At 72.0% G+C, this 56,724-nt stretch carries 48 protein-coding genes and 2 pseudogenes (2 of these 50 running past the window's edge); 20 read left to right on the forward strand and 30 right to left on the reverse strand.

Annotated features, from left to right (window positions below; genetic code table 11):
• Positions 1–693, forward strand: the 3' end of a protein-coding gene (locus tag Ssi02_RS31145) for an AfsR/SARP family transcriptional regulator (protein WP_204031152.1). It extends 2,484 nt beyond the left edge of the window; only the last 693 of its 3,177 coding nucleotides appear in the window; its start codon lies off the left edge, out of view; its stop codon occupies positions 691–693.
• Here the strand turns inward: Ssi02_RS31145 and Ssi02_RS31150 are convergent.
• The 6 genes from Ssi02_RS31150 to Ssi02_RS31175 form a co-directional block, all read right to left on the reverse strand.
• Positions 644–1,912 (reverse strand): serine hydrolase domain-containing protein, encoded by a 1,269-nt coding sequence (locus Ssi02_RS31150; protein WP_204031153.1) that lies wholly within the window; start codon positions 1,910–1,912, stop codon positions 644–646. The two genes, Ssi02_RS31145 and Ssi02_RS31150, sit on opposite strands and share 50 nt — an antisense overlap.
• Positions 1,913–2,044: 132 nt before the next feature.
• Positions 2,045–2,860 carry an SAM-dependent methyltransferase gene (locus Ssi02_RS31155; RefSeq protein WP_204031154.1) on the reverse strand — a complete coding sequence of 272 codons (816 nt, stop codon included), beginning with the start codon at positions 2,858–2,860 and terminating at the stop codon, positions 2,045–2,047.
• 140 nt (positions 2,861–3,000) lie between these two features.
• Entirely contained in the window at positions 3,001–4,461 is a 1,461-nt protein-coding gene (locus Ssi02_RS31160; RefSeq protein WP_204031155.1) for a lanthionine synthetase LanC family protein, read from the reverse strand.
• A complete protein-coding gene (locus Ssi02_RS31165; protein WP_204031156.1) occupies positions 4,458–5,360 on the reverse strand; it encodes a T3SS effector HopA1 family protein in 903 nt (300 codons plus the stop codon). Before Ssi02_RS31165 ends, Ssi02_RS31160 begins: the two co-directional genes overlap by 4 nt.
• A gap of 131 nt (positions 5,361–5,491) precedes the next feature.
• Complete coding sequence (locus Ssi02_RS31170; protein WP_204031157.1) at positions 5,492–6,445, reverse strand: phosphotransferase family protein; 954 nt, start codon at positions 6,443–6,445, stop codon at positions 5,492–5,494.
• A gap of 4 nt (positions 6,446–6,449) precedes the next feature.
• Positions 6,450–8,039: a S8 family serine peptidase gene (locus Ssi02_RS31175; RefSeq protein WP_204031158.1), complete on the reverse strand. Its 1,590-nt coding sequence runs from the start codon at positions 8,037–8,039 to the stop codon at positions 6,450–6,452.
• Positions 8,040–8,452: 413 nt separating this feature from the next.
• On the opposite strand from Ssi02_RS31175, the gene Ssi02_RS39010 reads away from it, so the two are divergent.
• Entirely contained in the window at positions 8,453–8,989 is a 537-nt protein-coding gene (locus Ssi02_RS39010) for an amino acid--tRNA ligase-related protein (protein WP_239130139.1), read from the forward strand.
• Between the two features lie 230 nt (positions 8,990–9,219).
• Here Ssi02_RS39010 and Ssi02_RS31185 read toward each other — a convergent pair whose 3' ends face one another.
• Positions 9,220–10,482, reverse strand: a complete 1,263-nt coding sequence (locus Ssi02_RS31185) for an APC family permease (RefSeq protein WP_204031159.1) — start codon at positions 10,480–10,482, stop codon at positions 9,220–9,222.
• A gap of 315 nt (positions 10,483–10,797) precedes the next feature.
• Between Ssi02_RS31185 and Ssi02_RS31190 the strand changes: the two genes are divergently transcribed.
• From Ssi02_RS31190 to Ssi02_RS31200, 3 genes are all read left to right on the forward strand, one after another.
• Positions 10,798–12,705, forward strand: a complete 1,908-nt coding sequence (locus Ssi02_RS31190) for a multicopper oxidase family protein (RefSeq protein ID WP_239130140.1) — start codon at positions 10,798–10,800, stop codon at positions 12,703–12,705.
• Positions 12,706–12,797: 92 nt separating this feature from the next.
• Positions 12,798–13,343, forward strand: a complete 546-nt coding sequence (locus tag Ssi02_RS31195; protein ID WP_204031160.1) for a YceI family protein — start codon at positions 12,798–12,800, stop codon at positions 13,341–13,343.
• A gap of 878 nt (positions 13,344–14,221) precedes the next feature.
• Positions 14,222–15,505 (forward strand): DNA sulfur modification protein DndB, encoded by a 1,284-nt coding sequence (locus tag Ssi02_RS31200; protein ID WP_204031161.1) that lies wholly within the window; start codon positions 14,222–14,224, stop codon positions 15,503–15,505.
• A gap of 136 nt (positions 15,506–15,641) precedes the next feature.
• Here Ssi02_RS31200 and Ssi02_RS31205 read toward each other — a convergent pair whose 3' ends face one another.
• The gene (locus Ssi02_RS31205) at positions 15,642–16,460 is read right to left on the reverse strand and encodes an SAM-dependent methyltransferase (RefSeq protein WP_204031162.1); all 819 of its coding nucleotides are present in this window, start codon (positions 16,458–16,460) and stop codon (positions 15,642–15,644) included.
• A 329-nt stretch (positions 16,461–16,789) separates the two neighbouring features.
• Between Ssi02_RS31205 and Ssi02_RS31210 the strand changes: the two genes are divergently transcribed.
• Positions 16,790–17,155 carry a hypothetical protein gene (locus Ssi02_RS31210; protein ID WP_204031163.1) on the forward strand — a complete coding sequence of 122 codons (366 nt, stop codon included), beginning with the start codon at positions 16,790–16,792 and terminating at the stop codon, positions 17,153–17,155.
• A 224-nt stretch (positions 17,156–17,379) separates the two neighbouring features.
• Positions 17,380–20,232 carry an AfsR/SARP family transcriptional regulator gene (locus Ssi02_RS31215; RefSeq protein WP_204031164.1) on the forward strand — a complete coding sequence of 951 codons (2,853 nt, stop codon included), beginning with the start codon at positions 17,380–17,382 and terminating at the stop codon, positions 20,230–20,232.
• A gap of 292 nt (positions 20,233–20,524) precedes the next feature.
• Here the strand turns inward: Ssi02_RS31215 and Ssi02_RS31220 are convergent, their stop codons facing one another.
• Positions 20,525–21,172 (reverse strand): hypothetical protein, encoded by a 648-nt coding sequence (locus Ssi02_RS31220; RefSeq protein ID WP_204031165.1) that lies wholly within the window; start codon positions 21,170–21,172, stop codon positions 20,525–20,527.
• On the reverse strand, positions 21,121–22,326 hold the full coding sequence (locus Ssi02_RS31225; protein ID WP_204031166.1) for an FAD-dependent oxidoreductase: 1,206 nt from the start codon (positions 22,324–22,326) through the stop codon (positions 21,121–21,123). The genes Ssi02_RS31220 and Ssi02_RS31225 overlap by 52 nt, the downstream gene beginning before the upstream one ends.
• A 40-nt stretch (positions 22,327–22,366) precedes the next feature.
• On the opposite strand from Ssi02_RS31225, the gene Ssi02_RS31230 reads away from it, so the two are divergent.
• From Ssi02_RS31230 to Ssi02_RS31250, 5 genes are all read left to right on the forward strand, one after another.
• On the forward strand, positions 22,367–22,978 hold the full coding sequence (locus Ssi02_RS31230) for a TetR/AcrR family transcriptional regulator (RefSeq protein ID WP_204031167.1): 612 nt from the start codon (positions 22,367–22,369) through the stop codon (positions 22,976–22,978).
• 220 nt (positions 22,979–23,198) lie between these two features.
• Positions 23,199–23,966 (forward strand): ABC transporter ATP-binding protein, encoded by a 768-nt coding sequence (locus Ssi02_RS31235; RefSeq protein ID WP_204031168.1) that lies wholly within the window; start codon positions 23,199–23,201, stop codon positions 23,964–23,966.
• On the forward strand, positions 23,951–25,771 hold the full coding sequence (locus Ssi02_RS31240; RefSeq protein ID WP_204031169.1) for a hypothetical protein: 1,821 nt from the start codon (positions 23,951–23,953) through the stop codon (positions 25,769–25,771). The genes Ssi02_RS31235 and Ssi02_RS31240 overlap by 16 nt, the downstream gene beginning before the upstream one ends.
• Before the next feature lie 36 nt (positions 25,772–25,807).
• Positions 25,808–27,016, forward strand: coding sequence for a sensor histidine kinase (locus tag Ssi02_RS39460; RefSeq protein ID WP_204031170.1), 1,209 nt, complete (start codon positions 25,808–25,810; stop codon positions 27,014–27,016).
• Positions 27,013–27,633: a response regulator gene (locus tag Ssi02_RS31250; RefSeq protein ID WP_204031171.1), complete on the forward strand. Its 621-nt coding sequence runs from the start codon at positions 27,013–27,015 to the stop codon at positions 27,631–27,633. The genes Ssi02_RS39460 and Ssi02_RS31250 overlap by 4 nt, the downstream gene beginning before the upstream one ends.
• Before the next feature lie 249 nt (positions 27,634–27,882).
• On the opposite strand, the gene Ssi02_RS31255 is transcribed toward Ssi02_RS31250, so the two are convergent.
• The 3 genes from Ssi02_RS31255 to Ssi02_RS31265 all read right to left on the reverse strand — a co-directional run bounded on the left by Ssi02_RS31255 (position 27,883) and on the right by Ssi02_RS31265 (position 30,077).
• Complete coding sequence (locus Ssi02_RS31255; RefSeq protein WP_204031172.1) at positions 27,883–28,782, reverse strand: LysR family transcriptional regulator; 900 nt, start codon at positions 28,780–28,782, stop codon at positions 27,883–27,885.
• Positions 28,779–29,474 carry a CTP synthase C-terminal region-related (seleno)protein gene (locus Ssi02_RS31260; protein ID WP_204031173.1) on the reverse strand — a complete coding sequence of 232 codons (696 nt, stop codon included), beginning with the start codon at positions 29,472–29,474 and terminating at the stop codon, positions 28,779–28,781. Before Ssi02_RS31260 ends, Ssi02_RS31255 begins: the two co-directional genes overlap by 4 nt.
• A gap of 138 nt (positions 29,475–29,612) precedes the next feature.
• Positions 29,613–30,077, reverse strand: coding sequence for a type 2 periplasmic-binding domain-containing protein (locus Ssi02_RS31265; protein ID WP_204031174.1), 465 nt, complete (start codon positions 30,075–30,077; stop codon positions 29,613–29,615).
• 27 nt (positions 30,078–30,104) lie between these two features.
• Here Ssi02_RS31265 and Ssi02_RS31270 point away from each other — a divergent pair, with 27 nt between their 5' ends.
• Entirely contained in the window at positions 30,105–30,497 is a 393-nt protein-coding gene (locus Ssi02_RS31270) for a pentapeptide repeat-containing protein (RefSeq protein WP_204031175.1), read from the forward strand.
• 233 nt (positions 30,498–30,730) lie between these two features.
• Here Ssi02_RS31270 and Ssi02_RS31275 read toward each other — a convergent pair whose 3' ends face one another.
• Positions 30,731–31,897, reverse strand: coding sequence for an FAD-dependent oxidoreductase (locus Ssi02_RS31275; RefSeq protein WP_204031176.1), 1,167 nt, complete (start codon positions 31,895–31,897; stop codon positions 30,731–30,733).
• Positions 31,898–31,951: 54 nt separating this feature from the next.
• Here Ssi02_RS31275 and Ssi02_RS31280 point away from each other — a divergent pair, with 54 nt between their 5' ends.
• Positions 31,952–32,644, forward strand: a complete 693-nt coding sequence (locus tag Ssi02_RS31280; RefSeq protein WP_204031177.1) for a TetR/AcrR family transcriptional regulator — start codon at positions 31,952–31,954, stop codon at positions 32,642–32,644.
• A gap of 586 nt (positions 32,645–33,230) precedes the next feature.
• Here the strand turns inward: Ssi02_RS31280 and Ssi02_RS31285 are convergent.
• Positions 33,231–34,376: an RNA polymerase sigma factor gene (locus Ssi02_RS31285; RefSeq protein ID WP_204031178.1), complete on the reverse strand. Its 1,146-nt coding sequence runs from the start codon at positions 34,374–34,376 to the stop codon at positions 33,231–33,233.
• A 6-nt stretch (positions 34,377–34,382) separates the two neighbouring features.
• Entirely contained in the window at positions 34,383–34,790 is a 408-nt protein-coding gene (locus Ssi02_RS31290; RefSeq protein WP_204031179.1) for a YciI family protein, read from the reverse strand.
• A 199-nt stretch (positions 34,791–34,989) separates the two neighbouring features.
• Here Ssi02_RS31290 and Ssi02_RS31295 point away from each other — a divergent pair, with 199 nt between their 5' ends.
• Positions 34,990–35,250, forward strand: a complete 261-nt coding sequence (locus Ssi02_RS31295; RefSeq protein ID WP_204031180.1) for a hypothetical protein — start codon at positions 34,990–34,992, stop codon at positions 35,248–35,250.
• 185 nt (positions 35,251–35,435) lie between these two features.
• On the opposite strand, the gene Ssi02_RS31300 is transcribed toward Ssi02_RS31295, so the two are convergent.
• From Ssi02_RS31300 to Ssi02_RS31310, 3 genes and pseudogenes are all read right to left on the reverse strand, one after another.
• Positions 35,436–36,473 carry an NAD-dependent epimerase/dehydratase family protein gene (locus Ssi02_RS31300; RefSeq protein WP_204031181.1) on the reverse strand — a complete coding sequence of 346 codons (1,038 nt, stop codon included), beginning with the start codon at positions 36,471–36,473 and terminating at the stop codon, positions 35,436–35,438.
• A 145-nt stretch (positions 36,474–36,618) separates the two neighbouring features.
• Positions 36,619–37,221 (reverse strand): annotated as a pseudogene (locus Ssi02_RS31305) (alcohol dehydrogenase catalytic domain-containing protein); the annotation flags it as partial.
• A 645-nt stretch (positions 37,222–37,866) separates the two neighbouring features.
• A complete protein-coding gene (locus tag Ssi02_RS31310; RefSeq protein WP_204031182.1) occupies positions 37,867–38,238 on the reverse strand; it encodes a hypothetical protein in 372 nt (123 codons plus the stop codon).
• Positions 38,239–39,395: 1,157 nt separating this feature from the next.
• Here Ssi02_RS31310 and Ssi02_RS31315 point away from each other — a divergent pair.
• The gene (locus Ssi02_RS31315) at positions 39,396–39,683 is read left to right on the forward strand and encodes a hypothetical protein (RefSeq protein ID WP_204031183.1); all 288 of its coding nucleotides are present in this window, start codon (positions 39,396–39,398) and stop codon (positions 39,681–39,683) included.
• Positions 39,684–39,964: 281 nt separating this feature from the next.
• Here the strand turns inward: Ssi02_RS31315 and Ssi02_RS31320 are convergent, their stop codons facing one another.
• Positions 39,965–41,377 (reverse strand): MFS transporter, encoded by a 1,413-nt coding sequence (locus Ssi02_RS31320; protein ID WP_239130141.1) that lies wholly within the window; start codon positions 41,375–41,377, stop codon positions 39,965–39,967.
• Positions 41,378–41,605: 228 nt separating this feature from the next.
• On the opposite strand from Ssi02_RS31320, the gene Ssi02_RS39465 reads away from it, so the two are divergent.
• A complete protein-coding gene (locus tag Ssi02_RS39465) occupies positions 41,606–42,184 on the forward strand; it encodes a YdeI/OmpD-associated family protein (RefSeq protein WP_204031184.1) in 579 nt (192 codons plus the stop codon).
• Here Ssi02_RS39465 and Ssi02_RS31330 read toward each other — a convergent pair.
• The 6 genes from Ssi02_RS31330 to Ssi02_RS31355 form a co-directional block, all read right to left on the reverse strand.
• Positions 42,144–43,163: an RNA polymerase subunit sigma-70 gene (locus Ssi02_RS31330; protein ID WP_204031185.1), complete on the reverse strand. Its 1,020-nt coding sequence runs from the start codon at positions 43,161–43,163 to the stop codon at positions 42,144–42,146. The genes Ssi02_RS39465 and Ssi02_RS31330 overlap by 41 nt on opposite strands.
• Positions 43,164–43,214: 51 nt before the next feature.
• A complete protein-coding gene (locus Ssi02_RS31335) occupies positions 43,215–43,673 on the reverse strand; it encodes a hypothetical protein (protein WP_204031186.1) in 459 nt (152 codons plus the stop codon).
• Positions 43,674–43,793: 120 nt separating this feature from the next.
• Positions 43,794–44,285 carry a hypothetical protein gene (locus Ssi02_RS31340; protein ID WP_204031187.1) on the reverse strand — a complete coding sequence of 164 codons (492 nt, stop codon included), beginning with the start codon at positions 44,283–44,285 and terminating at the stop codon, positions 43,794–43,796.
• A 153-nt stretch (positions 44,286–44,438) separates the two neighbouring features.
• Positions 44,439–45,023: an asparaginase domain-containing protein gene (locus Ssi02_RS31345; protein WP_204031188.1), complete on the reverse strand. Its 585-nt coding sequence runs from the start codon at positions 45,021–45,023 to the stop codon at positions 44,439–44,441.
• 87 nt (positions 45,024–45,110) lie between these two features.
• On the reverse strand, positions 45,111–45,842 hold the full coding sequence (locus tag Ssi02_RS31350) for a Clp protease N-terminal domain-containing protein (RefSeq protein ID WP_204031189.1): 732 nt from the start codon (positions 45,840–45,842) through the stop codon (positions 45,111–45,113).
• A 75-nt stretch (positions 45,843–45,917) separates the two neighbouring features.
• On the reverse strand, positions 45,918–47,507 hold the full coding sequence (locus Ssi02_RS31355) for a DHA2 family efflux MFS transporter permease subunit (RefSeq protein WP_204031190.1): 1,590 nt from the start codon (positions 47,505–47,507) through the stop codon (positions 45,918–45,920).
• Between the two features lie 78 nt (positions 47,508–47,585).
• On the opposite strand from Ssi02_RS31355, the gene Ssi02_RS31360 reads away from it, so the two are divergent.
• Positions 47,586–48,227 carry a TetR/AcrR family transcriptional regulator gene (locus Ssi02_RS31360; protein WP_204031191.1) on the forward strand — a complete coding sequence of 214 codons (642 nt, stop codon included), beginning with the start codon at positions 47,586–47,588 and terminating at the stop codon, positions 48,225–48,227.
• Here the strand turns inward: Ssi02_RS31360 and Ssi02_RS31365 are convergent.
• The 4 genes and pseudogenes from Ssi02_RS31365 to Ssi02_RS31380 form a co-directional block, all read right to left on the reverse strand.
• On the reverse strand, positions 48,209–52,228 hold the full coding sequence (locus Ssi02_RS31365; RefSeq protein WP_204031192.1) for a S1 family peptidase: 4,020 nt from the start codon (positions 52,226–52,228) through the stop codon (positions 48,209–48,211). The genes Ssi02_RS31360 and Ssi02_RS31365 overlap by 19 nt on opposite strands.
• A complete protein-coding gene (locus tag Ssi02_RS31370; protein WP_204031193.1) occupies positions 52,212–52,511 on the reverse strand; it encodes a trypco2 family protein in 300 nt (99 codons plus the stop codon). The genes Ssi02_RS31365 and Ssi02_RS31370 overlap by 17 nt, the downstream gene beginning before the upstream one ends.
• Positions 52,508–52,660 (reverse strand): annotated as a pseudogene (locus tag Ssi02_RS39985) (hypothetical protein); the annotation flags it as partial. The pseudogene Ssi02_RS39985 and the gene Ssi02_RS31370, both read right to left, overlap by 4 nt.
• Before the next feature lie 33 nt (positions 52,661–52,693).
• The gene (locus tag Ssi02_RS31380; protein WP_204031194.1) at positions 52,694–55,801 is read right to left on the reverse strand and encodes a CHAT domain-containing protein; all 3,108 of its coding nucleotides are present in this window, start codon (positions 55,799–55,801) and stop codon (positions 52,694–52,696) included.
• Between the two features lie 278 nt (positions 55,802–56,079).
• On the opposite strand from Ssi02_RS31380, the gene Ssi02_RS31385 reads away from it, so the two are divergent.
• Both Ssi02_RS31385 and Ssi02_RS31390 read left to right on the forward strand, forming a co-directional pair.
• Positions 56,080–56,295, forward strand: a complete 216-nt coding sequence (locus Ssi02_RS31385) for a DUF5988 family protein (RefSeq protein ID WP_204031195.1) — start codon at positions 56,080–56,082, stop codon at positions 56,293–56,295.
• 195 nt (positions 56,296–56,490) lie between these two features.
• On the forward strand, positions 56,491–56,724 hold the start of the coding sequence (locus Ssi02_RS31390; RefSeq protein WP_204031196.1) for an AfsR/SARP family transcriptional regulator. 546 nt of this gene lie beyond the right edge of the window; only the first 234 of its 780 coding nucleotides appear in the window; its start codon is at positions 56,491–56,493; its stop codon lies off the right edge, out of view.

Here is a 56,724-nt window from a genome sequence, read left to right on the forward strand (position 1 = left end):
CTGGTGGAACGGGCCAGCCGATGCTTCCGGGAGCTCGGCATGCCCGAGCACATGACGGAGAGCGAGGTGGCGGCGGCGCTGCACCTGGCGGAGACCGGCGATGTGGAGGGCGGGCGGCGGCGGTTGGCGGCCCTGTCCGGCGGGGTCCGGTCGGCCGAGTCGAAGGCCCAGGTGTGCCTGGGCCTGGCGCGGCTGGAGTGGCGGGCCGGGCGGCTAGGCCCGGCCCGCGAACACGCCCGGGCCGGTCTGGCCGAGGCGCCGCCCGGCCGGTCGACTCCGCATCTGACCGCGTTGCTGCTGGGTGTGCTGGCGCACGCGGACGTCGAGGAGGGGTTTCCGGACGAGGCGGTGCGCCGGCTCGACCATCCGGCGGTGCACATGACGCTGCTCTGGCACACGCCGGTCGCACCGGCGACGGCGGTCGCGGCCGCCGCGGCCGAGTTGGGCCGCGGCCGGCCGGAGCGGGCGGGGCGGCTGCTCGGGGCCGCCGCCGTGCTGCGGGGCCGGGAGGACGCCGCGGACGGCGATGTGCGGGCGGTGGCGCGGCGGGCCGAGGCTGTGCTGGGCGCCGCCGGGTTCGCCGCCGCCTACGCCGAGGGTGCGGCGCTGTCGCGGCCGGAGGCCGAGGACCTGGTCACCGCGGTCATCGCCGCAGGGCGGCCGGCACGGGCTTGCCGAACATCGTGCACGTGACCGCCGTCTGGAGCGCCTGGGCGGCCTTGGCGATCTTTGGGTCGGCCTCGAACTCGGCCCAGAGTTCCGCCGAGATGAGGACGGTCGCCGAGCGGGTGCCGGTGCGGTCGGTGATGCCGGTGGTGAGGTAGCCGGGCATGCCGCCGTCGTGCCCCCAGAACGTGCCGCAGGGGTGGGCGGCGGTCTGGACGCCGAGGCCGTAGCCGGGGCCGCCGGGGTGCCGAGGGTCCACCGGCACGGTGGTGCGCATCTGCGCGAGCTGGGCGGCGGGCAGCAGTTTGCCCGACATCAGGGCGGTGGTGAAGCGGGACCAGTCCTGCGCGGTGGACACCAGGGCTCCGGCCGCGCCTCCCCACGCCGGGTTGTTGCCGGTGACGTTCACGTGGCCGTGGCGGCGTGGCCCGGCGAGGTGCCTCCACGCGGCGGGTACGGCGGGCGGCATGTGGGCGGCGTCCGGTTCGTAGCCGCGGGCGTGGGGGCCGCGCCAGGTGGAGTCGGTGGCGAGGTAGGTGTGCCTGAGGCCGAGGGGCCGGGCGATGCGGTCCCGGACGAGGCCGGCGAGGCTCGCCCCGGTGGCGCGTTCCAGGACGGCGCCGAGCGCGGCGTAGTTGGTGTTGCTGTAGGACCACTTGGTGCCCGGCGCGAACAGCGGAGGGTGTTTCACCCCGGCGGCGAGCAGTTGGGCGGAGGTCCACCGGCGCCGGTCCTTGCCGAGGATCGACGGCAGGACCGCGGCGTCCTCGGTGTAGTCGGCCAGGCCGCTGGTGTGGTTGAGCAGCATGCGCAGCGTGATCGCCTTGCCGTCCGGCACCTTGCCCGGCAGCCACCTGTCCACCGGGTCGGTGAGGGCGAGCCTGCCCTCGGCGGCGAGTTGCAGTACGAGGGTGGCCGTCACGGTCTTGGTGCTGGAGGCCACGCGGAACTCGTCGCCGGCCTTGAGGACGTGGTCGCGCCTGGCCCAGGGGGCCTGCTCGGCGATCTCGACCGGCCGTCCGGTGCCGTCGTCGACGCGCACGATCACGCCGGGCGCCCCGGCGTTCACGAGGTCGCGCGCCAGCTGCCGGATCTGGGCGTGCCGGGTCTGGGCGGGGCTGCCGGCGTGTGGTGCGGCCAGGGCGGCCGGTGGCGCCGCGGTGAAGGCCAGGGTCGCGGTCAGCGCCGCAGCGGTGACCGTGCGTGCCCGCGGCGGGCGAGTCGGTGAAAGGACATGTTGGGACATTGACCCGTTCCTCCGGGGTGATAGGTGATGAGGACACCCTCGGCCCCGCCGCTCACAAACCGCACACAGCACGCTCACAGCGCACGCCCGCGGGGCGGGCGGCACACGCGGCCCGCCCGGGGCGGCGGCGGGTCAGGTCTTCACGGCGACACCGCCGAAGCAGGCGACGTCGGGCGTCTCCCACGGCGAGGGGTCGGGCCGCCAGCGGGTGACGGGGACGACACCGGGCTCCAGCAGCTTGAACCCGTCGAAGTAGGCCTCGATCATCTCCGGGCTCCGCGGGATGTACGGCACGACCCCGCTCCTGGCGTTGTGCCGCTCCAAGGCCGCGACGTAGGCGGGGTCGGTGTCGGTGCCGTCGTAGAGGGCGAGGTAGCTGCCGGGCGGCAGGGCGTCCATGAGGCGGGTCACGATGGTGCGGGCCTCGTCGTAGTCGGAGACCAGGCCGAGGATGCCCATCAGCATGAGGGCGGTCGGCTCGGTGAACTCCAGGGTGTCGGCGGCGGCCGTCAGGATGAGGGCGGGGTCGCGGACGTCGGCCTCGATGTAGTCGGTGGCGCCTTCGGGGGTGCTGGTGAGCAGGGCCTGGGCGTGGACGAGGACGAGGGGGTCGTTGTCGACGTAGACGATGCGCGAGGCGGGGGCGGCGCGCTGGGCGACCTCGTGGGTGTTGTCGGTGGTGGGCAGGCCGGTGCCGATGTCGAGGAACTGGCGGATCTCGGCGTCGGCGGCGAGGAAGTTCACCACGCGGGTGAGCATGTGGCGCGAGCAGCGGGCGATGTCGGCCATGCCGGGGAAGGACGCGCAGATGGCGTCGCCCGCCGCGCGGTCGATCGGGTAGTTGTCCTTGCCGCCGAGCAGGTAGTTCCAGATGCGGGCGGAGTGGGGGACGTCGGTGTTGATGCGGGGACGGCCTTGCGTGGGAGGGTTCGGCACGTCGTCGGTCAAGGGGGGAGCCTCCTGGATGTGCGGTGCGTCTGTTGGAGGCTACGCCGTACCCGGGGGTGGGCGCACGGGGACGAGCGCGGCGGGGTGCAACCATGCGGCGGGACGGTGCCGCCGGACTGTGCCGGGCTGTGCCGGGCCGGTCAGTCCTGGGCGGTGTCGGTGACGTCGAGTTCGGCGTAGGCGACGCCGCCCGTGCGGTTGAGGGCGTCGAGGGCGGTGGTGACGTCGGCGCCGGCGGGCAGGCGCAGCAGGGCGCGGCCGCGGGGGGAGACGCGTTCGACGCGGGCGCCGGGGACGGCGGCGCTGACGGTCTCGACCTGCTCGCGCAGGGCTTCGGGCGGCGTCTGGGGCGGGCAGGTGAGCTGGACGACGAGGCGGGCCTGCATGGTGGCTCCAGCATAGGCGGCGACGGTCGAGGGGAGGGCGGGGTCGTGGACGCGGAGCAGGGCGGTGCCGATGCCGGCCAGGCCGGTGAACAGGCTGGGGTTCTCGCCGCCGCCGGGGATGCCGCAGGGCCATTCGTCGCCGGTGACGTGGCCGGCGGCGGTGGTGAGGGTTTCCGCGGCCAGGGCGCGCAGGGCGGGCTGGCGCAGGACGCGGGCGGCGTCGAGCAGGAGTTCGGCGGCGCCCGCCAGGCCGTGGCAGGTCGACATGTCGACGGGGGCGGGGTGCTCGGCGGCGTCGTTGAGGCGCCGGGCGGCGGAGTCGACGGCGGCGCCGGCCTCGGCGGCGTAGACGGGGCGGCCGGTGAGGTCGTACAGGCGCAGCCGGGCGACGCCGACGCCGAGGGCGCCGTGGCACCAGTGTTCGGGCCAGGTGGGGCCGGTGGTGGCGAGGTCGCGCAGGTCGGCCCAGGTGCCGTGCTCGGGGGAGAACCAGGCGCGTTCGAAGGTGGCGGCCTCGGCCGCGGTGTGGAGGGCGCGGGGGCCTGCGGGGTCGTGCTCCAGCAGGGCCAGGGCGATGCCGGCGGCGCCGTGGGCGAGGCCGCACAGGGGGGCGCCGCCGAGGTCGGAGGGCCAGCAGATGCCGGTGAGCGGGCCGGGGCGGGCCTGGGTGTGCAGGCTTGTCGCGGTGGCGTCGGCGGCGCGGGCGGCGCGGGCCCGGTCCTCGGCGTCGGGGAGGCGGCGGGCGAGGTGGGTGAGGGCGAGCAGGGTGCCGGCGCGGCCGCCGACGAGGTCGGCGGCCGCGGGGATGCGGTGGACGGTGGCGCGGGTGAGCCGGGCGGCGTGCCGGGCCAGGCCGTCGTCGCCGAGCAGGTGGGCGGCGTCGAGGGCGGCGGTGGCGATGCCTGCCGTACCGGACATGAGGGCGCCGCCGGGGCGGGTGCGCTCGGCCCAGACTGTGGCGTGGGCGAGTGCCGCGCGGGCGGTCTCCGCGGCGGGGGCGTCACCTGAGGCGGCGGCGTAGCGGGCGAGGAACAGGCCGATGCCGGCGGTTCCTCCGTACAGGTCGCCGCCGAGTGCTCGATAGGTGAGTGTGCCGCCGGTGCCGGAGGCGTCGGGTTCGATCTCGTCGCCGAGCCAGGTGGCGCGTGCGCCGTCCCAGAGGGCTTCCTTGACTAGCTTGTCCGCAATGTGTGCGGCTCTGTCCGCGTGGTTCACGGGTGTCCTTCGTCGCCTACGGCCAGCAGGTAAGGGCGGGCGGGGTCGATTCCGGCGGAGGTGAAGCCGGTGGTGATGGCGCGGGTGACGGCCGGTGGGTCGTGGCGTGCCCGCGAGGGCATGGCGCGCCAGGTCTGGGCGAGCAGGCCGCATCGGGTCTGGCCGAAGCTGGCGCCGTCCAGGGGGCCTTCGGCCTGGCCGATGCCGGGGGCGAGGGCGTGGGTGAAGCGGGGCCGCGGGGGCCGCAGGACGCCGGTGAGCGCGGCGGCCACGGCGCGCAGGTCGGCGTCGAGGTCGGCGGCGTCGGGGGCGCCGAGGTAGAGCACGACGGCGTCGGCCCTGCCGCTGTGGCCGGCCGACAGCGGCAGTTTGATCTGGTAGGCGATGTGGGGGTGTTCGGCGAGCAGGCGGGTGAGCAGCGCGATCACTCTCGGGGCGCCGTCGAAGGACACGTTGAGGTAGGTGCGGGTGAGCCGGTCGGCGCCTTTCGGCGGCCAGATGCCGCGGCGGGTGTGCCAGAATCCGCGATCGGTGTCGTGCCAGGTCCACGCGGCGCGGGCGAGCAGCGCGTCGCCGGGGCGGGCGGGCAGCCCCGGCCGGGCGGGCACGGTGTAGCCCGAACGGGGCAGGTGCCTGCGCAGTTCGCCGTTTGAGGCGACGACGCCGCCGCGGGGGGTGGTGCTTTCGGCGCGCCATCCGCCGACGAAGCGGGTGGAGTCGGCGTGGGCGGCGTCCAGGGCTCCGCCGGGGTTGACGTCCAGGGGTGAGGACGAGGCGGGGCGGGGCGGCAGGGGGATCGCGGTGAGATACCAGGAGTACAGGGTGCGTTCCAGGTCCTCCTGGTCGGGGGGCAGGCCGGCGAGCATGGCTCCGGCGGCGGGAATGTCGGGGTGGATCACTGGGCGGCTCCGGGTGGTGGGATCGTGGTTCGACGGGCTTTGGAGGGCGGACAGGGGTCGTCGGGCGAGGGCCTCCGGTTCGGTCGGAGGTGGGTCCCGCCTCGTTGTGGGGGCTTCAGGGTCGGTTCAGGTCAGGCGGCTCCGAGGGGCTGGACGTCGCGGGCGAGGGCGCGGTGGCGCTGGATCTCGGCGTGTGGCTCGGGGAGCCAGGTGGCGAGCTGGAGGGCGCGGATGAGCAGGCGGCAGGCGGTGAAGGGGGCCAGGCGGGCGCGGTCGGCGGGGCGGCCGCGGCCGCGGGCGTAGCCGTCGAGGAACGCCTCGACGGTGGGAGGTGGCGCGCCGGCGCTGAGATATTCCTGGACTCCGCCGGCGACGTCCCAGCGGGTGTCGCCGGTGCCGGCGGACTCCCAGTCGACCAGCAGGGCCGAGCCGCTGGGGCGGATCAGCACGTTGCTGAAGCGCACGTCGCCGTGGATGGCGGTGTCGCAGGTCCAGGCGGCGGCGACGGCGTCCATCGCGGCGCGGTGGGCGGGGTCGGCGGCGATGGCGTCGGCCAGGGGGCGCAGCCGTTCGTCGTGGTTGAGGACGGGCAGGCGGCGGGGGCCGGCGATGTCGAGCAGCCAGGGCCGCACGGGCCGCAGCGGCGGGAGGGCGGCGGCGGCCTGGTGCCAGGCGCCCAGGGTGCGGCCGAAGGCGGCGGCGGTGCGCTCGTCGAGCGGGTCGCGGGGCGGCGGGAGCCGGTCGAGCCGCCGGGCGGCGACGACGCCCTCCAGGACCAGCAGGCCGGTGTCGGGGTCGTAGAGTTCCAGGCGGGGCAGCAGGTGGGCGGTGGCGGGGGCGTCGTGTGCGGTGCGGTAGAGGGCGATCTCGCGGTCGGGGTCGCCTTGGGCGTCGTCGCGGGGGCCGGTGGTCTCCTTGACGGCGTAGCCTCGGCCGTCGCCGAGTTCGACCAGGACGACGCCGTTGGACTCGGAGGCGTCGCGTGCGCTGAGACCGTAGCGGTGGACGTCGGCGGGGGTGACCAGGCCGCGGTCGAGCAGGAGCCGGACGGCGCGGCGGGCCAGGGTGGTGCTCTTGCTGAGCATGGAGTCAGACCTCGTGGATGTCGCCGTTGTCGTCCAGGTAGAACCAGGACGTCTCGGCGGGGTCGTCGGGGGGCAGGCGTCGTTCGAGGTCGTCCAGGCGGGACAGGATCCGGTCGAGGACGGTGGGTTCGGCAGGGTGGGGGGCGGTGGCGCAGCCGAGGCGGGAGGGGCAGCCGTCGATGTGCGAGGGGCAGCGCAGGGTGGAGACGGGGCACAGGACGGGCAGGCGGGAGGGGCAGCGCACGGAGGTGGTGGGCAGGCACAGGGTGAGGCGGCTGGTGGGGACGGGCGGCGGGCAGGGGCGCAGGACCGTGCGGGGGATGACGAGGTCGCCGCGGGTGAGGGCGGCGCGGGCGTCGACGCGGCCGTGGCCCCAGGCGTTGTCGAAGCCGGCGCTGCCGAGGTTGGCGGCGCTGTCCTGGAGGCACTGCTTGATCTTGGTGTTGGTGTGGCCGGGGTGGCGGCTCCACATGAGGGCGGCCAGGCCGGTGACGAGGGGGGCGGCCATGGAGGTGCCGCTGAGTTCGCCGTAGTTGAGGGGCAGGGCCGGGTCGACGCTGTAGGTGGGGAGGGTGGACAGGATGTTGCGGCCGGGGGCGACGACGGTGATCTCGGGGCCGACGTTGGAGAAGTCGGAGACGGTGTCGCCCGGGTCGGTGGAGCCGACGGCGATGACCCCGGGGACGGTGGTGGAATACGCGGCGGGCCAGATGACGGGCCCGGCGCCGTCGTTGCCGGCGGCGGCGACCAGCAGCATGCCGCGGTCGGAGGCATACTGGCAGGCCTGCTGCTTGGTGATGTTGTGGCCGCCGCCGCCGGAGTAGTTGATGACGGCTTTGAGGCCGCGGGCGGCGGCGTAGTCGGTGATCTCCTCGACGGCGTCGGCGAAGTCGGCGGAGCTGCCGTTGCCGGCGGCGTCCAGGGTGCGGCAGATGTAGACGGGGGAGCCCCAGTTCATGCCGGCGACGCCGGCGGCGTTGCCGCCGGTCGCGGCGGCGATGCCGGTGACGTGGGTGCCGTGGCCGTTGAGGTCGCGCGGGGTGCCGCCGTCGACGTAGTCGGTGCCGAGCGTGATGCGGGCGGGGTCGTTCAGGTCGTCGTGGTCGAGGGTGTCGGCGGTGAGGGAGATGCCGGAGTCGATGACGCCGATGAGCACGCCCGGGGCGCCGGTCTGCAGGTCCCAGGCGGCTTCGGCGTTGACGGCGCCGGGCCCCCACTGCTGGGGGTAGCGGGGGTCGTTGGGGACGACCTGGGCGCGGTCGGCCAGGTCGGGTTCGACGTGGGCGATGGCGGCGGTGGTCTCGGCCGCGGCGAGCTGCGACAGGACGGTGTCGGCGGGGGAGGCGCCGCTGTCGGGGAGCAGCACCAGCAGACGTCCGGTACGGCTCGGGCCTCGCAGGACCGTCGTGCCTTCGGGAAGGGCGGCGAGGGCGGCGCGGACCTGGGCGTCGACACTGCCGGGAGTGGTGAGCTGGCCGTCGGGAGCGGCCAGGTGCACAATGAGGCGGCGTGCGATGAAATGGATCGTTCCATCCAGGTTATCGGCAGATGCGATGGGTAAGCCGGTGTTTCGAGGTGGATTGTCGTCCAGCACAATTGCCTCCCTGCACCTACTTGTCGCCAACGCGACGATAAATCGAGATTGAGGCGGTGTCGACCCAAAATGTTGCTCCTATGTGGGATTCTTGGCGCCGGGACCTGCCGTTCGATCTTGAAACTTCGCACTAATGCTGAAATGAGCTTATCTGTGGAAGAGTGATGCGTAAGGGCGTCATTCATGCATAAAGCGATCAAATATGCCGATAAATGGGCGCTCGGGATGAGTGGTGCTGATTCACCGCATAATCGGCACCGCCCGGCAGGGCGGTTACGACACACTGTGTCGGAGATCAAAGCAAGATGTCTCCATCGCCGGGGGGCGGGAATGTGCTTGCGGCGTACGGCGGAGCGGGCGCAGCCTTCGCCGCAACGCGTCGACGGAGACGAGTAGCCACCGGGCGCGGGCAGATGCCGGAGAGCCGCCGGAAGCCGGGAAGGCGGACCTGCCCGCCGGCGGCGAAGACCCTCCCGAGCGCGGGGAGGAAAAGCGCCCGCCCGGCGCCCAACGCCCCGCCGGCCGGCCCCCGTCACCGGGCCCATCGAGGCCCCCGCGCCCAGCGGCGGCGAAAGTGCGGTGGCACCGCGAGTTCCCTTCTCGCCCGCACTCCCGTCGCAGCAGTTCTTCAAGCAGACCATGGTCGGCGTCTTCGAGCGCGTCTACGAGACCGGGCCCGTCTTCCGGGCCGAGCCGCCCGAGGTGCCCGCGCGAAGCTGGTCACGGGCGGCCAGCGGCTGCACCGCCACGAGGACTACCTGGCCGCGCTGGCGGCCCGGGGCGAGTCGCCCGGGCCGTATGCGGGCTACCTGGCGGCCTTCCGGCACGGGATGCCGCCGCACGTGGGGTTCGCGCTCGGGCTGGAGAGGTGGACGGCCCGCCTCACGGGGGCCGGCAACATCCGCCTGGCCACGCTGTTCCCGCGCGACCTGCACCGCCTGATGCCGTGACGTCCGGCTCCGGAGCGGGCTGGCGGCCGGGGCGAATCGCCCGAGCCGGGCTACCTGGCGGCCTTCGCCGCACGGGGGGTCGCCTGTCTGATGCCGTGATGTCCGGCTCCGGCGCGGCCCGCCTTGGGCGGCGCCGGGGTGGCGTCCGCCAGGGGGATCGTGCGGGTATTCGTCCTGGCCGAGTTTTCGCGGCATGGCATGGCGTGGGCGGCCCGTGAGTGGTGCGTCGCTCAGGGGCGGCGGGCCGCGACGGCCTTGCGTACGCCGTAGGCGGCGGCGCCGGCGGCGAGCACCAGCGTTCCCCACAGGACCGAGGCGGAAGGCAGGGTGAAGGCCAGGACCAGGCAGCCGAGCAGCCCGGCCCCCGGCACGATCCGCGCCGTGAGGCCCGGGGAGAGCGTCCACGCCGAGGCGTTGGCGATCGCGTAGTAGACGAGCACCCCGAACGACGAGAAGCCGATCGCCCCCCGCACGTCGAGCGTCGCCGCCAGGGCGGCCACGGCCGCGCCGACCGCGAGCTGGGCGTGGTGCGGCACATGGCGGCGCGGATGGACGGCGGCCAGGGTGTGCGGCAGGTGCCGGTCGCGGGCCATGGCCATGGTGGTGCGTGAGACGCCGAGCAGCAGCGCCAGCAGCGACCCGGCGGCGGCCACCGCCGCCCCGGCCTGCACCAGCGGCACCAGTGCGGGCACCCCGGCCGCCCGCACGGCCTCGGCCAGGGGCGCCGCGGCGCGGGCCAGCCGGCCGGGCCCGAGCACCGCCAGTACGGCGACGGCCACCGCGGCGTACACCGCGAGGGTGAGCCCGAGCGCCAGCGGGATCGCCCGGGGGATGGTCGTGCGCGGGTCGCGGACCTCCTCGCCGAGCGTGGCGATGCGCGCGTAGCCGGCGAACGCGAAGAACAGCAGGCCCGCCGCCTGCAACACCCCCGCGGCGGTGAAGGCCGCGCCGCCCGGTGCCGGGCGCGGCGGCGCGCCGCCCGCGAGGCAGGCGACGACCACGGCGGCCAGCACCACCAGCACGAACGCGACGATCGCCCGGGTCAGCCACGCCGCCTTGCGCACCCCCGCGTAGTCGACCGCCGTGAGCACCGCCACCGTCGCCACCGCCACCGCGTGCGCCTGCCCCGGCCACACGTACAGGCCGACGGTCAGCGCCATGGCCGCGCACGAGGCCGTCTTCCCGGTGACGAAGCTCCACCCGGCCAGGTAGCCCCACAGTTCGCCCAGGCGTTCGGTGCCGTAGACGTAGGTGCCGCCGGATCGCGGATAGCGGGCGGCGAGGCGGGCCGAGGAGGTTGCGTTGCAGTAGGCGACGAGGGCGGCGACGGCCAGTCCGAGCAGCAGGCCCCCGCCCGAGGCCGCCGCGGCCGGGGCGAGCACGGCGAACACCCCCGCGCCGAGCATCGAGCCAAGCCCGACGAGCACGGCGTCGGACACGCCCAGGTGGCGCCGGAGCTCTCCAGGCCCGGGCGGTCCTGCGGAGATGCTCATGGATGTGCTCCCGGGCTGGTCGTGGACTGCCCTCCGGCGCACGATAACCGAACGCCGCGGGGAGGGTTGTCGGCGTCGTCGGGCTTTGCCGTACTAAGTGTTGTCCTTGAGAGGTGTTGCGAAGGATTTTGGCATGTCTTTTCCGGTATGTGGGCCGATGTGGGTACCGGCGCATGACCGTCCGGGCGGCGCGGGCCGCCGGGCGGCAGGCGCCGATCGACCGATCCCAGCCGGGGGTTTTCCCGTCTCAAGGTCCTTCCTTGTGGTCGCGGCGGGCATCTACAACAGGCGGTCGTCGCTCACCGGGAGGTTGACGTGCCCTCAAGGAGAGAGTTCCTCGCGGGCGGCGCCGGTGCCGGGCTCCTGCTCCTCGCCCGATCCTCCCGCACGGCGCTGCCCGTGCTCGCCCCCGCCTCGATCCCCAAATACGCCGTGGCCCTGCCGATCCCCCGGCCGATGCCGAGGGATCCCGCGGCGACCGGCCCCGAGGACGACTACACGATCGCGGTCCGCCGGTTCCGGCAGCAGATGCTGCCCCCTGGCCTCCCCGCGACGACGGTGCTGGGGTACGGCTCGGCCCACGAGCCGTCGACCTTCGCCACGCCGGCCCGCACGATCGAGGCGCGGGTCGGCCGCCCCGTCCGCGTGCGCTGGGTGAACGAGCTGGTCGACGCGGCGGGCCGCTACCTGCCCCATATGCTGCCGGTCGACCCGACCCTGCACTGGGCGAACCCGCCCGGGGGACCGGCGGGGCGGGACTACCGCCCCGAGTTCGCCGCCACGCCCGGGCCCTACAGGGGGCCGGTGCCGATCGTCACCCACCTGCACGGGGGGTTCAGCGCCGACTACAGCGACGGCCACCCCGAGGCGTGGTTTCTGCCCGCCGCCGCGAACATCCCGGCCGGTTACGCGGCCGAGGGGTCGCGGTACGCGCCCTTCGCCAAGGCGTTCGAGGAACGGTACGGCATGGGCTGGCAGGCGGGGTCGGCGCTCTACCGGTACGGCAACAACCAGCGGGCCGCGACCCTGTGGTTCCACGATCACGTTCTCGGGATGACCCGGATCAACGTCTACGCCGGCCTGGCCGGCTTCTACCTGCTGCGCGGCGGTCGCGGGGATCTGCCGGCGGGGGTGCTGCCCGGTCCGGCGCCCGCGCCCGGCGACGCGGCGGGCACGGTCTACCGGGAGATCCCGGTGCTGATCCAGGACAGATCCTTCGCGGCCGACGGCTCCCTCGCCTACCCCGCCGGACGCAGCCGGTTCGACGGCACCACCGGGCCCTACATTCCCGGCAGCGACGTCCCCCCGATCTGGGGCCCGGAGTTCTTCGGGGAGGTGATGGTGGTGAACGGCGCCACCTGGCCCGCCCTCGCGGTGGAGCCGTGCCGCTACCGGCTCCGGCTGCTCAACGGGTGCAACTCCCGTTTCCTCGACCTGAGGATCGTGTCCGCCCCTCCGGGGCGCCGGGCCGCCGAGTCGGCTCTGCCGTTCTGGATGATCGGCTCGGACGGGGGTTTCCTGCCCGCGCCCGTGGAGCTCGAAAACCTGCTGCTGGCCCCCGCAGAGCGGGCCGACGTGATCGTCGACTTCACCGGGACCGCGAGCGGGACGCAGCTCTACCTCGTCAACGAGGGGCCCGACGGCCCCTTCCAGCGGCGGGGCGGCGCGGCGCCGGCCGATCCGGCGGGCACCGGGCAGGTGCTCAGGTTCACCGTGCGGGCCCTCACCGCACCCGATCGCAGTGTTCCCCCCGACCGGCTTACCCTGCCCCCTTTCACCCCGATCGGGACGGCGACGGTGACCCGTCAGGTCGTCCTGCTGGAGAGCGCCTCGGCGGTACGGCGGGGCGTGAGCCCGGTGAAGATGAGCCTGGGGGTGATGCGAGACGGGCGCCCGGTGGCGATGATGTGGAGCGATCCGATCACCGAGAACCCGGCGCTGGGCGCGATCGAGGTGTGGGAGATCCACAACTTCACCGCCGACGCCCATCCGATCCACATTCACGAGGTCCAGCTTCAGCTCGTGAACCGGCAGCGGTTCGGGGGCGTCGCGCGGGACCCCGAGCGGTGGGAGAGCGGCTTCAAGGACACGGTGATCGCCTACCCCAAGGAGGTCACGCGGGTCCGGGTGGTGTTCGACCGGGAGGGGTTGTTCGTGTGGCACTGCCACATGCTTGAGCACGAGGACAACGAGATGATGAGGCCTTATCGCATCGGCGGGTGAGGGCGTCCCCGCTCAGCCGGGACACGGATCCCGCCACGCCGCCGACCGCGGTGGAGCGGCTTTCGCTCCCACCCGGGGGTTAGCCTGGGGAGATGACCATTACCGCTGGCGGCTACACACTGGGACCCGAGTCCGGGCGGCTCCTCCTCAGCACCGGGCGCACCGGCCTGGGCGCGAAGGCGGGCCACGACCTCACGATCGAGGTCACCCGCTGGCACGGCGAGGCCTCGGTCGACCCCGCGGGGTCCTCGGTGACGGTCGAGATCGTCGCCGAGTCGCTTGAGGTCCGGGAGGGGACCGGCGGCGTCAAACCGCTGACCGACTCCGACCGCCGGGAGATCGAGAAGAACCTCCGCGAGAAGGTCCTGGACACCGGCCGCCATCCGGCGATCACCTTCCGCTCGACCCGCGTGGAGGGCACCCCGGAGTCGTTCCGCGTCGAGGGCGACCTCACCATGGCCGGCGCCACCCAGCCCGTGGAGGTGCGGGGCTCCCTGACCGAGGACCTCGCCCAAGGCTCGGCGACCGTCGTGCAGAGCCGGTGGGGCATCAAGCCCTACTCGGCGTTCTTCGGCGCCCTGAAGGTCGCCGACGAGGTCCAGGTGCGATTCGAGGGCCGCCTCGTCGCCAAGCAGTGACCTCCGCCGACCTCCGGCCAGGGCCGGATCTTGACCGCAGGCTCTGCACGGCTCATGGAAGGCCTCGTGGCATTACGCCCAGGGGAGAGCTTCGAGCTGGCTCGCAAGCTGCTGCCGGGCGGCCGACGCGGGGGCGCACTTCATTCTCACCAACCGCTCGGTGCGCGGTGCCCGAAGTGCCGCGAGCGCGTGGTCCTGCCCTCACGCGCGATCGTAACTGCGGTCGGCGGGAACAGGGATTCGATCCTCGCGCAGTGCGAGAGTGAGGGACGAACCGGAAGGTGTGGGAGGTCTAGCCGCCCCGAGTGTGACAGGCGTTGTTTAGCGGGGCCTCACAATTCGGATAGTCGTAACGTTGTACTGCTAGAACTGCCTGTTCGGGCACGGAATCTATGATCACTGCCTTTTGGAGATGTCTCGTATAAATGGGACGTTGAGAGGACTTATGCGAACAGCGGCCTGATGTGATCACGCCGGGTCCTCTTATGGGACCATCACAGATAACCATTCGATTGGCCGCAACGCCGAGTTGCGACTTGATGTTCCCGTCAATCAACCCGGTTGCTGGCCGCTCCGCCACGCTGGGGCATGCCATGCGCGTCGGCCCCGGCCTATCTATCCCGCTGGTGGCCGGGATGCGCCGACGGATCTCCGTGGTTACAACAAACAAGCTCGTGCCGCAGGGATGTTGCGGCTCGGAGTGCGCCATGGTGGCAATTATTCGCGCCTACATGTCCCAGATTGTCTGGCATGATAGCCATTTGAGGCGCTAATCCGTCAATTAAGACACTTTAATTGACAGGTAGTGTGCAGACGGAATAGCTTTCGTTCTTACGCGATAGGGCGTAGCCTTACATTTGCCCGGAATGGAAGTGTCCATGAGCATCACAGTCGACTCGTCGCGCCTCTCCCTGGTACGTGAAGAGTCCACCTATCTGGCGATCCGCACCAGTCAGGGCGGTCGGACCGTTTACACGACACGCATCCCACTCGCCGACCTCTCGGTCATCCTCACCATCCCTGACCCGGCCAAGCCGGACCCGGACAACCGCAAGGTGGATATTAACCACGCTAAGGGCTTTGGCCAGTATCTTGCGGATAACCCTGGCTGGGTGGCTCCGGCCCTCCTCATCCGCGACACTGGTGGCTGCCGCTTCGAGCCGATCAGCGAAGATGGCTCGGTCGGCTACCTCACCGTCCCGTGGTCCATCGGCGGCATCGGACGCCTGATCACGATCGACGGCCAGCACCGCATCCTCGGCGTTCACCTGGAAAAGAAGCGCATTACAGATGAGGTCTCTCGCATCGACCGGGAGATCCACCGCGCCAACGAGGGCAAGAAGGCGAAGCTGGAGCAGGATCGGGAGGCCTTGATCGGTCGAATGCAGCGACTCAAGGACGAGTTCGTCGGTATTGACATCTATGTGGAGCCCGACGGAGTCAAGGGCCAGCAAATGTTCGTAGACGTTGCGGACAATGCCAAGGGCATCTCTGGTGCCGTCCGGGCCCGCTTTGACACCTCGCGCATCGCCAACCGCACGCTCAGTGACATCGTCACCCACCCACTCTTCTTAGGCAAGGTCGACATCGAGCGGGATCGGATGACTCTGACCAACCGTAACCTGATGGGCGCCAAGCACGTCGCCGACATCACTCGGGCCGTAATCGCCGGTCCCGGTGGCCGCGTCAGCAGGAAGGTCGAGTCGCTGACCGACAACGAGGTCATCGAAAGTGTTCGCGGCTTCCTGGATGTCATCTCCATCGCTTTCACCGCGCTTGCAGAGATCACCGAGGAGGACGTCGACAACTACGACCCCGCGCTCTCCGAGAAGAAAAGGAACGAGCCCCCTGCACCCCCCACCAAGGCCATGAGGTTGCGCGAGTCTTCACTTCTAGGCTCGGTGGGCATGCTTCGCGTTTTGGGCGGCGTCTACCGCAACCTACGGGGGGACGGGGCCGAGGACGGCGACATCCAGGAGTTTTTCAAGCGGCTCGACCGGCACATGACCGCCCCGGTCACCGAGGACAGTCTCTGGCGTACCACGGCCGCGAACGAGGACTTCGAGCCGAACGCTTTCGCCCCGATCATGCGTCAGCAGAATGTCGTGCACCTGACCAAGGTGATCACGGACTGGTACAAGAAGGCCCCGGCCGCCATCTGATTCACCAGCAACACCGGAGCCCATCCACATCTCATGCGGAGGGGCTCCTCACTTTGTCGAGGTGGCGTTTGTCGACTTCGAGCACGAGGGCCTCACCGTCGACACCAGCACCTGGGAGTGAAGCGGGCAGGTGATGTCAGGGTGATGGCTTGATCGCTACGCCGCAGAAGGCCGCTACCTCTGGCGGGACTCCGCAGGGGGTGGCGTCGGGGCGCCATTGTGAGACCGACACGATGCCCGGCTCCAGCAGGTGCAGGTTCTCGAAGAACTCCGCCATCTGCTGCAGGCCGCGCAGGCGGTAGGGGTCGCCCGCCTCGGCCCGGGTCTGCTCGGCTCGTGCGGAGGCCTGGGGGTCGACCACGTCGGTGCCGTCCTCCAGGACCAGGTAGCTGCCCGGGGGGAGGGCGGCCACCAGGCGGTCGCAGATCTTCTTCGCCTGCGCGTCGTCCCACACGTTGCCAAGGATGCCCAGCATCATCAGGGCGAGAGGCCTGCCGAAGTCGAGGGTGTGGGCCGAGAGTTCCAGGATCCGCCCGGGGTCGCGCACGTCGGCGTCGATGTAGTCGCACACGCCTTCGGGTGTGCTTGTCAGCAGCGCTCTGGCGTGTGCGAGGACCAGCGGGTCGTGGTCCACGTAGACGATCCTGCACTCCGGGTTGACGCGCTGGGCCACCTCGTGGGTGTTGTCGGCCGTGGGCAGGCCCGTGCCGATGTCCAGGAACTGCGTGATGCCCGCCTCGCCGGCCAGAAAGCGCACCGCCCTGCCCAGGAACGCACGCGAGTGCTGGGCCACCTCCACGATCTGGGGGTACACCTCGCGGACCTGGTCGCCGACTTGGCGGTCGACCTCGTAGTTGTCCTTGCCGCCCAGCCAGTAGTTCCAGACGCGGGCCGAATGCGGCATCGTGGTGTCGATCTGGAGGTGTGACCGGGAATCGGGTGCATTGTGCGCCATTGTCCCTCTTTGCTGCGAGTCTGGACCCTGCGTCGCGCGGGTGTCGCCGGCTGCGGAGCTACTCGTTGATCATTCCAGTTCCGGGCGGGGGACGGCATACGGAGAATCCGAATCGTTGCCCCGGCCGCCCCTCCGGCCGGGCACCGTACCCCGACCGGCACGCACGGGCGGTGTGTGACCGGGAAGTGACCGGTGTGTCGGCGGTCTGGGCCATGCTCCTGCCTGTCCGCGGTCCCGCGGGGCCGCGGCGACCGACGGGCGGTACGGAGATCCGCCCGTGCCAGCCGACGCCGCACAAATGCGGTGCGAACCAGGAGGAGCAAGCACCAGTGACTGGATTCCGAATCGCCAAAGAGGCCGGTGCCCGCACGACCGGGGGCGCCTTCGGCGCGGGCATGGCGCGCACAGCCGGGCGTCTCGCCGGCGCGCTGCTCGGTGCGGCGTTGCTGAGCGGCGGAACGCCCGCCGCCGCCGAGGCCGCGCAAACCCCGCCGGCGGCGCTGGCGTGCGCCCACGGCCTCTTCCGGGACGGCAACGTCGCGCAATACAGGAACTGCACCAACGTCGGCGAACGCCTCTTCGTCACCTATCTTCTGCCGGGGATGAACGAGTATGTCTGCGTGCCGGCCCACGAGACGAGATACCTCGGCCGCTGGGCCATCGTCTTCAGGGTCTACAACCGCGGCAACTGCTGACCCGCGCCGGTCGGGCGTGATCTGCGGCTGAAGCAAGGGCGCCACCCCCATGGTGCGCGCCCTTCGCCGTCTCGAAGACACGAAGAAGGGGGACGATGGCGAGCCTCGCGCAGCGCCAAGTCCGGCATGTCGACATCTGCGGTACGGCGGCGGCTCCGGCACAGTGACGACCTCGGGGGTCGCCACTGCCCTCACATGGCGTGTTCATGTGATTACATTACGTCGTGCGCGACGCAGGCTGGGAATTCAAGCTCCTAGGACCGATCGAAGCGCTGCACGACGGCCTCCACCTGCCCGTCGGCCCGGCCAAACTACGAGTGCTGCTCGCCTCCCTGCTGGTGGACGCCAACCGGGTCGTCACCGTCGAAACCCTGGTGGACCGCCTCTGGGGCGAGGATCCCCCCGGCGGCGCCCGCAACACCCTGAAGAACTACATCCTGCGCCTGCGCCGCCTGCTCGGCGGCACAGGAGCCCACCCCCCGCTGCTCACCCGCGCCCACGGCTACTCCATCGAGCTGTGCCCCGCCGCCCTGGACCTCCACCGCTTCGACACCCAGGTGGAGCGTGCCAGGGCCGCGGCCGCCGCCGACGAGATGGGGCGGGCGTCGCGCCTCCTCGGGGAGGCGCTGCGGCTGTGGCGGGGGGAGGCGCTCGCCGACGTCCCCTCGGAGGTGCTGCGGCGCGACGTGGCCCCCGGCCTGAACGACAGGCGCCTTTCCGCGCTCGAACTCCGGATCGAGGCCGACCTCGCCCTCGGCCGCCACGAGAGCGTCGCCGCCGAACTGCACGACCTGACCGGCGGTCATCCGTACCGCGAGCGGTTCTGGGCGCAGCGGATGGTCGCGCTCTACCGGTCGGGGCGCCGCGGCGAGGGCCTCCAGTGCTACCGGGCCGCGCGCGACCGCCTCGCCGGCGAACTCGGCATCGACCCCGGCGAGGAGCTACGCGACCTGCACCGCCGCCTCCTTGACGCCGACCCGGGGCTGCTCCACACCGGCGTGCCCGAGGAGGGCGGCAACCTTCCGGCGCAGACCACCACCTTCGTCGGCAGGGAACGGCAGCTCACCGACATCGCGCGGCTTGTCGCGGCGGGCCGCCTGGTCACGCTGACCGGCGCCGGCGGGGTCGGCAAGACCCGGCTGGCGCTGCGGGCCGGGGCGGAGCTGACCGGGTCGTTCCCCGACGGCGTGTGGCTGGCCGACCTCACCTCCCTGACCGACCCCGGCCTGCTCGACCAGCACGTGGCCCAGGCCCTCGGCGCCGTCGACCAGTCGACGCGCCCCCGCCGCGACGTCCTGACCGACCACCTGCGCGGCAGGCGGCTGCTGCTGATCCTCGACAACTGCGAGCACCTCGTGGGCGCGGTCGCGGCGCTGGCCGACGCCCTGCTGCGGGCCGCGCCCGGCCTGCGGGTGCTCACCACCAGCCGCCACCGGCTGGGCCTGCCGGGCGAGCACCCCCTGCTGGTGCCGCCGCTGGCCCTGCCGCCCCTCAACGACGCCACGGGCAAGGGAGTGGCGGACTACGACGCGGTCGGGCTGCTGCTCGACCGCGCCACGGCCTCGGCGCCGGACTTCCGCATCACCGCCGCCAACGAGGATGCCGTCGCCCAGCTCTGCCGGCGGCTCGACGGCATCCCCCTGGCGATCGAACTCGCGGCGGTACGGCTGAGCACACTCTCGGCCGAGGAGGTCCTGGAGCGCCTCGACGACCGGTTCCGCCTGCTGGCCGGCGGCAGCACGCAGACCGCGCCGCCCTGCCACCGCACCCTGCACGACGTGATCGACTGGAGCCACGAGCTGTGCACCCCGGCCGAGCGCCTGCTGTGGGCGCGGCTGTCGGTGTTCGCCGGCGGGTTCGACCTGGAGGCGGCCGAGGCGGTCTGCGCCGCGGCGGGCACCGCCCGCGACGACATCGCCGGCCTGGTGTCGAGCCTGGTCCACAAGTCGATCCTGACCGTGAGCGCACGCGGCAGCCGCACGCGTTACCGGCTCCTTGAGCTCATCCGCCACTACGGCGCGCGCCGGCTGGCCGGCCTCGGCGCGGCGGGCGATGTACGGCGGCGCCACCGCGACCACTACCAGCGCATGGCGGCGTCGGCGGCGGCCGGCTGGTTCGGCCGCGAGGAGGTCGAGTGGCTTTCCAAGCTGCGGCGCGAGCTGCCGAACCTGCGGGCCGCGCTCAGCTTCTGCCTGACCCGGGCGTCCGAGGCCGCCCACGGGGTGGCCATCGCCACCGACCTCGCCCGGGCCCGCATCTGGTTCTTCAGCAGCGACATCGGCGAGGGCCGCCTCTGGCTGGAGCGCACCTGCGCCGCCGCCCCCGCGTGCCCCGGCCCGCTCAGGGAGGGCGCCGCCGCCATGCTGGTGTTCTTCGCGCTCGTGCAGGGAGACCGGCCCGCGACCGGCACGTTCCTGGCCCGCTTCCGCGGCCTCGCCCCCGGCGGATCGCCGGCCGCCGGCGCCTACATCGAGGGCCTCCACGCGCTGCTGGCCGACGGCGACATCCGCGCCGCGCCGCTGCTGGCGCGGGCCAGGGACGCGTTCCGCCGGGCCGGGGAGTACGGCGACGCCCACATGGCCACCATGATGTGGGCCATGGCGTGGGTGTTCCTCGGCGACCGGGCCGTCGCGACCGCCGCCCGCGACACCTACCTCGCCGAGGCCGAGGAGAGCGGGGCCGCCTGGGCCTGCACGTGGGCACGGTGGCTGAGCGGGCTCACCGAACTCTGGCACGGCGATCCCGGAAGGTCCCCTGGCCTGCTGCGCGACGCCCTGCGCAGGCAGTGCGACATCGACGACCGCTGGGGGCCGGTCTGGACCCTTGAATCCCTGGCCTGGGCGGCCTCCGCCGCCGGCCTGCACGTCCACGCGGCCGAACTCCTCGGCGCCGCCTCCGGCCTGCGCCAGGCGACCGGCGTCTCCCTCACCGCCCTGCGTCCCTTCCACGACGCACACCTGCTGGCCGAACGCGAAACCCGCCAGGCCCTCGGCATCCCGGCCTACACCGCCGCCTTCGACCGAGGCACCCAGATGAAGGACCTCACCCGCTTCACCGCCGCCACGCCACCCCACTGACCACAAGCGGATGCCGACCGGGGCCACCCGGCCGGAACGCCCGGAGACCGGCGGAGAGGACACGGCTCCATCCAGGCGTGACCGTTCGGCGCCGAGCCAACGCCTGCTCGGCGCCGGCCGGAGCCACCAGCGGCAACACGGGGGAACGCACCGCGCGGACATGCGACACTCAGCGCCGTGCCGCCCTGCATTCGGCGCCGGTCACCGTACAGCGCCCAGCCAACGCCTGCTCGGCACAGACCAGAGCCACCAGCGGCAACACGGGGGAACGCACCGCGCGGACATGCGACACTCAGCGCCGGTCACCGTACAGCGCCCAGCCAACGCCTGCTCGGCGCCGGCCGGAGCCACCAGCGGCAACACGGGGAAGCGCACCGCGGATATGCGACACCCGCCGCCGGGTCGCCGTGCGTTCGGCGCCGGTCAGCCCGAGGGCCGACAACCAGGCCCACGTGGTGGCGGTTTCGGAGGTGAAGCCGGCCATGCCGTACACGATCCTGCGCCGCAGCGGCACGTTGCCGCGGTTGCGGCGCACCGGCCGCGCCCCGGCCGAGTTCGAGGTGAACAGCGTCGCCAGGGTGTGGGACAGCCGCGCCACGTAGTCGGCGGCGGGCCGGCGGGACGCCTCGTAGCGGGCGGTCGCGGTGTCGGCGGCACGGGGGTCGCCGAGGTCGGTGCCGAAGCGGTGGTGCGCCGGGGCGCGTCCGCGCTGGGCCGGCGGGCGGCGAGTTCGACGCCGAAGTCGACCGGGGGGATCGACGGCGGTGGGATGGGTGCGGCCGCGTCGGTGACGTTCACGTGGGGCATGCCGACCACTCTCCTCAAGGGCGTTCGCCGGAAGGGACGCCGGTCTCCGCAGGGGGGCCGGACTTCGCCTCGCACGCCCGGTCAGCCGCCGGTGCTCTTCACGGAGCTCTTGGCGGGGTAGTCCGCCTTCCACATGGACGCGAGCGCGCGGGTGGCGACCCGGGTGGGGATCGCGCGCAGCATCGCGTCGCGAAGCCACGCGCCGGCGCCGGTGCGCGACGTGAGCCACCCCTGCCGGGACGCCGCCTCCATCACCCGGTTGGCGCGCGGGCGGCGCTCGGCGTCGTAGCCCCGCAGCCGCCGCACCACGTCCGCCGGTCCCGCGCCCGCCAGGTGCCGGGTCACCGACGCCGCGTCCATGAACGCCTGGCTGGCGCCCTGGCCGAGGTCGGGGGTCATGGCGTGCGCGGCGTCGCCGATCAGCGCGATCCTGCCGACCGCGTACGCCGGCAGCGGCTCGGCCAGGCGCGCGATCGGGTCGATGTAGATGTCGTCGAGCGCGGTGGCCTCGATGAGCGCGGGGACCACCGGATGCCAGTCGGACATCAGCGACAGCACCCCCCGGCGCGCCTGCTCCGCCCCCGGCACCGGGCCGCGCAGCGCTTGGTCGGTGAACCAGTAGAGGAGGTCCTCGCCGACCGGGTAGAGGCCGAACATCGCCCCCGTGCGGCGGTCGAGCAGGTTGCTCGTCAGCAGGCCACCGTAGTCGAGGTTCGCGGGCGCGGGCAGCATGCCGCGCAGGTCGAGCCTGCCGACCCGCCGCACTCCGGGGTGCCCGGGGAACAGGTGGCCGCGCAGTACGCTGCCGATGCCGTCGGCCACGATCGCCGCGTCGGCCCTGGCCACGACCCGGCCGCCGCTCACCACCGACACCTCGTCATCGCCGGAGTCCAGCCGGTCGATCGCCGTGCCGGTGCGCACCAGCTCGGGGGGCAGCGGGTCGCGCAGTGCCCGGTGCAGCTCCGCCCGGCTGACGCTGGCGCCCGCGCCCATCTCCGACTGCGCCTTGGCCACGTCGGTGACGAGCAGCGGCCGGCCGTTCCGGTCCCGCATGCCGCCGCTGACCGGTGGGAGGGGGTGGTCGCGGGCGTAGCCGGCGAGCCCCAGCGAGTCCAGCGCACGAACGCCGTTGGGCAGCAGCACGATGGCCGTGCCCTTCTCCCGCAGCTCGGCGCCGCGCTCAAACAGCGTCACCTCGTGACCTTGCCGGTGCAGCCCCACCGCGGCCCCTACCCCGCCTAAGCCGGCTCCTGCCACCACGACCCGCATGCCGCGTCCTCGTTTCACTACGATCGTTCTAGTACGTTTACTGTCATATCATGGGCGTATGCCGCCTACCAATCCGGCCCGGCGCCGCGCTCTGGCCGACGCCGCGATAGATCTGCTGGCCGCCTCGGGGATCCACGGATTGACCCACCGCGCGGTCGAGAAGGCCGCCGGCCTCCCGACCGGCACGGCCTCGAACTACTACCGCAGCCGGGAGGCCCTGCTGGTGGCCGCCGCGGAACGCGTCGTCGAGCTGCACTATGCCGACATGGACCGCGTCGCCGACCTCCACGAGACCGCCGCGTCCCGGGCCGCCGACGGCCCCCGCCTCGTCGTCGACCTGCTGACCGAATCACTCTTCGAGGCGGCGACCACCCTGCGCACCCGCTACCTGGCGATCTTCGAGCTCCAGCTGGAGTCCACCCGCCGCCCGACCCTGGCCGCGGCCCTCGCGGGCCTGCTCGACACCTCGGCCCTCCACACCGCCGGCTACCACACCCGGCTCGGTCTGCGCACCCCCGCCGAGAGCATCCCCACCTTGATCATCCTCTACGCCGGCGCCCTGTTCACCCTGGTCACCCTGCCCCCGCAGCACATCACCAGGGAAACCGTCCGCGACCTCGCCCGCTCCATCGTCCACGGCGGCCTCCCCGCACCGGACGGCCCTGCCTGATCGGCAGCACGCTGAGGCCGTCCCCGCCGCCGCACCCATAGAAGGGCGCCTCATCGCGGCCCGTTCCCCTGGATCTTCTCTGTGCGGCCGGCCGAGTAGCTCTCGTGCACGACGGACCAGCCGCTCTCCCCGCATCAACCGATCGGCTGATGCCGGAATCCACCATCCCGCTCTCCGGCCGGACGATCCGGCACCCCCTGCCCCGCGCGATTCTCGAGGCATGCCAACACATCGGGAGCCCGCCCTCCGCACCGTCGGACTCCGCAAAGCCTTCGGCGACCACGTGGCCGTCGACGACATCCACCTCACCGTCCCCGCCGGATCCTTCTACGGCCTGGTCGGCCCCAACGGCGCCGGCAAGACCACCACCCTGGCCATGGCCGTCGGCCTGCTCCGCCCCGACGCCGGCAGCGCCGAGATCTTCGGCGTCGACGTCTGGCGTGACACCGTCCGGGCCAAAGGACTGATCGGCGTGCTGCCCGACGGCAACGCCATGCCGGAACGGCTCACCGGCCGCGAGGTCCTCACCTACCTCGGGCTGCTGCGGGGCATGCGGCCCGACGTCGTCGCCGAGCGCACCGGCGAACTCCTCCAGGTCCTCGAACTCGACTCCGCGGAGCGGACCCTGGTCATCGAATACTCCACCGGCATGCGCAAGAAGATCGGCCTGGCCGTCGCCCTCCTGCACGCGCCCCGCCTGCTCGTCCTGGACGAGCCCTTCGAGGCCGTCGACCCCGTCTCCGCGGCCACGATCAAGGGCATCCTGCGCAGGTTCGCAGCCGGCGGCGGCTCGGTGATCATCTCCAGTCACGTCATGGCCCTCGTCGAGCAGCTCTGCGACCAGGTGGGCGTCATCTCCGACGGCCGCGTGGTAGCCGCCGGGCCGCTGGCCGACGTCCGCGGCGCCGGAACTCTGGAGGACGCCTTCGTGGGCCTCGTCGGCGCCCGCGCCGGTGGAGCGGAGGGGCTGGCATGGCTCACCTCCTGACTCCCGGCCCGGCCGCCTTGGCGCAGCACATGATCCGCATGCGGCTGGCGCTCATGCGCAACTCCCTGCGCGGCGACAATGCCACCAACCTCTACACGTATGGCTCCCTCGGGCTGATCCTGGCCTTCGGCACGATCGCCGTCGCCGTCCTGTGGCCCGCCTACCTGCCGATCACCCTGGCCCTGTGGCTCTTCGGCTGGATCTTCGGCCCCATCCTCATCGGGGGCGGCAGCGAGGCCCTGCGCCCCGAGTACTTCTCCATGCTCCCGGCCACGCCGGGCCGGATCGCGACGGCACTGCTCGCCGGAGCTTTCGCGGGCCCCGCGCCCGCGGTCAATCTCATAGCCCTGCTGTCCCTGCCGGTGTACGGCTGGCGCTTCGGCCCGGCCGGAGTGCTCATCGGCCTGGCAGCAGCCCTCACCACGCTCATCACCATGGTGATGATCTCCCGCGTCATCGTGGCGCTCATCGGGTTGTTCGTCAGATCGCGCGCCACCGCGGCCACCGTCGGCATCGTGACCGGCACCGCCATCGCCCTGTGCAGCAACGGCTGGGCACCCGTCGTAGCGGTGGGCGGCACCGACACCGCCGCCTGGTCCCAGATCCTCGTCCGCGTCCTGCCCTCCGGATGGGGCGTGGCCGCCGTCGAAGCCCCCTGGCCTCTCGCCCTCGCCATCCTCGCCGCCGGCGCCGGCGTGATCGCCCTCCTCCTGGCCGCCTGGGCCGGGCTGCTGGCACGGCGCGTCGTCTCGGCCGCGCGCGGGGGTGTGCCGCCCCGCCGGGGCACGCCCCGCCCCTTCCCCGCCACCGGCGGCGCCCGCATCATCGCCGCCAAGGAACTGCGTGCCTGGTGGCGTGACCTCGTCCGCATCCAGCTCCTCGCCACCGCCTTCTCCTTCGCCGTCGTCACCCCCCTCCTGCTCCTCGCCCTCGACGCCTGGGTCATGGTCCCCTTCACGGGACTCATCGCGATCGTGATGGCCGCCGCGTCCTCGGCCAACCTCTACGGCGCCGACGGGACCGCCCTCTGGCTCACCCTCATGATCCCCGGCGCGGAGCGCGCCGACGTACGCGGCCGCCAGCGGGCCTGGCTCCTCGTCGTCGGCCCGGCCGCCGTCGTCCTCTCCCTGGCCGGCGCCCTCGTCAGCGGCCAGACCTGGGCCTGGCCGTGGATACTCGGCCTGCTCCCCGCCCTCCTCGGCGGCGGCGCCGGGATCATCGTCCTGCTCGCCGTCACCTCGCTCGTCCCCGGCACCGACCCCCACAAGCGCGGCGGCAACCCGCTCAGCACCGGCGCCGACGAATCCGCCGAAACCAGCCTCGCCTATCTCGTGCTCATCGCGGTCCCCGCCACCGCGCTGCCCACCGCCGGCGCCATCCTCCTCCACCCCTGGGCCGGCATCGCCACCGGTGTGCTGACCGGCGCCCTCTTCGCCTGGGGCCTGGGCAGGATCGCCTACCGCAGACTCGGGAACCACGGGATCGATCTCCTCAACCTCATGAAGCACGGCCCGGCACCCCAGGCCGCCGAACCCGCGGGCGCGGACCTCCCTATCCAGCACCGCATCGGCGTCACGATCAGCTACACCGTCGCCTGGCTTCCTCTGATCCCCCAGGGACTCGTGCCCATGGTCATGAAGATCTTCGGCATCGAGGACCGCGGATGGTTCCTCGCCCTTCATCTCCCGCCGGTCTGGCAATGGCCCACCATCATCTTCATGATCGCCGTAGGGCTGCTCATGTACGGCTACGCCATCCTCATCCCCATGCGCCTAAACTCGCCCCCATCGGCCGCCACCAGGTGAAAGCTGCCCATACCCGCGAGGAGGAGAACGTTCCGGATGAACGACCCCTTTCCGCCTTCGGCCTGGGAGCAACGCTTCGAGCGCATCGTAGAGATCGTCCCCTACATCACCCTCGCCGCTTCCCTGGTCATCAGCCTGGCCTCACCCGACCAGCCCGAAGGCGGGATCCCCCGTACTCTCGCGCTCACCGCCCTGGCCCTCGCCTGGAATCTCGGCGCCCACACCCTCCTGCCCGCGGCCCTGCGCGGACGCCGGGTCGTCGTCACCGTTCACTTCGCCGGCGTCCTGGCCACCGCCGCGCTGCTCGCCCTCCACGACCCCATCTTCTTCATCTACTGCATCTCCGGCTTCTTCCTCGCCGCCAACTTCGCTTCCTCCAAGTGGACCTTCGCCGCGGTCGCCGCCACCTCCTTCGTCCTGTACGGCGCGACGCTCGACTGGGCCCAGGCCACCACCCAGCTCATCGTCTTCTACCTGGCGATCATCGTCGTGCAGACCGTCGCCATCGGCGGCGGCTCCGTCGTCGGCATCAAGCTCGAGGAGCGGCAGCGCAAATACCGCAAAGCAGTCAACGACCTCCAGACCGCTATGGAGGAGAACGCCGACCTCCACGCCCAGCTCCTCACCCAAGCCCACCAGGCCGGCATCCTCGACGAGCGCCAGCGCATGGCACGCGAGATCCACGACACCCTCGCCCAAGGGCTCACCGGCATCATCACCCAGCTCCGCGCCGCCCAACGCGTCGAGGACTCAGGCACCCACCTCGAACTCGCGCTCAACCTCGCCCAGGACAGCCTCACCGAAGCCCGTCGCTCCGTCTCCGCCCTCCAGCCCCACCAGCTCGAGGGCGCCCACCTGCCCGAAGCCATCACCACCCTGGCCCGCAACTGGAGCCAGAGCGCAGGCGTCGACCTCCACGTTGAAGTGACCGGCGACCGCGTCCCCCTCAGCCCCGCCATCGAGGTCACCCTCTTCCGCGTCGCCCAGGAAGCCCTCACCAACGTCGCCAAACACGCCCGCGCCACCCGCGCCGGCCTCACCCTCTCCTACACCGGCGCCGTCGTCCTGCTCGACATCCGCGACAACGGCACCGGCATCCGCACCCCCGACGGCAAAGGATTCGGCCTCAGCAGCATGAGACAACGCCTGCGCGGCGTCGGCGGCTCCCTCGAAATCGAGAGCACGCCCGGCGAGGGCACCGCCGTCAGCGCCACCGTCCCCGCGCTCCAAGGAAACCCCCGATGATCCGCCTCCTCCTCGTCGACGACCACCCCATCGTCCGCGGCGGCCTGCGCGCCGCCTTCGAAACCGAACCCGACATCGACGTCGCCGGAGAAGCCGCCAACGGCCGCGAAGGCATCGACCGCGCCGCCGCACTCGAGGTCGACATCGTCCTCATGGACCTGCGCATGCCCGAAATGGACGGCGTCACCGCCATCACCGCCCTGCGCGACTCCCACCCTCACATCAAGGTCCTCGTCCTGACCACCTTCGACGGCGACTCCGACGTCCTGCCCGCCATCGAAGCCGGCGCCACCGGCTACCTCCTCAAAGACGCCCCCACCGAGGAACTCCTGCGCGCCGTCCGCGCCGCCGCCGCAGGCGAGCCGGTCCTGTCCCCCTCGGTCGCCGGCCGCCTGATGGGCCAGGTGCGCCGACCGGTCAAGGCCGCCCTCACCGACCGCGAACTGCAGGTCCTCGCCCTTGTCGCAGGCGGCGCCTCCAATCGCCAGGCGGCAGCCAAACTCTTCATCAGCGAGGCCAGCATCAAGACCCACCTGCTGCACATCTACGACAAACTCGGCGTCCGCGACCGCGCCGCCGCCGTCGGCGAGGGGTATCGACGCGGTTTGCTCAGTTAGCCGACCCGCCGCACCTGAGCCCACCCCCGCCCACCTGCAGGAACGGCGCAGATGGCGGCTGGTGGGGCCGGCCTTACCGACACCGCGGGGTTGGTCGTCTTGCTGAGCCACCGAGCGCCTCACGCGCCGGATCGCCGGGGGGTCGCGACTGACCGCGGCCCGGGGGCAGGCGAGGCCGAGATGTACGGCCGGCGGGTTGTTGAGGTGGTCGCGCCACGCGCAGCCCGAGGAATGACCCACGGTGGGGGATCAGCGGGGTGAACCGGTCACGGCGGTCGCCAGGTCGGTGAAGGCGACGGCGGCCGGGAGGGGGTCCGGGGGGAGGGCGAGGAGGATGGTGCGCTCGGCGGGCGGGTCGAGCGGGATCGCGTGCAGGCCGGCGCGGTGGGCGGGCAGCGACAGTTCCGGGACGATGCTCACCCCGAGGCCCTCGGCGACCATCGCGAGGATGCTGTTGCTGTCGCGCACCCGATAGTGGCACTTCAGGCTCGCCCCCGCCGCCCGCGCGAGCGCCGAGATGAGCGGCTCGCACCCGCCCGTGGACATGATGAACGGGTGCCGGGCCAGCTCGCTCACCGGCACCGCGTCGCGGACGCCCAGGTCATGGCCGCTGGGCAGGACCGCCAGCATGGGATCCACGGCGAGCGGCAGCGTCACCGCCCCCGCGGGAAGCGCGACCCCGGTGCTCCGTACGGCGGAAGCACCCCCGAGCACGGTCACGACGTCGGCCGCCCCCGTCACGAGCCACTCCAGCACCTCGTCGTCCGAGCCCTCCATCACCGTCAGCCGCACCCGCGGATGCGCCTCCTCGAAGCGCCGCAGGATCGGCGGCAGCAGCCGGACGTTGGCGCTCGGCATGGCGCCGACCCGCAGGCTGCCGCTGTCCTGCTCCCGGGCCGCGGCGACCTCCTGCGCCAGCGCCTCCAGCTGGGTGAGGATGAGCGTGGCGCGGCGGCACACGGCACGCCCGGCAGCCGTCAGGCTCACCCCGTGGTTGCCCCGCACCAGCAACGACACCCCGAGTTCGCTCTCCAGCGCCCGCAGCGCGTGGCTGACGGCGGACTGCGTGGTGGCCAGCTCCTCGGCGGCCCGCGTCATGTTGCCGGTGCGCGCGACCGCCTGCAGAATCCTCAGCTGCGTGAACGTCACAACGCGGCCCGCAGCAGCCCGGTCACCAGCGGGTGCGGCGCCCCGGGACGCGAGCGGACCTGCGGCACGAACACCGTGCCCACGTAGAAGGGATGACCGGCCACCTCAAGCACCCGGGCCTCGCCGTCGCCGTCCACGCCGGTGACCGTGAAGCCGCCGTCGTGCAGGGTGCCCTGCCGCCGGGGATCGAGGCCGAAGTTGCAGTAGTACTCCTCCTCGGCGCTCGCTCCGCCGTACAACTCGGCAGCCCGGGAGCCGGCGAGCAGGGTGACGGGCATGGTCTTGCCCGCCAGTGAGCAGGCCAGCGCCGAGATGAACAGGGTCGAGGCGTAGGGGTCGTACTGGGCGTGCTGGGCGTCCTCGTAGCCGAGCACGTTGCGGGCGTATTCGATGATCATGTGCTGGCAGCCGCCGCACGTCCCCAGCGTGGGCACGCCGTGCTCGCGGCCGTGCCGGAGCGCGGCGAGGGCGCCGGCCAGGCTGAGGTACGGGCTGCCGGGGGCGCACCACAACACGTCGGCCGCCTTGACCTCGCCCAGGTCGGATTCGAGCGGTTCGGTGGGCAGCCACCGGATGTCGACTCCGACGCCGAGGTGTGCCGCGGCGTGCCGCAACGCGTCGTCGGTGGCCATGTGCGGGGGGAAGCCGGGGCGTAGGTCGCCGACGACCGCGACTTGCAGGGTTCGGTTCATGGGCTTCACTATGCGGCGGCACCGGCCATGAACACCAATGCCGAACCACGCGCCCGTCATGAGCGATCGCTCATGACGGCACCATCCGTTCCGTGCCGGCCGCGGTGTCTTTCGGGCTCTGGGCGCGGAGTTCGGCGATCAGCGCGCGGACGGCTGCCGAGCCGAGCGTCTCGGGGGTGACGACATATCCGACACGGCGGGCGCGTCGGGGCCGAGGGGCCGCATGGCCACCTTGGGCGGGGCGCCGCGCAGGCTCAGGCGGGGAACGATCGTGGTGCCGAGCCCGTGACCGACCATGGACATGGCCACGCCGTCGTCCTCCACCCGGATGTCGCCGGCGGAGAGCCACGGCTGCTGGGCGCACCAGTCCTCCGTCTCGGCCGAGGTGCGCTCGTTCCAGTCGATCGTGGGCAGGCTGAGCGGATCGGGGTGCCCGGCCGGTATCACCTGCCGCCGGCGTCCAGTCGGCGGCTGCGGGAAACCAGCGCTCGAGCTCCGCCGGCACGCTGACGGCCCGCCACACGCGCTCGATCGGGTGGCGACCGTGCACTCGAAGCGCAGCGCCGGGCGGCCGTCGATCGTCTCCAGGGTTTCGTGAATCACGATGTCTCCTCCGAGTGTTGTTGCGGGGTGCCGAGGCGCCTCGGCCGGAACACGTTCCGGCACCTGCTGGACCTGAGCGGTGCGGTCCTGCGCATCGCGGACCTTCGCGGTGCGAACCTGTCAGGTACGCAGCTGATCGGCGCGGACATGGTCAGTGCGCGGCTGACGGGCGCCAGCCTGATCTTGGCGAACCTGAGCGATGCGGACCTGAGCCATGCGGACTTACACCGTGCGGTCCTGCGCGGTGCGGACCTTCGCGGTGCGGACCTGCGTGAGGCGCATCTGTTCGGAGCCGACCTGACCGGCGCGGACCTGCGTGGCGCGGATCTGCGCGGTGCGAACTTGCGCAGAATTCGTGGCGTGACCGAGCGGGAAGTGCGGGCGGCGACCTACGTCGACCAGACCACGAAGTTCCACTGAGACAGCGTGGCCCGATGGCCGGCGATTCTGCCCGGTCGGCCTCTCTCCGGCCGCGTGTAGAGGCCGCAGCGTTGAAAGCACGCGGGCCGTCACCCAAGATCCACGAAGCTCGGGGCATCCTCTGGGCCATACCTCTACTCGATCTTCACAACCCTGGCCGGCAGCACGAGGGGTCGATGTCCGTACTGCCCCGTGAAGCCGTGGCGAGCCGCCGGTGCTCTCGCGTGTGGCGGTCAGGACGGCTGGACCTCGTCGAAGAGGGCGAGGGCTTCGGTGGGGTCCGGGCCCACGAGGCGTTCCAGACCGGCGGTCGTGATCTTCGCCCACCTGCCGGCGCGTGCCCACATCTGCTCCTCGAAGGCGCGGACGACCTCGGCCAGATCGCCGGGGGCGGCGGCGACGGACTCGGCGAGTTCGGCGCCTTCCAGCATCGCGAGGTTCGCGCCCGCCCCCAAGGGTGGCATCAGGTGTGCGGCGTCGCCCAGCAGCGTCACCCCGGGGACGTGGGCCCAGGTGTGGGCCACGGGCAGGACGTAGAGGGGGCGGTGGGCGAAGGCGGTGCCGTGGCGGAGGAGATTGAGGACGGGAGCGGCCCAGCCGTCGAACAGAGCCAGCAGGCTTGATCGCACGGCCTCGACGTCGGCCAGGTCCAGGCCCTCGTCCAGGCCCGTGCGCCGGTTCAGGCCCATATGCCGCTCCAGGTCCGTGTGCCAGTCCAGGGGCGCGCGGAACTGGGCGTAGACCTTGACGTGGCCGCCGCTGTTGCGCTGGGCGGCCAGGGCGCGGTTCACGCCGTACACGGCCACGGAGCCGTCGCCGATCAGCCGGGCGAGGTCGGGGTGGCGGGTGTCGACTTCGTCCAGGGAGGTCTCGACCATGGTGACGCCGGTGTAGTACGGCGTCGCGGACGTGACCGCCGGGCGGACCCGGGACCAGGCCCCGTCCGCGCCGACCACGAGGTCGAACGTCTCCTGCCGCCCGTCCGCGAAATGGACCAGCACGCCGTCCCGGCTCCCCGGCTCCACCTCCGTCACGTCCCGCCCCCACTGCACGTCCAGGGAGCCGAGCAGCAGGTCACGGAGTTTCCCGCGGTCGATCTCGGGATTGGCCAGGTCGTCCGGACGGGGGCGCCAGTCGCGAAGCACGGTCCCGTCCGTGTCCAGGATGCGCATGGCCTGCCCCTCGGGACGAGACAGCGCCTGGAACTCCGCCAGCACCCCCGCCTTGTCCAGCGCGAGCTGGCCCAGCTGTTCGTGCAGATCCAGCGTGCCGCCCGGGGGACGGGCGCCGGGGGAGGGATCGCGTTCGAGGACGGTGACGGGGTGATCGTGGCGGTGCAGTACGCGGGCGAAGGTAAGACCGGCGGGGCCGCCTCCGACTACGGCGATACGACGTCTCATGTCGATACACTGTATTTGCGCAATACGGCGTATCGCAACTGTACGATGTAGCCCATGACCGTGTGGGACCGTCCGGAGCCGTCGCCGCGCCCTGCCCCGCTCGACCGGGAGCGCATCGTCGCCGCCGCCGTCGCGCTGGCCGACGAGGGCGGGCTGGAGGCGGTGTCGCTGCGCAAGGTCGCCGCCCGGCTGGGCGCCGGCCCGATGCGGCTGTACGGGTACATCGCCACCAAGGAAGAGCTGTTCGACCTCATGGTGGACGAGGTGTACGCCGAGATCCTCCCCGAGGGGCGGCCCGGGGACTGGCGGGAGGCGCTGCGCGTTCTCGCCGAGCGCACCAGGCTGGCGGCCCTTCGTCACGAGTGGCTGGCCGACCTGCTCGGCGGACGCCCGGCGCTGGGCCCGAACGCCCTGGCGGTGTCGGAGGCCACGCTGGCCGCGCTCGACGGCCTGGCCGACGTCGACACCGCCATGCGCGCGGTGGAGACGGTCGGCGCCTACTACATCGGCGCGATCAGGCGCGAGATCGCCAACCTGCGGGCCGAGCGCGCCACGGGCCTGTCCGAGTCCGACTGGCAGCGCGCCCGCGGTCCGCACGTGACCGGGATGCTGGCCACGGGCCGCTTCCCGGCGCTGGCCAAGTTCGTGCACGAGGGCACGGAGGTGGACGCCGGGACGTCCTTCGCGACCGGGCTGGAGTGGATCCTCGACGCCGTCGCCGCCAAACTCGCCCGGCCGCCGGCTTAACGCTCACGATTCCCGGCAGCGCATGACACCGCCAGAGCTCGGCCGATTCGGAGGCAATCTCGGGAGGGGCTGGGCCATCTGCAGCGGCACGCGGACTCCTGGCCGGTCGCGTCGGCCTCGATCGCCGGGGGCGTGTCGGAGTCGGGGGCGTATGCCTTGAGCACCAGCACAGCACCCCGGCCCACGCGCCGCGCCGGGCCGGCTCCGTGATCGCCTTCAACCTGCCGCGAGCTCGGGAGGGGCTGCGCCATCTGCGGCGGCACGCGGGGCTCCTGTGCTCCGGCAGTCGCACACGCTTGGATTCCCGCGCATCGGCTCGCCGGTCGGCCTGCTCCCCTGGAACAACCAGGCCATGGGCGGTCTCGACGCCGAGCCCCCTCCGGCCACGAGCCCGGCGGTATCCCGCCCAGCGGGCGCAGGCCGTACAGATGCCCAACCGCTGAGCGAGGTGGTCCACGACCTCGGCGGGGACCTGACGAGAATCGGGAAGAAAGAACCTGCGCCCCCGCACGAACGCCCACATCCCATGCCAGCCTCGCGACAGCCGAGCCGGACATAGGCGTGGCGGATGCCTGCTGTGTACCGCTCAGCCGCGCAGTTGGGCGTTCAGGCGGGCGGCCTGGCGGGTGAGGTGGTCGCGTTCGGGGAGGCTGGGCGCCGATCGGGCGGCCTCGGCGTAGAGCCGGGCCGCGGTCACCGGGTCGCCGGCACGCTCGTGCAGGTAGGCCGTGACGGCGGTGTGGCGGGGCAGGGCGGGATCCAGTCCCTTCAGCGCGGCCAGACCGTTCCTGGGGCCGTCGGCCTCGCCGACCGCTACGGCTCGGTTGAGGCGGGCCACCGGGCTGTCGGTGAGGCGCACCAGTTCGTCGTACCACTCGACGATCTGCACCCAGTCGGTCTCCTCCGCAGTCCGGGCGTCGGCGTGGAGCGCGGCGACGGCGGCTTGGGCCTGGAACTCGCCCAGGCGGTCGCGGGCGAGGGCCGCCTGGAGCACCTCGACGCCCTCGGCGATCAGGCGGGTGTCCCATAGGCAGCGGTCCTGCTCGGCGAGAGGCACGAGCCTGCCGTCGGGGCCGGTCCGCGCCGGGCGCCGCGCGTGGTGGAGCAGCATGAGCGCGAGCAGGCCCGCGACCTCCTCATGGTCGATCTCGGCCGCCAGCTGGCGCGTGAGCCGGATCGCTTCGCCGGCGAGGTCGACGTCACCGGAGTAGCCCTCGTTGAAGACCAGGTAGAGCACCCGCAGCACCGTGGCGACGTCACCGGGCCGGCTGAAGCGGACACCCGACACGGTGCGTTTGGCCCTGCTGATCCGCTGGGCCATGGTCGCCTCCGGCACGAGGTACGCCTGCGCGATCTGACGCGTGGTCAGCCCGCCGACCGCGCGCAGCGTGAGCGCGACGGCCGAAGCCGGCGTCAGGGACGGATGCGCGCACAGGAAGTAGAGCTGGAGCGTGTCGTCCACCGCCTCGCCCGGACCGGGCACGGGCTCACCCTCGACGCGCGCCTCGCGGTCCCGCCGGGAGGTGTCGGCGCGGGCGGCGTCGAGGAACTTGCGCCAGGCCACGGTGACCAGCCAGCCCTTGGGATCCTGCGGCGGATCGTCCGGCCACACACGCACGGCCTCGACCAGGGCGTCCTGCACGGCGTCCTCGGCCGCCGCGAAGCCGGCTCCGCGGCGGACCAGGACGCTGATCACGGTGGGCGTGAGGGTCCGCAGCAGAGCCTCGTCCACCGTGCCTCACTCCGTGATGGTCGGCGGCGCGGTCAGGAACGGCCGCACCTCGAGCCACTCGTGGATCGGCTTCCCGCCCGCCCCCGGAGCCGCGGACAGCTCGCCTGCCAGCTCGAGCGCCCGCTCGTAGGTGTCGACGTCGATCACCATCCAGCCGGCGATCAGGTCCTTGGTCTCGGCGAACGGGCCGTCGGTGACCGGCGGCCGCCCTTCGCCGTCGTAGCGGACGAACGTGCCCTCCGGGGAGAGCGCCTGCCCGTCGACGAACTCGCCGGTGCCCTCCAGCCGGGCGGCGAAGTCCTGCATGTATTGCACGTGCGCCGTAACCTCCTCCGGCGTCCACTGGGCCATCGGCACGTCGTTGACCGCCGCCGGCGCGCCCCGGTAGTGCTTGAGCAGAAGGTATTTGGCCATCATGTTCTCCTTGGTGCGATGCAGCCTGTTGTGGCTGTGTTCACTCCGGGGACGGAGCCGCACTCGGGTTCTCGACATCCCACCGCGAAAATTTTCCGGCGGACTTCACAGGCTAGCGGCCGGAGGACGCGACTCACCTGCGACGTGGCGCCGTAGATCCTGGTCAGGGCCCCGATATGGGTACCGTGCCGGCCCGGTGATGCGAGTTGCATCCGATACCCAGGTACCAGGGGAGGCTCACCCGTGGCCGGAGCGGCTCCCGCCTGGCGGGGCCGGCGACCTGTTCCGCAGGGCCGACCCGGTCGCCTATGTGTGGGGGGAGCCCAAACGGGTGGTGGAAGTGCTTGCCGATCTGGCCCGCGAGCACGGTCGCTGGCGGCATCCGCTGCGGTATCTGCGACCGCGCCCGGATGTGTCCCCCGAGGCGGTTCCCCTCGGCACCGCGATGGAGCACATTTAGCTGACTGGCGGCCGTGGAATGCCTTCTTGCTGTGACTTTTCGTTTTGTTTCGCCGGGAGCAGGAAGTCATTTACCGGAGAGATTCGGGCCCCGAAGCCGCGAGCCCCCAGGAGCACGGCGGCTCCCAGCATGTGGTTAGCAGTCGGCCCGACGGTGCCGTTTTGGTCGGGGTCGGGGCGGCACTGTCAGCGTCGTTCGCCCAAACCGGTGGAAATTTCCGTCAGGCGTGAGCCGTCCGGCTTCAACGGCGGGGTGTCCATGCCGGCGCCCTCGGACAACCCCTCGATCACCTCGCGCACGGCGTCGCTCGCGCTGTGGTGCGGGCTCCAGCCGAGTTCGGTGCGTGCCCTGGTGGTGTCCATGACCGGCAAGTGCATCGCCATCTCGAACAGGCCCGGCGAGGCGGGGACAAGATGGGCGTGCCAGGCCGCGGCCAGCGCGCCGCGCGCCAGCCACGGCGCTACGGTGACCATCTTGGCGCCGAGCATCTTCGCCAGCTCGCGGGTGGTCAGCACCGGGTCCGCCGCGATGTTGAACGGGCCCGACACCTGCCGGACGGCGGCCAGCCGGTAGGCCTGTCCCATGTCGTCGGCGTGCACCGTCTGCAGCCGCAGGCCCGGCAGATCGGGAAGGACCGGCACATGCTTGATCAGCTTGCCTGGCAAGAACGGCCCGGCGAACAGACGGCGCTGCTCGCTGGCAGCGGCGCGTTGGAAGACGAAGCCAGGCCGCAGCCTGACCACCCGGACATTGCGGTGGTCACGCACGAAGACGTCCAGGATGCGCTCGACATAGGCCTTCTCCCTGCCGTAGGCGGCACGTGGCCAGCCGTGGGTCGGCCACGACTCATCGACGGCCCGGTCGCGCGGGCCCGGCGAGTATGCGCCGACCGACGAGGCGTACACCAGGGCGGGGACGTCCGCTCTTGCCACCGCGTCGAACACCCGCATACTGCCCAGCACGTTGGTGCGCCAGGTGACGGTGCTGTCCCGGGTGGGCTGGAACAGCCAGGCCAGATGGATGACGACGTCGGCGCCCCGGAAGAGGGGGACCAGGTCGTCATGGGTCACATCCGCGGTCTGCCAGCTTGTCTTGGCGCCGAAATCCTTGTTCGCACGGCGATCGGCCACGCCCACGACAGCGGTGACAGCCGGATCGGCCTCCAGAGCGCTCAAGACGCTCGTGCCGACGTTGCCGCTGGCGCCCACGACGATGATTCTCATGCGCTGCTCCTCTCTTCTGTGACTCTTGCCACCTGCTGGGAGGCCGGTTGGGGACACACGTTTGCGGGGTAGCCGGCTACGGATTGAGCAGGATCTTGTTGACTCCGTCACGCTTCTTCTGGAAGATCTCGTACACCCGGTGATCGCGGTGGAGGGCGATCCTGGCCGGCATCTGCCCGACCGGGCCGAGCCCGAGCACGGTGACGCTGCCCCCCTCGGGGATCTCGGCGTACTCGACCCCTTGCCAGGCCGTTGGCAGGACGTCCGATAGGTAGACGAACCGCTCGTCGGGTGGCCCCTCCGGCACCTTGATCGGGCCGAAGTGAGCCTGCGGCACTCCGAGGTAGGCCGCCTGGCCGCCGGGGACCTGCCCGTACAGGCGGGTGTAGCCGAACATCGCCGCGCCCGTACCCTGCTCACGGACCTGCGTGGTCTCGCACTGGGCGTACAGGCTCAGGCCGCACATATGGCAGTGGCCACAGGAGATGTTGAACGGGACGACCACCCGGTCGCCCGGCCGGATATGCGTGACCTCGGCCCCCATCTCTTCGACCACGCCCATCGGCTCGTGGCCGAGGATGTCGCCCTCGGTCGTGAACGGGCCGAGCACTTCGTACAGGTGCAGGTCGGACCCGCAGATGCCGGACGAGGTGACCTTGATGACCGCGTCGGTGGGCTCCTTGATGACCGGGTCTGGGACTTCCTCTACTCGGACGTCTCGCCGGCCGTGCCACGTAACGGCTTTCATAAGCCCCTCCCTCAGTGGCGGGTACGGCTAGACGTACCCGCGCCGGGAGGCAGAAACCTGCTCGTGGATTCGAGATCTCGGCTGCTAGGACCCCGGCCACCTTGGCTCGGAGGGGCTTAGGCTAGTCCGCCACCCAGCGCGCCGTCGCGACCGCCGGGGACATCCCCAGCCGGCCGGCGATCAGACGCCCGATGCGACGTCTGATCGGCCTTTGAGCCGGCTGGAGGATCTGGGTCCGCTCCCCGGACGGGTTGTTTGGAATTCGATGGTTTCGCGGAGCAGCATGACGGTGCCGCGTTCCGTCTCCGAATCGTCGTCAAGATCGTGTTCCGACCGCCAAAATCCGGTCCGTTCCTGCCCGGAGGCCGTCAGGCGCGCCCCGCCCGGCGCCGCTGTCCTTCCGATAGGACGGGGCCGGGGGAGTCGGCCGGTCGTGCGCCAGGGCAGGCGCGGAAGGGAGGGGCCGGGCAGGGGGCTTGCTCGGCAGCGAAGACGCCGTGTTCGTCGATGGCCTTTGCGAGCCGGGCGTCGCCGGGTGTTCCGCGGGGGATGCCTGCCACTTGCGTGACCGCACGGTTGGGGGGTGGGGTGGGGGGCCCCGCCCCGGAATTTCGGGTAACCGTTCGTCGCCTGGGTGAAAGGAGGTTAGCGGCGGCCCTTAGAGCGGACGATCATGACGACGCCGCCGGCGAGCACGGTGCCGATGCCGAGTGCCGCGACGCCTACGGTGACACCCCAGGGGGCGGCGGCCGCCAGGCTGACCGCCGCGATGCCGCCGCCGACGATCATGCTCGCGATGACCAGCATGAGTACGGCTCCCGCCACGGCGGCGGGGGACCACGACGGGGTGTCGCCGTCGGCCTCGAGCGAGACGCCGTCCTTTCCTAAGTCGAGCTTTACGTGGTAGTGCGTCCGTTCGCGCTCAATCTGGGGGTCTGCGCGCTCTGTGGGGTCCTCCTTGGAGAGGTCCGTTTCTGCGGGGAGGGGCTCTCCACTGTCAGAGCCTTGGTTGACCATTAGGCCCGTCCCAATCTCCTTCGTGATCTTGTCCGCCGGTTCGAGGGTCCGGCCGGCGGCTGCTGGCGCAGGTACGCCAGATGTCCCAGCCTGGATCATAGCAGCAGGTATGACACCTCTGTATGCCTGAGAACTGCTTCTTATGCAGCTATCGTAAGAATGATATGAGTATCAAAGTTGACTAGAATGATGCTTGGAGGCATACTTGAGCACTGGAGGAAGAGGCGCCGACCTCGGCGAGGTGTCGGCGCCGGACACTGACACCTGCCGGGCGGGATCCGTGCAGGCGTGGGAGGGGGCGCGGGTGAGGTCTTCGTCCATTGGAACAGTGAGCGTTTTTTGCGAGCTGGAAGAGTCGCAGATATCGGCGGCAGGGCAGCATCACCCGGTGCGAATGGTCATGATGGGTGCTCCGAGGATGGGAAAGTCCTCGTTGCTGTCCTTGCCGCGCGGATCCGTCGATCATTCGGCGATCACGCGGGCGGGGTGCGGGATTCCGGCCGGCACCGCCCCGCCGGTGGGGTCGATCGCCGGGCGTGGCGTGAGCGGGTCGGCATTGACTCCGCTTTCCTGTGGTCCGATCCATGACGACGCCTCTGCTCACCCGTGGAAGGCGGAGGGCCCGGTGAACAGGACGGCGGGCCGAGCGATGGATGGGACGCAGGACCGGTCGCTCGCGCAGCTCGGCCGATTATCCGACGGCTACCTTGTCGCCGCCGTTCTCCCAGCCAGGAGAACCTCGGTCCCCGTCCGCCGGCCTGCTAAAGGCGCGCGGGCACACGTGGCCGTTCTAAAAACCAGGAGACCCGCGCAGACATGCATGGTCAGGCCGTCACACCGGAAGCCGGCGCCGCCCGCCCGTGACCGGAGTGCCATGCCGGGCAGCCGTCAAGGCGATCTTCATCGCAGCCCGTGGCGATGTCCGGCGACTGCCGTACCTCGCGGTCGGTGTGTCTGGGGCGATGAGCGTGCCGCGCTCATGCGGCGGCATCCCACAGCCGATAACATCAACGACCTAATCCGATATCAGCCGGGCCGAAACGCCCCACCGCATTGGCCCCCCGGGAAACCGGCCCAGCGATCCTGGGCCGCGATGAACCCGGTCGGTGTGCTCCAGCACAAGCCGCCGGTCGGGCAGGACAAGGAAGGTCTGTACCGTGCCTAAAAACCCTAGCGCTGACATGGCGCCGGGCGAGGAGCGGCAGCGAGAGCGAACGGCAGGCAAGAGAAGCAACGCCCCTCTGGAGCGGGTCACCGTCAATCTGACAGCTCGCGCCTCCCAGGCGCTCGAGAACGTGGTCGAACTCACCGGCGACAGCAAGACGGACGCGATCAACCGAGCCGTCCAAATCTACGCATTCCTCGAGCAGGTTCTGTCCAGCGACGGCGCCGTCTACATCCGCGCGTCTCCCGACGGCGAACTGGAGCGCATCAGGCTCTTCTGATCCGGCGGCCCAGAGCAGCCGGGCGACGAGGAAATCCCAGTGAGAACCGAACTGTCACAGGCCCGCCCGCCGATGCCGAACGCGCCAGATGTCCCAGCAAAAAGCTCGTTCCGATTCACCGGGCGCCGGTCTCAAAGTCGCTTCCGGCTCCCCGAGCCAATGCCACGGGAGCCGGAAGCGACGTCCGGGAGGATCTCCGCGATCAGGCCGGTGACGCGTCTTCTTATCTCGTCACGGATCGGCCGCACCTCCTCCACCGCCCGGCCGAAATTCCCTGAGGTCTACGTCACTTGTGCCGTCCCGCGCCTCGACAGCGACAACACGGCCGACGCGGCGGCGACCAGGCCGGCGACGGCCATGCCGTACGCCACGAGATAGGGATCGGCCCCCGCGCCGAGCAGCGGCGAGAACCCCACCCCGACGTAGAGGGCGACCCCCGAGGCCCCGCCGAGCTGGTCGGCGCACCGCTGCACACCCGACGCCATGCCCGCGTCGGCCTCGGTGACGTCGTGCAGGGCGGCGTTCTGCAGGGCGATCAGGGCGATGCCCATCCCGCCGGAGATGAGCACCATGCCCGGCATGACGGCGATGAACGGCGTCTCGGGTTGTGCCGCGACGGCCAGGGACACGGCGCCGGCCGCGGTCACGGCGATTCCCAGCGTCGCCGCCGCGTTGAGGCCGGCACGTTTGACGAGGCCTGGCACCACCAGGCTCGTGAGGATCAGCGTGATCGCGAACGGCAGGAAGGAGAACCCCGCGGCGATCGGGGACAGTCCCCGCTCCTGCTGCAACGACAGCGTCAGCAGCAGGAACGCCGTCGACAGGGCGGCACTGACCAGCGCGGTGGCCGCGTTCGCGACGACGCGGACCCGCGTGGTGAAGAGCGTCAGCGGGACGAGCGGGTGCGGCGACCTGCGCTCCACCACCACGAAGGCGACCGCGCACACCACCCCGAGCACGACGGCGGCGGTGGCCGGGGCGATGTCGCGGTGGGCCTCACCGAGTTCGATGATCCCGTAGACCAGCAGGAGGGGCGTCGCGGTGAGCAGCAGCGCGCCGGGCAGGTCGAGCGGCCTGCGGCCGACCGGCCCGTCGGCCCGGATCAGGATCCACACGGCGCACAGGACGGCGGCGACGAGCGGCAGGTTGATGAGGAAGATCCAGCGCCAGTGGAAATGCTGGGTGATGACCCCCGACAGCAGGAACCCGAGCACCAGCCCCGAGCTCGCGACCGCCGCCCAGACGCCGAGCGCGCGCGATCTCGCCTGCGGTTCGGGGAACAGCAGCGCCAGCAGGGACATGGCCGCCGGCGAGGCCAGCGCCTCCCCGGCGCCCTGGGCGAACCGCGCGAGGACGAGCAGCTCCAGGGACGGCGCGAGCCCCGCGGCCAGCGACGCCAGCCCGAAGATCGCGGCCCCCGCGAGCAGCGTACGGCGGCGGCCGAGGAGGTCGGCGACCCGGCCGCCGAGCATGAGCAGGCCGCCGCCGACCACGGTGTAGCCGGTCACGACCCAGGTGAGCTGCCGGACGCCGACCCCGAAGTCCTCGCCGATGGAGGGGAGGGCGATGTTGACGACGGTGACGTCGACGGCGATGAGAAATTGAAGCAGGGCGAGGAAGGTGAGGATGAGCCGGCGGGACCGCATGCCGCGGCCGCCCGTGCTCTCCCGCTCGCCACGGGCGAGGAAAGACAAGTGAACGACTCCGGATGATCAGAGAGGCGCGCGTCGTGCGCGCGGGGACGAATGACCCGTCCACCGGCTGACCCGCTCAGCGGGGCCGGTGATCTCTCTGACATCTCAGATACCGCACATAGCTCGGGAACTTTATCACGGCGACATCCGGGGGATTGCGGAACGAAAGCTTCCTCAATGCCGCCTACGGTTGCCTGCATAAACCGCAAATCGATACGGAGCACGAAGATGCACTTCGAGGACGAAGCCGCCTGGGAGAGGTGGCTGGCCGAGCACCACGAGGGTGACCCCGTGTGGCTGAAGATCGCCAAAAAGGGCTCCGGCGGCACATCCGTGACGGTGGCGCAGGCCCTGCGAGTCGCCCTCTGCTACGGATGGATCGACGGTCAGCGCAGGTCACACGACGAACACTCCTTCCTCCAGCGCTTCTCCCGCCGCCGCAAAGCCGGCCCGTGGTCGCAGGTGAACGTCGCCCTCGTGGAGAGCCTCACCGCCGAAGGCCGCATGCGCCCGCCGGGGCTCGCCGAGGTGGCCGCCGCCCAGGCCGACGGGCGCTGGGCCGCGGCCTACGCCGCCCAGCGCGATGCCGTCGTCCCCGAAGACCTGGCCGAGGCCCTGGCGGCCACCCCGGCCGCCGCCGCACGTTTCGAGGCCCTCGGCAAGACCGCCCGCTACCGCCTGATGCTGCCGCTCCTCCAGGCCAGGACCCCGGCCACCCGCGCGGCACGGCTGGACAGGGCCGTGGCCGCCCTGCTGGAGAGCGGCCCTACCCCGCCGGCAGGTCGCCGGGGGACAGCGTCAGGCTGAGGCCGATCGCGGGAAGGATCTCCGGGCCGAACGTCGTGATCTCCGCGATGAGGTCGCCCTCGATCCGCAGCACGTCGATGTTGACGGCGGTGTAGCGGGACTCGCCGGGCCTGCGGACATAATTGGCCGCCGCGGGCTGCCGGTTCACCGCCAGCGGCACCGTGTGCCATTCGCCCCACGCCTGCTCGCCGGTGAGGACGGGCCGCCACATGTCGAGGATCGCCGCACGCCCGGCGAAGACCAGGTGCGCGGGCGGCATGGCCTGGCGGGCGTCCTCCCGCAGGAGTACGGCGAGAGCCGACATGTCGGCCCGCCGCGACGCGTCGATGTAGCGCTGGAGCAGGGCACGCTCGGCCTCGCTGGGGGCGGTGGCGGCGCCCCAGTCGGCGCGGCGGTGGGGCATCTGCTCACGCAGGGTCGCCCTGGCGCGCTGGAGGGAGCTCTTGATCGACGCGACGCTCATCTCCAGGGCGTCCGCGGTCTCCTGCGCCGACCAGCCGGCCACGTCGCGCAGCACCAGCACCGCCCGCTGCCGGGGCGGGAGGTGCTGGATGACCGCGAGGAAGGCCAGCTCGATCGTCTCCCTGGCGATCGTCACGGCGTCGGGCTCGCCACCGGCGGGGGCGGCGAGGTCGAGGAGCTCGTCGGGGTACGGCTGGAGCCAGGTCACCTCGGCCAGGACCGATTCGCCGGGCCCGCCGGCACTGTCGACCGCCATCGCGATCTCGCGCTTGCGGGCGGGAGAGGCGAGGAAGTCCAGGCAGGCGTTGGTGGCGATCTTGTAGAGCCAGGCGCGGAACGTGGAGCGCCCCTCGTAGCTCCCGCGTCCGCGCCAGGCCCGCAGGAGGGTCTCCTGCACCATGTCCTCGGCGTCGGTGTAGGACCCGAGCATGCGATAGCAGTGCACGCGCAGCTCGTGCCGGTGTGCGCGGGCGAGGTCGGCGAACTCCTGTTCGCCGCTCGCCATGATTGGTGTCATGTGTGCCCCCTGGAGGTTCCTCAGGCTACCCCCGCGGGGGAGACGGCGGGGCTAGCCGATGTTCTCCATGCTGAGGGAGCCGTCGGGGTTGACGGTCACGCGTTTCCTGCCGCCGCCGGTGCTGGCCCCGGGCACGGGAATCGCGGCGTGGTAGACGATCATCTGGCTGTATTTCACCTGGTCGCTGGGGTCCCTGTAATCCTGGAAAAGCCGGAGGCGGCCGTTGCTCCAGTAGATGATGATGTGCTTGTCCTCCATCTCGGTCTCGCTCGCGGCCCATGGAATCCACATGGAGCCGGTCCAGCGGCTGTTGGCCATGACCGTGAAGGTGGACTGGTCCTCTCTTTTGAAGAACTGCACCTGATAGGGGAGGAGATTGATGACTTCCCTGATATCGGTGACGGCGGCCCTGGCCGCGCTCGCGGATTCGGCTGCTCCGGCGGGCGGGGCGAGGCTGAGGGTGGCGGTGGCGACGAGGGCGGCGATGAGGGCGCGGCGGGAAACTGCCATGTGAATGCCTTCCTGCGATGGGAGACCTGAACCGGGACGGCCGTGCAGGACCGAGGGACGCTGATGTTTTTCTGCGTGGCCGTCGCAGACCTTGTCGCGATAAATCCGGGGGAATGCGCGTTAGCTGGCGTTTTCCAGGAAAAGGGTTCCGTCGCCGCGGACGATCAGGCGTTTCCGGCCGGCGCCGGTGCTGCTGCCGGGCACTGGAGAGCTCTGCGCGTAGCTGTTCGTCGTGCTGTATCTCACCTGGTTGGCGGTGTTCCAGTAGTCCTGGAAGATCCAGTAGCGGAAGACGGCGCCGTCCCAGGCGAGCGCGACGCTCTTCGTCATCTCCTCCTGGTTGCCGACCCAGGGAATCCACAGGGAACCGGTCCATCGATTGTTGGCGGCGATGGCGAACGTGTTCCGGTTCTCCCCGTTGTAGACGCCCACCTCCGAGGTTCGCTGGTTGATGATTTCCCTGATGTCGGTGATCTCCGCCCGGGCCGCGCGCCCGGAGTGGGCGCCGGGTGCGGAACCGGGTCCGGCGGCCTCGGCGGGCGCGGTGGTGGTGAGTGTGCCGCAGGCGGCCAGGGCTGCGACGGCGGCGAGAATACGGCGAACGACTGCCATGTGACACGCCTTCCTGAAGTGAATGAATATGCGCGAAGAGTATTTGCGGCGCGACACAGCGCTTCAGGGGTGATGGCGGGGATTATGCGTGTGAGTCGTGTTTGCACGCCGGAGGATCGGGCCTTTAATGCCATTAATGGGCCCGCTGTGCGGCTATTTAGGTGCGCTCCATTGATCATGAAGGCGGACCAGGCCCGTCGCACAACCGCGCCAACCCCGATTGGCCAGGATGGACTCCAGGCCGGCGAAGAGGGGCCGCGGGTCGTTCATCACCCGCCACAAGATCCCGATCAGCGACCACCCCTGCCAGGCAGACTGGTTATCAGGGGGGTCGGCGGCGGCGAGGGAATCGGCGAGGTTGCGCGGGCCGGCGGGGGACGGGTGGTCGAGCCGCCGCACGCCGGTGGTGAACACGACGCCGCCGTGCGCGGAGCCGGTGAGCAGGTCGGTGAGGTAGGCGGTCTCCTCGACGGTGTCGGCGCCGTGGGCGACGACCACGCCGGCGAAGCCGTCGTCGAGGAGGGCGGATGCGACGCGCCGGGTGAGGGCGAGCATGGTCTCGGGGGAGACGTCCCAGCTCGGCTCGGCGGTGACGTCTTCGACGGACACCTCCGCCCGGAGCAGGTGCGGCGGCAGGTGTGGGGGCACTGAGGCCGGCAGGCCGGCGCCGCCGGCGATCGCGGGGCGCCCGCCGCGGGTGGTGTGGGCGAAGGTGTCCTTGGTGGCGAGCAGCAGCACGCGGGGGTCCTGGGGGTCCTTGGGAGAGGAGTGGGAGCAGGAGCAGCAACCACAGGGCGGCCACGGCCGCCCACCGCAGGCCGCTGTTCACTCGCGGGCCTCAAGCGTGTGCTCCAGCCGCTCGATGCGGGCGATGAGCGGCTGCAGCTCCTGCCGGACGGCTGCCGCCAGCGCCTGTGCGGGGTCGGCGGCGGCCTGGGAGGCGCGCAAGTGCACGTAGCCGGCGAGGGCGGCGGCCACACCGCGGCGGGCGACGCGGAGGTCGGCGCCGAGGGCGCGCAGCACCTGACCGGCGGTGCCGTCGGGCTCGCCGGCCAGGCCGAGCAGCAGGTGCTCGCAGCCGACGTAGTTGTGGCCGAGTGAGATCGCCTCGCCGACCGAGAGTTCGAGTGCGGCGGCGGCAGGGCCGGTGAAGCGCACCTCGGCTGCTGGGGCGCTCGTCTCGGTGTCGCCGTGCCGCTCGAGGTCGCGCAGCACCTGGTCGGGGTCGATCTCGATGGCCCGCAGCACGTGCAGGGCGAGGTTCTGGCCTTCGGCCAGCATGGCGCCGAGCAGATGCCCGGTGCCGACGCCGGTCGCCTCGCCGTCGCGCGCGCGGCCGACCGCGATGGCGATGACGGTGCGGGCGCGCGGTGTGAGCTGGGGGAACTGCGCGCCCAGGGTGTCGGTGTCAAGCTCGGCGACGGCGGTCTGGCGGATGGCCGTGATGCGGCGCACCGCCTGCTCCAGCGCCCGCTGGCAGATCGCCGAGACGGGCACCCCGGTGTCTTTAACGGCTTCGGCCAGGTCGTCGGGCAGATACACATTGATCTTCGGCATGGGGGCACCCTTCCCGGAGTCATGGGGTTATCTACGGGTTACACACGTAGTTATACCCCCATTGGGGGTATAAGGCTAGCGGCGCAGCGGAAGCAGCAACGCGGGCAGCAGGGTGAGTGCGGAGAAGACCGCCACCCACCGGAAGGCGCCCGCGGGATCGCTTGCGAAGGCCGCCGCGAGCAAGGCCCCGCCGGCCGAGGCCCCGACCGTCTGCACGGTGGCGAGGGCACTGGTCGCGCCGGGGATCGCGGCACGCTCCAGCCCGTTGTAGGCCGCCGCCGACACCGGCACCGCCACCGCCGCGACCCCCGCCCCCCACAGCAGCAGCGCCCCGCCGAGCACCCAGTCGTGAACCCCGGGGAGACTGTGCAGGAACGCCGCCGCCGTGCCGACCGCGACGCCGGCGAGCACGACCGGCCGCGCGCCGACCCGGTCGGTGATCCTGCCGACGTACGGCAGAGCCAGCATGGTCCCGAGACTCTGCGGCACGAGCAGCAACCCGGCGCCCAGCGCGTCGTGCCCGCGGACCTCCTGGTGGTAGAGCGGGATGAGCACCATCGCCCCGAAGATCGACCACCTGGCGAGGAAGGCCGTCGCCGACGCCGCCGCGAACGACCGGTGGGCGAACAGCCACAGGTCGATCAGGGGCGCGGACGCCCGCAGCGCGTGTACGGCGAAGCCCGCCAGCAGCGCCACCCCCAGCACGGCCGGGCCCCCCGAGGCCGCCGACAGACCGTAGACGATCAGCGCGAACGCGGGCGGCAGCAGCGCCAGGCCGATCAGGTCCGGCCGCGGACCGGTCCGCTCGCGCGGCGGGTCGGCGGGGATGGCCCACCAGGCCAGGATCAGGGCGATCAGGCAGACGGGCACGTTGACGAGGAAGATCCAGCGCCAGCCCGCCCCGTCGACCAGCAGCCCGCCGAGCAGGGGGCCGGCGAGAGGGGCGAGCTGCCCGGGCACGGCGGCGGCGCTCATGGCGCGCCCGAGCCGCTCGCGGGGGACGGCCTGGGCCAGGATCGTCATGCCGAGCGGCACGATCATGCCGCCGCCGAGGCCCTGGAGCACCCGGAACACGATGAGGCTCCCGGCCGACCAGGCCAGCCCGCACAACACCGACCCGGCGAGGAAGGCGGCGAGTGAGGCCGTCCACACGGTGCGGGAGCCGTACCTCTCGGCGAGGCGGCCGGTCACCGGGATGACGGCGGCGATGGCCAGCAGGTAGGCGGTGCCGGTCCACTGGAGCACGGCCACGGGGGCGCCGAGGGAGCGGGTGAGATCGGCCAGGGCGACGGTGACCATGGTCATGTCGAGCATCGGGGCGACCGAGCCGGCCACGACGGCGGCTCCGAGCCGGGTCACGGCGGCGTCGCGGGCGGACCTCCCGGGCGCGGTGCGGTCAGGCGCGGTGTTGTCGGCCGCTGCGTCCTTGGGCGCGCCGTCGTCGGTGGTGGTGTCGTCAGGTGTGGCCTCGTCGGATGCGGTGCTGCCTGACGCGGCCTCGCCGGGTGCGGTGTCATCGGCCGCGCTGTCATCGGCCGCGCTGTCATTGGTTGCGGCGTCGTCGGTCGCGGGCCGGCCGCCAGGGGTTCCGGCGGTGTCGCGAGGGGCGGTTCCACCCGCCGTGGCCCGGTCGGCGGAGGCTCCTCTGGGTGTGTGCTTGTCCATCACGGCGGCGACACTACACCGTGCAGTGTAGAAGCGCTACACTGCACGGTGTAGTCACTTCCGCGACAGGGAGCGCCCGTGCCAGACACCCCGACCCTCCGCCAGGGTTCGCCCGCCAAACGCGCGGCCATTGTGCGCGCCGCGCTGGAGGTGTTCGTGCGCGACGGCTACACCCGCGCGAGCGTCGACGCGATCGCCCGTGAGGCCGCGGTCTCCAAGCGCACGATCTACGACTACTACGGCGACAAGGAGCGCCTGTTCCTGTCGGCGCTCGCGGAGACCCGCGAGGCGCAGGAGGCCGACTTCCGGCGGCTACTCGACCGCACCCTGCCCGGCACCACCTCGCGCGACGAGCTCGCGGTGGCGCTGACCGCCTTCGGAAGAGCGTTCGCGACCGAGATCGCCCGGTCGGCCGAGCGGGCCGCGGTGATGCGCCTCCTGATCGCCGAGGCCGCCCACTTCCCCTCGCTCGTGCGCCCCGACCCCGAGGGACGCCCGGTCCAGCGGGCGCTCGCCGAGCGCCTGGCCGAGCTGGGGGAGCGGGGGCTGCTTGAGGTGCCCGACCCCGCCGAGGCCGCCGAGTTCCTCGGACTGCTGGTCACAGGCCGGGTCGACTATCGCTCGTGGTACGGCGCGGTGCCGCTGGCGGACGGCGAGATCGAGCGGCTGGTGGAGGGAGGCGTGCGGGTCTTCCTGCGGGCCTACCGCCAGGGATCATGACGTCGAGTAGGGGGCTCGAAATACCTCTTGGGCGCACCCTGACCGGGGGGACCGAGCGCGCCCGAAACGCGCAGCCAGTCGAAGACCGTGCCGAAGGCCTCCGGGTCTAGGTCGGCGAGCTGCGGGAGCACGCGGTGCCACTTGTCGTCGTCCAGAGCCGCCTTCACGTGCTCACGCGCGAGCGGGCGCAACGAGGCGTCGCCGGCGGCGGTCCGGTCTCCCAGCAGGGCCCGCGCCACTTTGGCGGCTATCGCCGGGACCAGCCACCCCCGTGCCCTGGCCTGGCTCATGATCTCCTCTGCGAAGGCGGCCGCACGCTGCGGGGCGAGTACGGCGAGCACGGCCAGGCGCTCGGAAAGATCGTCGGGGCCCGGGTCGCCCGTGTCCTCCGTACGGTCGAGGATCTCTCCGGCACGCCGCCTGTCGAATCCTAGGTAGGCACGCGCGACCGTGGGAAGGAGCCGGCGCATCCACGGCTTTTCTTCACTCCAGACGAGCATGTCCTCCAGTAGCGGCAGCGCCTGGTCCGACCGCCTCGGACCGAGCCGCGCGGCGACCCTCGCCGCGACCATGATCCGGTATCCGCTCTCGTTGTCCTCCGCCCTGGCCATGCGCACGGCCCGGGTCGCCATCGCCGCCGCCCGGCGCGGATGGGCGTCGGCGATCGCCGACGACACCGTCGCCACGTCCTCGGCGGTGACGGTCATGCCTCCTCCGCCGTGGACCGGCCAGAAATCGGCGTTGTAAATCAGCTTCGCGAGCCTCTTGGCGTCGCCGGGGGACACCGCCGCGTATCCCACGGCGATCTCGGCCAGCAGCCGGCCTCCCCCGACGAGCCCCTCGGCCTCCGCCGGTCTGCCCATCCGGAGCAGAGCACGGACCAGATCCTCTCTGAAGTCGTCCCGCAGGCCGCGCCAGGGGAGTTCGTGGATGCGCTGTTCGGTCTCCAATGCGAGCGATCTGGCGAGTTCGGGGTCGACCAGCCTTGCCGCCGCCGCGATCCGCGCCAGGGAGGCCGCGGGGTCCCCGGTCTGTCGTGCTTTGTCGAGGGCCTGATGAGTGAGGGTGGTGAGCGCGTCGGCCGGTGCCCGCCCGCCGCGCGCTCCCCCTTCGATCAGCGCCGCGCAGGCGACGATCTCGCGGTGCCCCCAGCGGCGTGACCGGCGCTCCGACAGGACCACGTGACACGCGTCCTCGAAGGTGTGTGTGGCGGCGATCGCCGCGACCGCCATCTCGGCCAGGCGGTCCGACTCCACCGTGTAGATCTTCCGGGCGCACGACCTGGCGAGTTCGGCGCCTCGCTCGGGTGCGTGGCGCACGACCTCGACCGCCAGCCGCGTCCGCTGGGCGTCTTCCCGGAGCGGGGAGCCGCGTGTCCGCGCCCACTCCCCGGCCAGGTCGAGCACTCGTCGCGCGGCGGGCGGCAGACCGCCGAGAACCACGGCGGCGTTGTCGAGGACCTGGACCACAAACACCACCGACGCGGACAGCGTCTTCAGGTCGCGCAGGGAGTTGGCGGCTTCCCGTTCCAGTGACGCGCGGGCCTCGGCGGGATCGACGTGGAGGCGCAATGCCGCGACGTGGAGCGGGACGTTGTCCGCGCCCAGCCTCTCGGCATGCCTCCGGACCAGCTCCTCGCACTGTGCGGCCAGTGCGGAGACGTCGCCTGCCCTTCCGTGGCGCGCGAGTGTGCCGAGAATGCCGACCAGAACCCCGATGTCGGGCCAGAGCATCCATTCGAAGTCATCGAGTTTCACCAGATGCGAGGCGATCGCGGACACCAGCCGGTCCAGGCGGGCCTCGCCCCACGGTGTCTCCAGCAGGGCCGCCCAGACGGTGAGCGCCTGGTAGTGGGGGCTGGTACGCGCCGTCTCCTCGGCCCGGTCGTATTGCCCGGCCTCGACCAGCGCGATCCCGTAGGCGGCGAGTTCCTCACGCGAGAGGAACGCGGCGAGTTCCGCCGCGTGCGCGAAGAACCCCAGCCGCACCCACAGGGCGGCCAGCTCACCGGGGAAGTCCTTTCCGCGTCGCCGCAGCCGCGACCGTTCCGCCGCGAGGACGGCGAGCCGGGCCAGGTCGTCCGCCTCGGCAGCCGCCCGCCGGGCCGCCTCGATCTCGGTGAAGGCCGACGCGTCGCTGCCGAATCGCCGCAACATCCTGTCGTGGCGGCGCCAGTCGCCGGCCAGGTCCGCCAGCAGGCCGGTCTCCCGCGTCGAGGCCAGAAGCCGGGCGTAGGGCGCGAACAGGTAGGCGGGGGTGTGCTCCGGCCACCCGAGGTCGCGGTGGCGGGCGGCCCAGGCGTGCAGGCGGGCGCGGTAGGCGGGCAGTTCGCGGGCGAGCGTCGCCTCGGCGGTGTCGCGCAGCGTCTCGTGGGCGAACAGGTAGACGTGCCCGGTGTCGTGGGTCCGCGAGGTGAGGCTGCGGCCGAAGACGCTGTCGATGTGCCAGTGGACCTCGTGGTGGCGGCGGCCGGTCAGGTCCACCAGGTCGGCTACGGTGAGACCGCCTCCGGCGGCGGTGATGCAGGCGACGACCTCGTAGTTGCCGGGGTCGGACCGCAGCAGGTCCTTGAGCTCCTCGCCCGCCCGGAGTTCCAGGTCGCGTGCGTAGCCGGACCGGGTAAGCACGAGCGGCCGGGTGCGGCGCAGCGGGTGGTCGCCCGGCACGTCGCCTGGGATGCCGGGCGCGGGACGGCTCAGCACCAGGACACGCAGGTTGTCCGGCGGGCGTTCCGGCAGCAGCGAGGCGATACTGGGCGTGCCGCCCCTGTCCTCGTCCAGGCCGTCGACCACCATCAGCAGCCGCTCACCCCGCTGGGCGCAGCGCGCCGCGGCCTCGGTGACCAGATACGGCAAGGGGTTGGCCGCGGCGGAGGCGGGAGTGGCGGGGCGTTCGGCGACGGCGGCGAGTTGCCGCACCATCGCCTGGGTGTAGGCGGCGGCGTCGGACTGGCCGGCCAGGCGGGCGGTGACGAAGAACGACACGGCCCGCACCCCCTCGGGTGGCGAGGCGGCGAACGTGGCGGCCAGCGCTGTCTTGCCCGCCCACGGCTTGGCCTGCATCCACAGATAGGGTTCCGCGCCGGCGCAGAACTCGGTGAGCCGGTCAAGCTCGCCGGCCCGGCCGAACAGATGCTCGGGCGCGATGGAGGCTACGTAGGCCCGGTGGCTCGCCAGTTCCTCCGACCGCGCGGGCACGGGCAGCACGTCGGGCAGATCGTCGAGCCGGGGCGGCAGGCCTGCCGCGTCACGAAAGGCCGCGTCTCCGAAGACCGCGTCACGAAAGACTGCGTCTCGGAAGGCCGCTTCACGAGAAGCCGCGTCGTGAACGGACTCCTCGCGGGAAGCCGCGTCATGAGAAGGCGTGTCGTTAAAGGTCGCCTCGGCTGTGCCGTACAGCGCGTCGAGGCGGCTCGCGGCGAGCCTGCCGGTGCCCTCGGCGGCGTGGTTGTCGATCACCACGGCGATGAGCATCCCGCCGCTGAACACCGGCGCGCCCGACATGCCCTCCCACGCCGACCGCCCGGGGTCGGGGTCGCGCTCGGGCGGTGCGGCGACGGTGATCTCCAGGGTGCCGCTGCGCCGGTTGGACAACACCGGCGCGGTCCCCACCAGGTGCAGCATGTCGCGATAGGTGCTCCCGCCCTCGTCGCGGAACTTGAAACGCGGGAAGCCGAGCCCGCTGCACGACACGACGGCGTCGCGCGCGGAGACACGGCCGAAGCGCACCGCGGGCAGCCCGTCGGCGCGCTCGACCCTCAGCAGCGCGAGGTCGCGGCTCTCAGCCACGGAGTACGGCACAGCGGGCGCCGTCCACTCGCCCGGAGTGTCGGCGTTGCACCGCACCCGCACCCGGGCGGCCCCCGCGACGACGTGCGCGGCGGTCAGGACGGTGGTGGCGGTGAGCCGATATCCCGACCCGCGTGCTCCCGCGCCGCCGGGCAGGTCGACGATGACCTCGACGGCGCGTGTGACGTCGAGGCCGTCAGCGTTCCCGCTCATCGGCCCGCCCCGCGACCTCCGGTCGGCGGCCGGTCGAGGCGAGCCTAGGCTCCAGGGTCAGCATGACGCGCTGGGTCCGCACGTCGCCCAGCTTGCCCTCGGCGTTGGCCTCCACCACCCAGAACTTGACCTTCGCGCCGGCCTTGGCCTCGCGGGTCACCGCGACAGTGACCTCCACCTCGACGGGGCCGACCTCGAACCGCAGGTCCTTGCCCTCGCCCTCGGCGATCGCCTCCTCCAGCTCCTGCCGCAGGCCGCGGATCACCTCGGATAGTTCGATCAACGGCGTTCCCTCTCCCTTGTTTCATCGACGCTGCGCCTCGCCTCATCGACCCTGCGCCCTGCTTCATCGACCCTGCGCACTGCTTCATCGACACTGTGCCTTGCTTCATCGACGCGGTGCCTTGTTCCATCGACGCTGTGTCTTGCTTCATCGACGCCCGCAGGGGCGCGAGGGTTGTCCGGTCACGGCCCGATGTGCAGGTGGGCCGCCCACAGCTCGGGCCGGTCGGGGTGGCGTTCGCGCAGCGACCGCGTGGCGTGGTGCAGCGCCTGGCCGCTGCGGGCGGTGTCGGGCGGGGCCTGGCCGCCGCCGGTGAGGTCGCGGTAGACCTCGGCCGCCACATCGGCGGCGGCGTCGCCGTCGATCGGCCACATGGTGGCGATGACATGGCGGAAACCCGCGAGCTGGAACGCCCACGGGAGATGCAGGGCATCGTCGGCCTGCGGCACGAGCAGCTCCCTCATCCGGCACGCTGACAGGTAGGCGAGCTCCGCCTCCACCGGGCGCAACCGCGACAACTCGGCGACCGTCAGCGGATGCGCGGCGTGGTCGTGGAGTAGCAGTGTGCCACCTACCGGGTCCTTCCGCGAGTCCGCCGCGTGACAGGCGAAATGCGCCACGGAATGTGTCGCGAGGGCCGCGAGCACGGCCTCGCGGGTGGCGTCCTCGTCGTGCAGGACCGTCGCGCCCGGCAGCTCCCCGGCGACCGCCTGCGCCTCCCGCCCGGCGTCCGGCAGCGGGGCCGCGCCGGGGGTGCGGCTCATCGCCACCACCAGAGCCGGCCCCGTGGCCGGGGCGCGTTCGCGGGCACGGGCGAGTGCCGGCAGGGTCGCGGTGTAGGAGCAGACGGTCCTGTCGGAGAGGTAGACGCCAAGATCCCGCCGCCCGGCGGCGTGCAGGGGCAGCGAGGCCGCGATGCCGAGCGGGCACCACCACAGGCGTGCTCCGTCCCAGCCCGCCCGGTCGAGGATGGTGAGCACCGGTTCGACGACCTCGTTCCAGAGCCATCCGAGCACGACAGTCACCTCTTGGCGCGCGTACAGGCGGTCCCGTTCCCGGTTGGCGGGGTCGGTCAGCGTCGCGAGGGCGCCGCGCAGCAGTTCCACCTTCCGGCGGGCCGCGAGCTCGGTGAGCCCGGGCAGCGGCAGCGTGTGCACCGGGCGGTGCGGGTCGCCGGTGTGGACCAGGGCCAGCCCGCCGCGCGGCGTGGCGGTGACCGTGGCCACCGGGCCGTCCTCAGCGACCGGTGTCCCGGCCTGCGGATCCTCGGCCGCCGCCTTGGCGATGAGCCCGCCGCGCGCCCGATCCAGCAGCTCGACGGCGCGTCCGGGCCGGCCCGCCTCCGCCTCGGCCGCGGCAAGATCCACCGCGACGCGCCGCACGTTCCCGAAGATCTGCACGCGCTCGCCGGGGGGCAGCCCGTCGGGCGCGAGGTACGGCAGAAGCCCGGCGGCGACCGTGAAGGCCGCGGTCGCGGCCTGCGCGTCGCCAGCCAGGCCGGCGATCCCGGCCTGGCTCAGGTGGATCGTGATCCGGTCCCTGATCGCAGTGCCCTCCAGCGCCTCGGCGTCGGCGACGACCCGCCGGGCCCGGGCCAGGTCGCGCCGGGCGCCGGTAAGGGTGAACCTGGCCGCGAGGGCCGATCCGAGGCTGAGCAGGTGCCGCACGCGGGTGGCGGGGTCAGGCGAGTCCGGAGGCGTCGCGGTCGCCTCCTCCCCGAGGGCGATCGCCTGCTCCAGGTCCGCGCGCCGCCCCGCCAGCTCGAACCGGGCGTGCACCATGGTGCCGAGGTCGCCGGCCACGGCGAGGCGGTCGGCGTGGTCGCGCGGGGTGAGCTCCAGGGCGCGCTCCGCCTGCACGATCGCGCGGTCCAGGTCGCAGAGGTCGCCGCGGGCCCGGTAGCGGGACTGCAGCGCGCGTGCGAGATCGTGCAGGCGTCGCGGCCGGTGCGGGTCTCCGGCGGGGCTGTGCCGTACGGCCTGCTCGGCCAGCGTGAGCGCGCGGTCCAGCGCGTGCGGGTCGCCGGTGCGCAGGTGCCACTCGTGCCGGGCCTTGGCGGCCTCGGCCAGGGCTCTGGAGCGCAGGGGTGGAGCATCGGCGGAGCTCTCCTTGGCCAGCGTCTCGCCGACCTCGGCCGCGCGGCGCAGGTCGTCGAGCACGCCGGTGCGGTGGTGCCGTGTGCGCAGCAGGGAGCAGAGCACTCGCAGGTAGTAGGTTCTCGCCGGCACGCGGCGGGAGAGCGCCTGTTCGGTCAGGGCCGTGGCGCGGTCGAGGGAGGCGAGGTCGCCGATCCGCTGGTGGCGTTTGCGCAGGGCGCTCAGGAGGCCGGGCAGGATGCCCGCCCAGTCGTGGTGGCCGAGCAGGCTCTCCTTCATGTCGATGAGCCGGTCCAGCGCGTCGGCGTCGCCCAGGGCTCGGTGCCGGGCGGTCAGCAGGTTTCCCAGGGTGCGGGCGGCCGACAGGTGCGCGGGCTCGTCCGGCCGGGTGGCCGCAAGGGCCCGCTCCCCGGCCGCGATCGCGCGGTCCAGGGCGCTCTTGTCGCCGGTCTGGTCGAACCACAGGCCGAAGTGGTGGGCGAACCCCGTCAGGGCCGTCGCCAGGGCGGGGTCGCCGGGGGCGCACTCGGCGAGCGCCCGATCGCTCGCGACGGTGGCCGCGCGCAGGCTGTTCAGGTCGCGCGAGACGGTGAAGCGTTTGGCCAGCAGGGCGGCGAGTCTCGCGGAGGACTCGGCGCGGCCGGGCGGGGCGAGGTCGAGGCTCGCCCGTCTGGCCTCGATCGCGTCGTCGAGGTCCGGGGGGCGGCCTGCGTGGTCGAACCGTACCTCGAACGCCGCCGACAGGAGCGCCAGCCGGTGGTGGAGCTGCTCGTGCCCGCCGGGGGTGGCGGCGACGAGGCGGCGGCAGGCGGCGACGGCCCGGCCGGGGTCGCGGGCGGAGCGCACGATTCCGGGCAGCAGGTGGGCTGCGCGGTCGGCGAGGTCGGGGAGCAGTTCGTCGGGCAGCGGGCCCTTGCCGCGCATGAAGCACGGCGTGAGGTGGGCGATCGCCATGTACAGGGAGGAGCCGTCGGAGGGATTTTCGGCGAGCTGGTGGAACCAGCCGTACATCCCGGCGGCGTGGGCGGCGTCCAGCCGTATGGCGGGGGAGGTGTTGTAGGCGCCCTCGCGCAGGGCCTCGTCGAGGGTGAGGGCGTGTTGCAGCACGCCGGGTTTCGTCACGTGAGAGACCTCGCGGTCGGCGAGCACGCGCTTGACGCATTGCTGCACGATCCGCAGCGAGCGGTCGCTCATCGGTGGTCTCCCGGGGAGCAGTGCAATGGTAGATCAGGTCCGAAACCGGATGAAAATCCGGAAAACGCCGTGGGCTTTGATAGGGGACATCCCCTAGGTGGGTTAGGGGTTGTTGGAGGTGCGTCGGGGGTCATATACACGGGTTTATCACCTTGTAGTCAGTGGGTGGAACAGTGCACCGCCGACCGGGGAAAGGCGGCCCCCGCCCGCCCGGAAATCGGCTTCGCCTCGCGGGGTGAAGAGTCAGGCGTCCACAAGCGACCTGCGGAGGAGTTCAGGTGAATTCGACGCGCGAGGAAGACGAAGGCATCGTCGTCATCTTGGAGGGCGGGCCCGCCGATCTTCCCGGAACACTGCGCGTTCGCGCGCGTGAGATCGGCGACGGCAAGATAAAGATCCCGAGAAACGGGGGGTATGAGCATTTCGAGCGGGCGGACGACTCCACAGGACCCCTGTCTTACCGCTGGACGCGCCGCACCAAGATAGCCGAGTGATTCTCTTACCGGAGAATGTTCCGGGCGGTGCCGATCACCTGCTCATTCACCTCCGCGGACCCCAGGAATAAACATAGGGGTGGACTCCCGGAAACGCTCAGATACAGCATTGAGTGTGGGGCGGGATTCCGCAGGGGGGTTCACCGGGTTTCTTCTGTTGAATCGCGGATCCGCTTCCGGCGAGGGGAGCGTGTGATGAGATATGAGATCCTCGGCCCGTTGCGGGTCGCGGACGGCGCCGGGCGGTCCGAGATCAGCGCTCCCAAGATCGAGACGGTGCTGGCGGTCCTGCTGGTCCGCGCCGACCGTGTGGTCACGCCCGAGACACTGACGACCGAGCTCTGGGGCGACCGGCTGCCCCGCCGCGCGACCGCGTGCCTGCACGTCTACATGTCCCAGCTCCGCAAGTTCCTGCACCGGCACCGGCCG

The sequence above is a fragment of the Sinosporangium siamense genome (genome assembly GCF_016863435.1).
Taxonomy (GTDB): Bacteria; Actinomycetota; Actinomycetes; order Streptosporangiales; family Streptosporangiaceae; genus Sinosporangium; species Sinosporangium siamense.

What these genes read in the sequence shown, in the direction of transcription:
- Ssi02_RS31235 (WP_204031168.1), top strand. Translation starts at nt 23,199, where the DNA reads ATGCCAACACATCGGGAGCCCGCCCTCCGCACCGTCGGACTCCGCAAA.
- Ssi02_RS31310 (WP_204031182.1), bottom strand. Translation starts at nt 38,238, where the DNA reads ATGGTCAACCAAGGCTCTGACAGTGGAGAGCCCCTCCCCGCAGAAACG.
- Ssi02_RS31355 (WP_204031190.1), bottom strand. Translation starts at nt 47,507, where the DNA reads ATGGACAAGCACACACCCAGAGGAGCCTCCGCCGACCGGGCCACGGCG.
- Ssi02_RS31300 (WP_204031181.1), bottom strand. Translation starts at nt 36,473, where the DNA reads ATGAGAATCATCGTCGTGGGCGCCAGCGGCAACGTCGGCACGAGCGTC.
- Ssi02_RS39465 (WP_204031184.1), top strand. Translation starts at nt 41,606, where the DNA reads ATGCACTTCGAGGACGAAGCCGCCTGGGAGAGGTGGCTGGCCGAGCAC.
- Ssi02_RS31340 (WP_204031187.1), bottom strand. Translation starts at nt 44,285, where the DNA reads ATGGCAGTCGTTCGCCGTATTCTCGCCGCCGTCGCAGCCCTGGCCGCC.
- Ssi02_RS31170 (WP_204031157.1), bottom strand. Translation starts at nt 6,445, where the DNA reads ATGCTCAGCAAGAGCACCACCCTGGCCCGCCGCGCCGTCCGGCTCCTG.
- Ssi02_RS31185 (WP_204031159.1), bottom strand. Translation starts at nt 10,482, where the DNA reads ATGAGCATCTCCGCAGGACCGCCCGGGCCTGGAGAGCTCCGGCGCCAC.
- Ssi02_RS31150 (WP_204031153.1), bottom strand. Translation starts at nt 1,912, where the DNA reads ATGTCCCAACATGTCCTTTCACCGACTCGCCCGCCGCGGGCACGCACG.
- Ssi02_RS31195 (WP_204031160.1), top strand. Translation starts at nt 12,798, where the DNA reads ATGACCATTACCGCTGGCGGCTACACACTGGGACCCGAGTCCGGGCGG.
- Ssi02_RS31230 (WP_204031167.1), top strand. Translation starts at nt 22,367, where the DNA reads ATGCCGCCTACCAATCCGGCCCGGCGCCGCGCTCTGGCCGACGCCGCG.
- Ssi02_RS31350 (WP_204031189.1), bottom strand. Translation starts at nt 45,842, where the DNA reads ATGCCGAAGATCAATGTGTATCTGCCCGACGACCTGGCCGAAGCCGTT.
- Ssi02_RS31335 (WP_204031186.1), bottom strand. Translation starts at nt 43,673, where the DNA reads ATGGCAGTTTCCCGCCGCGCCCTCATCGCCGCCCTCGTCGCCACCGCC.
- Ssi02_RS31275 (WP_204031176.1), bottom strand. Translation starts at nt 31,897, where the DNA reads ATGAGACGTCGTATCGCCGTAGTCGGAGGCGGCCCCGCCGGTCTTACC.
- Ssi02_RS31295 (WP_204031180.1), top strand. Translation starts at nt 34,990, where the DNA reads ATGCGAGTTGCATCCGATACCCAGGTACCAGGGGAGGCTCACCCGTGG.
- Ssi02_RS31290 (WP_204031179.1), bottom strand. Translation starts at nt 34,790, where the DNA reads ATGGCCAAATACCTTCTGCTCAAGCACTACCGGGGCGCGCCGGCGGCG.
- Ssi02_RS39460 (WP_204031170.1), top strand. Translation starts at nt 25,808, where the DNA reads ATGAACGACCCCTTTCCGCCTTCGGCCTGGGAGCAACGCTTCGAGCGC.
- Ssi02_RS31330 (WP_204031185.1), bottom strand. Translation starts at nt 43,163, where the DNA reads ATGACACCAATCATGGCGAGCGGCGAACAGGAGTTCGCCGACCTCGCC.
- Ssi02_RS31365 (WP_204031192.1), bottom strand. Translation starts at nt 52,228, where the DNA reads ATGAGCGGGAACGCTGACGGCCTCGACGTCACACGCGCCGTCGAGGTC.
- Ssi02_RS31280 (WP_204031177.1), top strand. Translation starts at nt 31,952, where the DNA reads ATGACCGTGTGGGACCGTCCGGAGCCGTCGCCGCGCCCTGCCCCGCTC.
- Ssi02_RS39010 (WP_239130139.1), top strand. Translation starts at nt 8,453, where the DNA reads ATGCCGGAGAGCCGCCGGAAGCCGGGAAGGCGGACCTGCCCGCCGGCG.
- Ssi02_RS31250 (WP_204031171.1), top strand. Translation starts at nt 27,013, where the DNA reads ATGATCCGCCTCCTCCTCGTCGACGACCACCCCATCGTCCGCGGCGGC.
- Ssi02_RS31240 (WP_204031169.1), top strand. Translation starts at nt 23,951, where the DNA reads ATGGCTCACCTCCTGACTCCCGGCCCGGCCGCCTTGGCGCAGCACATG.
- Ssi02_RS31380 (WP_204031194.1), bottom strand. Translation starts at nt 55,801, where the DNA reads ATGAGCGACCGCTCGCTGCGGATCGTGCAGCAATGCGTCAAGCGCGTG.
- Ssi02_RS31200 (WP_204031161.1), top strand. Translation starts at nt 14,222, where the DNA reads ATGAGCATCACAGTCGACTCGTCGCGCCTCTCCCTGGTACGTGAAGAG.
- Ssi02_RS31260 (WP_204031173.1), bottom strand. Translation starts at nt 29,474, where the DNA reads ATGAACCGAACCCTGCAAGTCGCGGTCGTCGGCGACCTACGCCCCGGC.
- Ssi02_RS31205 (WP_204031162.1), bottom strand. Translation starts at nt 16,460, where the DNA reads ATGGCGCACAATGCACCCGATTCCCGGTCACACCTCCAGATCGACACC.